This is a genomic window from Stenotrophomonas sp. YJH_SMC_91 (assembly GCF_059368495.1).
Genome location: NZ_JCAFRT010000002.1, coordinates 55,824 through 113,494, shown reverse-complemented (window position 1 = coordinate 113,494; position 57,671 = coordinate 55,824). Strand labels below are relative to the sequence as shown.

The window sequence follows — 57,671 nt, the reverse complement described above, 5'->3', positions numbered from 1 at the left end:
GACAGGGACGCCTGAGTGCGCGCGTGCTGTCCGGGCAGGAGTCGTTCCGTTTGATGTCCATGCTGCAGGCCAACGCCTGGGTGGTGCTGGAGGCCGAGGGAGACCTGGCCAGCGCTGGCACCTACGTGCGCGTGCAGGGCTGGGGTCACCACGAACCGGTGCAGCTGGTGAGCCAGGAGTCATGATGAAACAGGTGAATCTGCAGTTGTTCGGTGCGTTTTCCGATCTGGATGCCAGCCGCGAGATCGCCGTGGATGTGGCCGGTGGCACCGTGGCCGATCTGCGCCAGGCGCTGCGCGAGCTGCTGCCGCTGCGTTGGCCGGGTTTCCGTGCCGGCCTGCTGGACTACTCGGCGTTCGCCGACCAGCAACGCGTGCTGCGCGACCACGAGGCGCTGCCCGACGATGGCCGCGTGGCGATCCTGCCACCAGTGAGCGGGGGCTGAGCGATGAGCGAGAAGATCATCGCGAAGGTGGTGGACCGCGCGCAGGCGGCGATCGATCCAGCCGAGGGCATTGCTGCGGTCTCTGATCCGGGCTTCGGCGGCATCGACGTGTTCATCGGCAAGGTGCGCGACGTCAACATCGGCCGGCTGGTGACCGGGATCACCTACGACCTGTTCGAGCCGCTGGTGCTGAACGAGTTCAAGCGCCTGGCCGCCGAGGTCGAGGCGGCGTTCGGTCCGAAGCTGAAGCTGTATGTGGCCCACGCCAAGGGCCGGTTGGGCATCGGCGATGTGGCGGTGGTGGTGGCCGCGGGCAGCCCGCACCGCGACGAAGCGTTCCGCGCGTGCCGGCAGTTGATCGAGGTGGTCAAGCACCAGTGCCCGATCTGGAAGCAGGAGCACTACGAGGACGGCGACAGCGAGTGGAGCGAGGGTTGCAGCCTGTGCCATGCGGACAGCGAACCCGCCCATGCCCATGATCATGCGCACGACCACGGGCATTGACCCCACCCTTCAGGGCGGCGCGGGGTTCAGTAGATCCACGCCATGCGTGGATGAGGCCTTTCCCGAGCACCCGGCCGGCGCAGCCACGCATGGCGTGGCTCTACGGCGATGAGCGTCAACGGCATCGTGCTGGCCGGCGGCCTGTCCACCCGGATGGGCCGCGACAAGGCGCTGCTGCCGTGGCAGGGGCGGACCTTGCTGGAACACATGCGGGGCCTGTTGATGCAGGCTGGCGCACGCGAGGTCTGGGTCAGCGGAAATTACCCGGCGTTCGGCGGCGTGCCGGACCGCGTGGCACGTTGCGGGCCGCTGGGCGGGCTCTACAGCGTGGCGATGCGCATGCCCGATGGCCCGGCCTGGGTGGTGCCGGTGGATACGCCGCTGCTGCCGCCGCGATTGCTGCAGCAATTGCGTGACGGCCATCGCGGTCCATGCACGATCTTTGCCGGCCATCCCCTGCCCATGCTGGTGGATATAGACGATGCTTGTCGCAACGTACTTGAATCGATGCTGGGCGACCCGGACGGTCCGCGCTCGCTGCAGGCCCTGCAGCGTCGTCTTGGCGTGAATTCCGTGGCGCTGGCGCCGGTTGACGAGGCCGGGCTGGTCAACTGCAATACCCCCGAACAATGGGAGGATGTTGCGTCATGAAAGTGCAGTTGCAGGACCAATCGGTACGGCTTCGCCTGGACGAGGCCGAGCTGGCGCGCCTGCTGGCCGGTGAAACGGTCGAGAACATGACCCGCTTCGGCGGTATCGAAGGCTGGGGCATGGCGGTGTCGCTGCATGGCGGCGATCAACCGGTACTGCTCGACGGAGGCACCTTCTGCCGCCTGGTACTGCCGCGCTCGGCCGTCGAGGCCTTGGCGGCGCGGCTGCCGTGCCGCGATGGCCTGCCATTCGACATTGCCCTGGAAGATGGAAGCCAGCTTCAGCTGCAGTTCGATGTGGACGTGCGCGACAGCGTGCGCCAGCGCGGGGTGACCCGCCGCAGCACCGCTTCATCGGTTTGACATTTGTCAGGGGCAGGGTGGAAACCGGCCCTTGATTGATCCAGATCAACCCCGTCGTCCGTGCTGCACGGCCTAATGGCTGCATGACGACGGGTTACAACTTGAAACGCAGTACCCACGTCATTCCACAGCCTTGGAGCCATGTATGACCGTCGGTAGCGATCCTGTTGTCCGCAGCACTGCCAGTCCCGGTCGCGTCATCAGCGACTGGACGCCGGAGGATCCCGGCTATTGGGAGCGCACCGGCAAGCGGGTCGCCACCCGCAACCTGGTCATCTCGATCCCTTCGCTGCTGCTGGCCTTCTCGGTCTGGGTGCTGTTCTCGGCGGTGTCGATCAGCCTGCCGAAGATCGGCTTCAACTTCAGCACCGACCAGCTGTTCTGGCTGGTGGCACTGCCCAGCCTGTCCGGCGCGACCCTGCGCATCTTCTATTCGTTCGTGATCCCGATCTTCGGCGGCCGCCGCTGGACCGCGCTGTCCACCGCGTCGCTGCTGGCGCCGACGCTCTGGCTCGGCTTTGCGGTGCAGAACCCGGCCACGCCGTACTGGGTGTTCGTGGCCATCGCGATCCTGTGTGGTTTCGGCGGCGCGAACTTCTCGTCGTCGATGTCCAACATCTCCTTCTTCTACCCCAAGCAGAAGCAGGGCCTGGCGCTGGGCCTGAACGCCGGCCTGGGCAATGTGGGCGTGTCGGTGGCGCAGGCGGTGATTCCGCTGGTCATCACCGTGGGCGTATTCGGTGCGCTGGGTGGTGCACCGCAGCCCGCGGTGGAGGGTGGGGCACCGCTGTTCCTGCAGAACGCCGGTTTCATCTGGGTGCCGGCCATCGCGCTGTGCGCCATCGCGGCCTGGTTCGGCATGAACGACCTGACCAGCGCCCGCTCGTCGTTCTCCGAGCAGGCGGTGATCTTCCGCCGCAAGCACAACTGGCTGATGTGCTGGCTGTACATCGGCACCTTCGGTTCCTACATCGGTTTCTCGGCCGGCTTCCCGATGCTGGTGAAGAGCCAGTTCCCGGACGTGAACCCGCTGGCCTACGCCTTCATCGGCCCGCTGCTGGGCGCGCTGATGCGCTCGGTGGGTGGCAGCATGGCCGACCGCTGGGGTGGTGCACGCCTGACCTTCTGGGTGTTCGCGCTGATGATCGCGGCAGTGTTCGGCGTGCTGCACTTCCTGCCCAGCGATGGCCAGGGCGGCAACTTCTACGGCTTCCTGCTCAGCTTCATGGCGCTGTTCGTGCTCAGTGGCATCGGCAACGGCACCACCTTCCGCATGATCCCGGTGATTTTCCGCACCCTGCATGAGCGCTGGTCGGCCAACGACAACGCCGAGGGCAAGGCCACGGCCGCACACCAGGCCAGCATCGAGTCGGCCGCAGTGGTCGGTTTCTCCGGTGCGATCGGTGCCTACGGCGGTTTCTTCATTCCCAAGAGCTACGGCTCGTCCATTACGTTGACCGGCAGCCCCGACATGGCGCTGTACGGATTCGTTGTTTTCTATGTCACCTGCCTGGCCGTGACCTGGTGGTGGTACTACCGGCGCGGTGCCGAGACACCCTGCTGACGACATGAAAACGCACCGCAGCCAGATGACACACACAGCCACGATGCCGATGTCCGCAAAGGGAGATCCCCGATGAGTTATTTCCTCGATCGCTTGCAGTTCTTCAAGCGTGACCCCCAGACCTTTGCCGATGGCCATGGTTTTGCCAAGAGCGAGGGCCGCGACTGGGAAAACAGTTACCGCGCCCGCTGGCAGTACGACAAGATCGTACGATCCACCCACGGCGTGAACTGCACCGGCTCCTGCAGCTGGAAGATCTACGTCAAGAACGGCCTGGTCACCTGGGAAACCCAGCAGACCGACTACCCGCGCACACGCCCGGACCTGCCCAACCATGAACCGCGTGGCTGCCCGCGTGGCGCCAGCTATTCCTGGTACCTGTACAGCGCCAACCGGCTGAAGTACCCGCTGATCCGCGGCACGCTGCTGCGCCTGTGGCGCGAAGCACGCAAGAGCAAGGCCCCGGTCGATGCCTGGGCCAGCATCGTGGAGGACAAGGAGAAGGCGCGTTCGTACAAGACCCGCCGCGGCATGGGTGGCTTCGTGCGCCTGCAGTGGGAAGAGGCCAACGAGATCATCGCCGCCTCCAACCTGTATACGGTGAAGCAGTACGGCCCGGACCGCGTGGTCGGGTTCTCGCCGATTCCGGCGATGTCGATGGTGTCCTACGCCGCCGGTGCGCGATATTTGTCGCTGCTGGGTGGCGCCTGCCTGTCCTTCTACGACTGGTACTGCGACCTGCCGCCGGCCTCGCCGCAGATCTGGGGCGAGCAGACCGACGTGCCCGAATCGGCCGACTGGTACAACAGTCGCTACATCATCGCCTGGGGCTCGAACGTGCCGCAGACGCGTACGCCCGATGCACATTTCTTCACCGAGGCGCGCTACAACGGCACCAAGACGGTGGCGATCTGCCCGGACTATTCCGAGCTGGCCAAGCTGACCGACCACTGGCTGCACCCCAAGCAGGGCACCGACGCGGCGCTGGCCTTTGCCTTCGGCCATGTGATCCTGCGCGAGTTCCATGTTGATTGGCCCTCGCAGTATTTCCAGGACTACTGCCGCCAGTACTCGGACATGCCGATGCTGGTGCGTCTGGAGCGTCGCGACGATGGCCGCCTGGTGGCGGGCCGCTTCCTGCGTGCCAGTGAGCTGGGCGGGCTGGGTGAAGCCAACAACCCGGACTGGAAGACCCTGGCCTACGACGAGAACAGCGGCCAGATCGTGGTGCCCAACGGCTCGATCGGTTTCCGCTGGGGCGAGAAGGGTCGTTGGAACATCGAAGAGAAGGCCAGCAATGGCGCCGATACGCGCCTGCGCCTGAGCTTGTCCGAGGCCAACGACGGCATCGAGGCAGTGAGCTTCCCGTACTTCGGTGGCATTGAAAGCGATGGCTGGACCGCTGCACCGGCCGAAGAAGTACTGGACCGCAACATTCCGGTGCGCCGACTGGCCACGGCCGATGGCGGCGAGACGCTGGTGGCCACGGTCTACGACCTGCTGCTGGCCCAGTACGGCGTGGACCGTGGCTTTGGCGGCGGCAACGTGGCATCGAGCTTCGATGACATGGTGCCGGGCACGCCGGCGTGGCAGGAACGCATCACCGGCGTGTCGCGCGCCGAGGTGATCGAGATCGCACGCGAGTTCGCGCGTACCGCCGACAAGACCCACGGCCGATCGATGATCATCGTCGGCGCGGGCATGAACCACTGGTTCCACAACGACATGAACTACCGCGGCCTGATCAACATGCTGATCATGTGCGGCTGCGTGGGCCAGACCGGTGGCGGCTGGGCGCATTACGTGGGCCAGGAAAAGCTGCGCCCGCAGACCGGCTGGCAGCCGCTCGCATTCGGCCTGGACTGGAGCAAGCCGCCGCGCCACATGAACGGCACTTCGTTCTTCTACTTCAACACCGGGCAGTGGCGCTACGAGAAGCTGCAGGTGGACGAGCTGCTGTCGCCGCTGGCCGATGCGAGCAAGTACGGCGGCAGCCTGGCCGACCTGAACCTGCGCGCGGTGCGCATGGGCTGGCTGCCGAGCACCCCGCAGCTGGACCGCAACCCGCTGCAGCTGGTACGCGAGGCCGAAGCGGCCGGCGTGGCCCCGGCGGACTATGCGCTGGGCAAGTTCAAGGACGGCTCGCTGGACTTCGCCTTCGCCGACCCGGACGCCAGCCAGAACCACCCGCGCATGATGTTCATCTGGCGCTCGAACCTGCTGGGTTCCTCGGGCAAGGGCCACGAGTACATGCTGCGGCACCTGCTGGGTACGCGCCACGGGCTGCAGGGCAAGGACCTGGGCGAAATGGGCGCAGTGAAGCCGCAGGAGGTGAAGTGGCGCGACGAGGCGCCGGAAGGCAAGCTGGACCTGCTGGTCACGCTCGACTTCCGCATGTGCACCACCGCGCTGTACTCGGACATCGTGCTGCCGACGGCAACCTGGTACGAGAAGGACGACCTCAACACCTCGGACATGCACCCGTTCATCCACCCGCTGTCGAAGGCGGTGGACCCGGCCTGGGAATCGCGCAGTGACTGGGACATCTTCAAGGAGGTGGCCCGCACCGTGAGCGAGATGGCGCCGGGCGTGCTGGGTGTGGAGAAGGACCTGGTGCTGGTGCCGACCCTGCACGACACCCCCAACGAGCTGGGCATGCCGTTCGGCGTAGCCGACTGGAAGAAGGGCGAGTGCGAGGCCATTCCGGGCCAGACCATGCCGTCGATGACGGTGGTTGAGCGTGACTACCCGAACCTGTACCGCAAGTTCACCTCGCTCGGCCCACTGCTGGACAAGCAGGGCAATGGCGGCAAGGGCATGAGCTGGGACACGAAGCACGAGGTCGAGTTCCTCGGCAAGTTGAACCACACCGTGCACGAAGAAGGCGTAAGCCAGGGGCGCCCGGCCATCTCGACCGCGATCGACGCGGCCGAAGTGATCCTGCACCTGGCGCCGGAAACCAACGGCCACGTGGCGGTGAAGGCCTGGGAATCGCTGGGCACCTTCACCGGCCGCGAGCACACCCACCTGGCCGTGGGCAAGGAGCACGAGGCGATCCGCTTCCGTGACATCCAGGCACAGCCGCGCAAGATCATTTCCTCGCCGATCTGGTCGGGCCTGGAAGACGACAACGTCAGCTACAACGCCGGCTATACCAACGTGCACGAGCTGATTCCGTGGCGCACGGTGACCGGTCGCCAGCAGTTCTACCAGGACCACGAGTGGATGATCGACTTTGGCGAGGCCTTCATGAGCTACCGGCCGCCGGTCAACACGCGCACGGTGGAGCCGCTGCTGAACCAGCGCCCGAACGGCAACAAGGAGATCGTGCTGAACTGGATCACCCCGCACCAGAAGTGGGGCATCCACAGCACCTACAGCGACAACCTGATCATGCAGACACTGTCGCGCGGTGGCCCGATCGTGTGGATCAGCGAGGACGACGCGCGCAGCGCCGGCATCGTCGACAACGACTGGATCGAGCTGTTCAACGTCAACGGTGCGATTGCTGCGCGCGCGGTGGTCAGCCAGCGCGTGATGCCGGGCATGGCGATGATGTACCACGCCCAGGAACGCATCATCAACGTGCCGGGCTCGGAGATTTCCGGCACCCGCGGCGGCATCCACAACTCGGTGACCCGCATCGTGCTCAAGCCGACCCACATGATCGGCGGCTACGCGCAGCTGGCCTATGGCTTCAACTACTACGGCACCTGCGGTACCAACCGCGACGAGTTCGTGATCGTACGCAAGATGGACAAGATTGATTGGTTGGACGATGAACAAGGAAGTTCGAGTGTCGCGGGCGCAGGACGCGCAGGAGCGACCGATGAGCAGCCCGCTGGTGCTTCGGCATCGGCCAGCAAGGAGGTGGTGTGATGAAGGTCCGTGCACAGATCGCGATGGTGCTGAACCTGGACAAGTGCATCGGCTGCCATACCTGCTCGATCACCTGCAAGAACGTCTGGACTTCGCGCGAGGGCGTCGAGTACGCCTGGTTCAACAACGTGGAAACCAAGCCGGGCATCGGCTACCCGAAGGAATGGGAAAACCAGGAGAAGTGGAACGGTGGCTGGGTGCGCACCGGCAGCGGCAAGCTGGTGCCACGCGCGGGTGGCCGCTGGCGCATGCTGGCCAAGATCTTCGCCAACCCGGACCTGCCGCAGATCGACGACTACTACGAGCCGTTCGATTTCGACTACCAGAACCTGCACACCGCCAAGGACAGCCAGCACCAGCCCACCGCGCGGCCGCGTTCGCTGATCAGTGGCGAGCGCATGCAGAAGATCGAGTGGGGCCCGAACTGGGAGGAGATCCTCGGTTCGGAGTTCAGCAAGCGATCGCGCGACTACAACTTCGACCAGGTGCAGAAGGAGATCTACGGCGCCTTCGAGAAGACTTTCATGATGTACCTGCCGCGCCTGTGCGAGCACTGCCTGAACCCGGCGTGCGTGTCGGCGTGCCCCTCGGGCGCGATCTACAAGCGCGAGGAAGATGGCATCGTGCTGATCGACCAGGACAAGTGCCGCGGCTGGCGCATGTGCGTGTCGGCCTGCCCGTACAAGAAGATCTACTACAACTGGAAGAGCGGCAAGTCGGAGAAGTGCATCTTCTGCTACCCGCGCATCGAGATGGGTGAGCCGACCGTGTGCTCGGAAACCTGCGTGGGCCGCATCCGCTACCTGGGCGTGATGCTGTACGACGCCGACCGCATCGCCGAGGCCGCTTCGGTGGCCGCCGAGAAGGACCTGTACCAGGCCCACCTGGATATCTTCCTGGACCCGAACGATCCGGCGGTGATCGCCGCCGCGCGCAAGGAGGGCATCCCGGACAGCTGGCTGGAGTCTGCCAAGCAGTCGCCGGTGTACAAGCTGGCGATCGACTGGAAGCTGGCGCTGCCGCTGCACCCGGAATACCGCACGCTGCCGATGGTCTGGTACGTGCCGCCGCTGTCGCCGATCCAGTCTGCCGCCGAGCGTGGCCGCGTGGGCATGAGCGGGGAACTGCCGGACGTGGCGTCGCTGCGCATTCCGATGCGCTACCTGGCCAACCTGCTGACGGCCGGTGACGAGGCGCCGGTGGTACGCGCGCTGGAGCGGCTGATGGCGATGCGTGCCTGGCGCCGGGCCAGGAACGTGGACGGCGTGGAAGACACCTCGGTGCTGGAACAGACCGGGCTGAGCATCGCCCAGGTGGAGGAGATGTACCGCTACCTGGCCATCGCCAACTACGAGGACCGTTTCGTGATTCCGACCGGCCACCGCGAGTATGCCAACGACGCCTTCGGCGAGCGCGGCGGCTGCGGCTTCACCTTCGGCAACGGCTGCAATGGTGACAGCCCGGCCGACCTGTTCGGCCAGCGCAAGACCACCACCTTCGTGGTGGACAAGGGCCCGAACCACCGCCGCAAGGAGGTGGTGTGATGAGCGTGCTCAAGCTGGTCGGGGTGTTGCTGGACTACCCCCGCGAAGAACTGTGGGAGCACGGCGAGGAACTGCTCGCCGCCTGTGACGACCCGGCGCTGAACGCCACCCGCCGCCAGCAGCTGCGCAGCTTCGTGCAGCAGCTGCTGGCCACCGATGCGCTGGATGCGCAGGCGGCGTGGCTGGCCAGTTTCGACCGCGGCCGCTCGATGAGCCTGCTGCTGTTCGAGCACATCCATGGCGAGTCGCGCGACCGCGGCCAGGCCATGGTCGATCTGGTCGAAACCTACCGCCGCAACGGCTTCGAACTGGATGCACGCGAGCTGCCGGATTACCTGCCGCTGCTGCTGGAGTTTCTGGCCCATCGCCCAGGCAGCGAGGCCCGCGAGTGGCTGCACCACATCGGCCATATCGCCGGGATGCTGGCGGCGCGTGCCGCCGAGCGGGAGCTGCCGCACCGGGTGCTGTTCGAGATCCTGGTCGAAGCCGGTGACGGCAAGGCCGATCTGCAGGCGCTGCGCCAGCGTGCCAGCGAGGAAGTCCGCGACGATACCGCCGAGGCCATGGACCGTTTGTGGGAGGAGGAGGCGGTGCGCTTCGGCGCCGAAGCTCCTGCCGAAGACTGCAAGCCGCCCGTGCGTTCGCCGGCCCGTCCTTCGCATCGAGAGGTCCAGCCATGAGTTACTCCCTGCATCAATTCGCCTTCCAGTACTACCCGTACATCGCCGTGGCGGTGCTGCTGATCGGCAGCTGGGCCCGCTATGACAGGGCCATGTATACCTGGCGCACCGGCTCCAGCCAGATGCTGTCGGACAAGGGCATGCGGATCGGCAGCAACTGCTTCCACATCGGCATCCTGGCCATCCTCGGTGGCCACCTGGTCGGCCTGCTGACCCCGCACGCGGTGTACGAGCACTTCATCACCTCCTCGCAGAAGCAGATGCTGGCGATGGTGGTCGGTGGTGTGTTCGGCGCACTGTGCTTCATCGGCATCAGCATCCTGCTGGTGCGCCGCCTGTTCAACGCGCGCGTGCGGGCCACCGGCAGCTTCGGTGACACCCTGGTGCTGGTGTTGCTGTTCGCCCAGCTGTGCCTGGGCCTGTACAGCATCCGCATCTCGTCCGGCCACCTGGACGGCGGGGTGATGGTGCAGCTGGCCGAGTGGGCACAGCACATCGTGACCTTCCGTGCCGGTGCCGCCGACTACATCGAGGGCGTCAGCTGGGTCTACAAGATGCATATCTTCCTGGGCCTGACCCTGTTCCTGATCGCGCCGTTCACGCGCCTGGTGCACGTGTGGAGCATTCCGATCAGCTACCTGTGGAGGCCGTACCAGGTGGTGCGCCGCCGCCAGGCCACGCTGCGCTACGGTCCGCGGGAGTAAGTCATGGGCAGCCTGCCGAAATTCCTGCCGATCACCGTGATCGACTCCGCTGCGCCGGTTCCCGCCGAGGCGCATTCGCACCACCATGACGCGGCAGCGCAGGGGCCGCGCTCGCTCGGGCAGCCGGCACCGTGCCGGCTGTTCGTGGACGAGACCGCGATCAGCGAGGCCGACATCGCCCGCGAGATGCAGCACCACCGGGCGATGCGCCCGGAGCAGTCTCGTGCCGAAGCGGCACGTGCACTGGTGGTGCGCGAGCTGCTGCGCCTGGAAGCGCAGCGGCTTGGGCTGCAGGCGCCGGAGGGCAACCGAGTAAGCGACGAGGAAGTGCTGATCCAACAGCTGCTGGAAGATGCGATCAAAGACCGCGTACCGAGTGATGAAGACTGCCGCCGGTACTTCGAGCAGAACCCGGAGCGCTTCCGCTCCCCCGACCGCGTGCGTCTGCGCCATATCCTGCTGGCCGCGCCGGCCGACGACGTGGCTGGGCGCTTCGCCGCACGTACCGAGGGCGAGCGGCTGGTCGGGCTGCTGAAAGAGTCGCCGCACCTGTTCGCCGATTTCGCCCTGCGCCATTCGCGTTGCCCATCCAGCAGCGAGGGCGGCGACCTGGGCTGGCTGCAGCGTGGGCAGACCACGCCGGAGTTCGACCGCCAGGTGTTCCGCCTGCGCGAGGGCCTGGCCGGTTTCCCGGTGGAATCGCGCTGGGGCTACCACGTGGTCTGCGTCGATGCACGCGAGGAAGGCCAGCCGCAGCCGTTCGAGGCGGTGCTGCCGCAGCTGCGTGACTACCTGGAGCTGCAGGTACGCCAGCGTGAAGTGCAGGCCTACCTGCTGCAGCTGCAGGAACGCTACCCGGTGCGCGGGCTGGATGAGATCGAAGCCGAAGCGGATATCGGCTGAACCCCCTTGAACGAGGAGAATTCATGAACCAGGCCCTTGCCCCCGCCAGTGCCGGGCAGCAGCAACGTGCGCTGTGGCTGAGCACGTTCGCCTTCACCGTGTGCTTTGCGGTGTGGATGATCTTTTCGATCATCGGCATCCAGATCAGTCAACAGCTCGGCTTGAATGACACCCAGTTCGGCCTGTTGATCGCCACGCCGGTGCTGACCGGTTCGGTCAGCCGGGTCTTCCTCGGCATATGGTCCGACCAGTTCGGTGGCCGCAAGGTGATGGTGCTGGTGATGCTGTGTGGCGCAGTGGCCACCTGGATGCTGACCTATGCCCAGACCTACACCCAGTTCCTGATTGCCGCGCTGTGCGTGGGTATCGCCGGCGGCAACTTCTCGGTGGGCGTGGCCTACGTCTCGAAGTGGTTCCCGGCCAGCAAGCAGGGCACCGCACTGGGCATCTTCGGTGCTGGCAACATCGGCTCGGCGGTGACCAAGCTGCTGGCGCCGCTGGTGATGGTGGCGGCCGGCTGGACCATGGTCGCCAAGGTCTGGGCCGTCGCGCTGGCCGTCACGGCGGTGCTGTTCTTCCTCTTCAGCAAGGAAGATCCGTCGCTGGAGCAGCGCCGTCGCGAAGGCGTGAAGCCGGTGCCGTTCGCCGAGCAGATGGCGCCACTGAAGAACCTGCAGGTGTGGCGGTTCTCGCTGTACTACTTCTTCGTGTTCGGTGGCTTCGTGGCGCTGGCGCTGTGGCTGCCGCACTACCTGGTGGGCGCCTATGGCATGGACGTGGGCCACGCCGGCATGCTGGCGGCGTGCTATTCGATCCCGGCCAGCCTGTTCCGCGTGGTCGGTGGCTGGATGTCGGACCGGATGGGGGCGCGCCGGGTGATGTACTGGACCTTCGGCGTGTCGGCCATCTGCACCTTCCTGCTGGCCTACCCGGATACCGAGTATGTGGTGAAGGGCATCCATGGCCCGATCCACTTCCATCTGGCCATCGGCGTGGTGATGTTCACCGTGCTGGTGTTCGTGCTGGGCTTCTTCATGTCGCTGGGCAAGGCCGCGGTCTACAAGCACATCCCGGCGTACTACCCCAAGCACGTGGGTGCCGTGGGCGGCGTGGTTGGCATGATCGGTGGCCTGGGTGGCTTCATCCTGCCGATCGTGTTCGGTGCATTGAACGATGCGGTGGGCATCTGGAGCAGCTGCTTCATGCTGCTGTTCGTGCTGGTGGCCGCTGCACTGGCCTGGATGCACTTCGCGATCCGCCGTATGGAACGCCGCCACTTCCCGCAGATCGACCGCGAAACCGACCTGCCCGAAGCCATCGATGCGGCCGCCGCCGAGCGGGTGCGCGGTGGGTGAAGGTGTTTGCCGGCCAGCGGCCGGCACTACCAGAACGGTGCGCGATGGGTGGAGGGTGCTGCCGGCCAGCGGCCGGCACTACCAAATGGTGGGTGAAGGGGTAGTGCCGGACGCTGGCCGGCAGCAACCGCCAGATGCGCCACGCTTGATTTCAATCAGGGCCACGCGAAGAGGAACGCCCGAAGATGTCTGCCATGAGCTTCCACGTTGACGAGAGCGAGGACACTGCGCTGCAGGCTGCATTGCTGCGGCAACCGCGGCACGTGCTGTTTCCGCCGGCTGACCAGTTCAGTACTGGTTTTGGCGAAAGCGGCTGGCGCGCTGCCATGCGCGCCAGCAATGAGCACCTGATCCCACGCGGCTTGACGCTCGGCTTCCAGGTCGGTCGTGGCGGGCGCGGTGTGCCGCCGCAGGCCTATCTGGACACCTTGCTGCTGGCGCTGCGGCTGCAGGCCGACGTGCTGGCCGAGGACCGTGAAGTGGTGGCGATGGTACTGCAGCTGGGGCTGGCCGAGACGTTGCCGCCGCCGCAGCTCGGCCAGCTGCTGGATGCGGTGCCGCAGCACCTGCGCACCGTGGCGCGGCCCCAGGTGGAGGTGCGGCTGGACGCAGGCAGCGCGCTGGCGCCGGCGCAGCTGCGTGCGGTGGGCTGCACCCGTTTGAACGTGATCGATCGCGCCGATGCACCGGGGCCGACCCTGCTGGCACAGGCGCGACAGGTGGGCTTCACCGCGCGCTACTACCAGTTGCGGGTACCCGGCAGCGAGGACGCTGGCTTCATTGAACGGCTGCACGAGGTGCTGGCCGAGGCACCGGAGCGCATCCTGCTGCCGGCGCCGTGTGCGCTGCCAGAATACCCCTCGGCCGTCCATTGGCTGCAGGCCTGGCGCCTGCTGCGCGCTGCGGGTTACGAACCGATTGGTGGCGATCACTATCAGCGCGGCGATCTGCCGAACCCGCACGGTCCGGGCGATGGCCAGCGCCATTGCGATCTTGCCAGCGTGCCACGCCGCGACCGCAGTGATTTCATCGGGCTTGGCCTGTCTGCCTGCAGCCAGATCGGCGAGGTGTTCTACCGGCTGGAGGACGAACTGGGCGAATGGCGTGCGCGGCTGCTGGCGGGTCACATGGGAGTCTCCGCCGGGCTGATCCTGTCCGAGGACGAGCGGTTGGTGGCCGAAGTGGCGCAGAGCATCGCCTGTGACCACGCCCTCGATGCGGCTGCCTTCGAGTGGCGCAACGATGAACCGTTCGAGGAATGTTTCGCCGAACAGCTGCCCGCGTTGTCGCCGCTGCTGGCACGCGGCTGGGCGCAGTGGGATGCGCGCGTGCTGCGCCTGGCCGAAGAAGGGCGCCTGCTGTGGCGTATGATGGCCGCATGCTTCCGGCCGGCGGCCGCCATCGCTTGAGTCTTGCCCCGATGTCTTCAATTCCGCCTTCGCAGGGCCGTCTCGGCCGGGCCACACCCAACCCCGCCGCCGCCGATGATGGCGACGCACTGCACTTCTGCAGCACCTGCGCGTTCTCCGACGCATGCATGTCGCAGGGTTACGACAAGACCGCACTGGGCGACCTGCACGTGCTGGTCGACCATGTCGGTCCGTTCCATGCAGGTGACTACATCTTCCGCGCCGGCGAATCGTTCGATTCGATTGCTGCGGTGCGCGCGGGCATGGTCAAGACCTTCGTCGATGACAGCCAGGGCAACGAGCAGGTGCTGGGCTTCAGCCTGCCGGGCGAAGTGATCGGCCTCAACGCGATCCACGGTTCGCGCTTCCCCTGCAATGCGGTGGCGCTGGACACCGTGCACCTGTGCCGCATCTCGTTCCCCAAGCTCAGCCTGTTGGCGACCCGCATGCCGGGGCTGCAGGCCAAGCTGTTCAGCCTGCTCAGTGCGGAGATCGGCAAGGTCGCGACCCTGGCCGCCAACCACCGTACCGAAGAACGCATGGCCGCGTTCCTGCTGGACATGTCCGAGCGCTACGCGCGGCGCGGTTTCTCCGCCACGCGCTTCAACCTGACGATGGCGCGTACCGAGATCGCCAATTACCTGCGGATGGCGCCGGAAACCGCCAGCCGCGTGCTGCGCCGCCTGAGCGATGATGGGATCATTGCGGTGAAGCAGCGCGAGATCCTGTTGCTGCAGCCCGAGCGCCTGGCAGCGCTGGCGGTGGCCGACGAATCCGATCCGAACTGAACCTGGCCGGGAGCCGACGATGAAGCGAGCTGGACTGTTGTTGCTGGGACTGCTGGCTACGGTACCGGCCTGGGCGGCCGACCTGACGGTGTCGGCGGCTTCGAGCCTGACCGAGAGCTTCCGCGAGCTGGGCGCGGCGTATGAGAGGGCGCACCCGGGAACCAAGGTCGATTTCAACTTCGCCGCATCCGGCGTGCTGCTGCAGCAGATCAGCCGTGGCGCACCGGTGGATGTGTTCGCGTCGGCCGATGAAACCACGATGGACCAGGCCCAGCAGCAGGACCTGCTGGCGGCCGGTACCCGCGAGGTGTTCGCGGTGAACGCACTATGGGTGGTGGTGCCGCCGCAGGCCAAGGCTGCGCCGCGTACCTTGAAGGACCTGGCCGGTGCCGGTGTGCAGCGCGTTGCGCTGGGCAACCCGGACAGCGTGCCGGTTGGCCGCTATGCCAAGGGCGCGCTGGAAGCGGCGGGCCTGTGGCCGTCGGTGCAGGGCAGGATCATCACGACGCAGAACGTGCGCCAGTCGCTGGATTACGTGGCGCGCGGTGAAGTGGATGCGGGCTTCGTCTATGCCACAGATGCACAGGCGATGCCCGACCGGGTGCGCCGCGCCTTCGCGGTTCCGGTGGCGGGGCGCATTGCCTATCCGCTGGCGGTGACCAGGGCCAGCGCGCAGTCGGCCGAAGCCAGGCGCTTCACCGCCTTCGTGCGTTCGGCGCCGGGCCAGGCGATCCTGGCCAAGCACGGGTTCGGCAAGCCCTGACGCATGGATTTCGACTGGAGCGCACTGGGGTTGTCGCTGAAGGTGGCCGGCTGGGCCACCGCGATCAATCTGGTGCTGGGCGTGGCACTGGGCGCGCTGCTGGCGCGGCGGCGCTTTCCCGGCCGCGAGCTGCTGGATTCGCTGCTGACCCTGCCGATGGTGCTGCCACCGACGGTGCTGGGCTATTACCTGCTGGTGCTGATCGGCCGCAACGGCCCGATCGGCGCGTGGCTGCAGTCGTGGTTCGGCATCAACCTGGTGTTCACCTGGCAGGCCGCGGTGATCGCCGCGGCGGTGGCTTCGCTGCCGCTGGTGTTCAAGCCGGCACGCGCGGCGTTCGAGGAAGTGGACGGACAGCTGGAGCAGGCCGCGCGCACGCTTGGAGTGTCCGAAGCAGCGGTGTTCTTCCGCGTCACGCTGCCGCTGGCGTGGCGCGGCATTCTTGCCGGCCTGCTGCTGGCCTTCGCACGCGCGATGGGTGAGTTTGGCGCGACATTGATGGTGGCGGGCAGCATTCCGGGACGCACGCAGACGCTGTCGATCGCCATCTACGAGGCGGTGCAGGCCGGCCAGGATGGCAAGGCCAATGCGCTGGTGATCCTGACTTCGGTGGTGTGCATCGTGATCCTGTTGCTGGCAGCGCGGCTGGTGGGCGGGCGTCGCCGGGAGCTGCGCGATGTGGCTTGACCTGCAGGTGCAGCGCCGCCTGCAGGCGGCCGGCCAGGATTTCGTGTTGGACGTATCGCTGCAGTGCACGCAGCGGCAGGTGGTGCTGTTCGGGCCTTCAGGCGCCGGCAAGAGCCTGACCCTGAAGGCGGTGGCCGGGCTGCTGCGGCCGGGCCAGGGCCATGTGCGCCTGCAGGGGCAGACCCTGTTCGACGCGGCCACCGCTGTGGATCTGCCGCCGCAGCGCCGCCGGCTGGGCTACGTGTTCCAGGATTACGCGTTGTTCCCGCACCTGAGCGTGCGCCAGAACGTGGCGTTCGGGCTGGAGCGCGGGTGGTTGAATCCGCGCGCGCGCCAGCGCTTCGATGCGGTGGAGCAGTGGCTGCACGCATTCCGCATCGACACGGTGGGCGATCTGCTGCCCTCGCAGGTCTCCGGTGGCCAGCGCCAGCGCACTGCATTGGCGCGCGCCCTGGTGACGCAGCCGCAGGCGCTGCTGCTGGATGAGCCGTTCTCCGCACTGGACCATGACCTGCGCCAGCACCTGCGTCAGGAGCTGGAAACGGTGCTGGACCGGACCGGCATCCCGTTGCTGTTGATCAGCCACGATCCACAGGACGTGGCGATGTTCGGCCAGCAGGTGGCGCGCGTGGTGGACGGCCGCATCGTCGGCGGTTGACCCGTGATGGACGCACCGGCGATGGTTGGTCACATCTGATGGTAGTGCCGGCCGCTGGCCGGCAACCTCGGTATCCTGGGCAGCCGGCCAGCGGCCGGCTCTACCGTGATGCACGGGCGATGGTTGGCTACATATTCTGGTAATGCCGGCCGGCGGCCGGCTCTACCGTGATGCACAGGCGATGATTGGCTACATGTTCTGGTAGTGCCGGCCGCTGGCCGGCAACCAAGGGATACTGAGCAGCCGGCCAGCGGCCGGCTCTACCGGTCCAGGATTCGTGCAGTCCAGTGGTACCGATCAATACAGCTCACAGTGCGTGCGGCCTTCACCGCGCAGCGCGTCCCAGTGTCCTTCGCCAGCGATGGCATCGATGGCCTCGCGCACCGCGCCCTCCAGATGGCGCTTGTTGCCGCACAGGTACAGGTGCCCGCCACGGGCCAGGACGTCGCGCACTTCGCTGGCGCGCTGCTGCAGCACGTGCTGCACATAGATCTTTTCAGCGCCATCGCGCGAGAACGCGGTATGCAGGCCGGCCAGCACGCCACGCGCGTGCCAGTCCTGCAGCTGGTCGCGATACAGGTAATCGTGCTGGCGGTGCTTCTCGCCAAACACCAGGTGCACCTCGCGTTCGCAGCCGTTGGCCTGCAGCTCCTGCATCAGGCCCATCAGCGGTGCGATGCCGGTGCCGGTGCCGACCAGCAGCAGCGGCGCCTGGCCGGTATCGGGCAGGTGGAAGCCAGGGTTGGAGCGGCAGTACACACGGGCGTGCTCGCCGCCATGCAGCAGGCTGCCGGTGGCAGTGCCGAAGCGTTCGCGGCCGCGCAGGGTGTAGCGCACTTCGCGCACGCACAGGCTCAGCTGGTCGTCGCACGGGTGCGAGGCGATCGAATAGGCACGCGGCAGCCGCGGTGACAGCAGTTCGCGCAGCCGGGCAAGCGGCACGCTGTCCGGCGTGGCGTGGTCCTGCAGCACGTCCAGCAGGTCCAGGCCGTGCAGGTAGGCTTCCAGCTCGCGCTTCTGGCTGACCTTCAACAGGCCCTTCAGTACCTCACTACTGCCGAGCTTGGCCAGTTCGCGCAGCACGCCCTTGCTCAGCAGGCGCAGCTCGCGGTCGTGCAGGGCGGCCACGGCGGCGGTGTCGCCGTACCAGGTAGCCAATGCCTGCAGCAAGGCAGGGTCGTTCTCGGGTACCACGTGCAGGGTGTCCCCCGCGCGGTAGGCCATGCCACTGCCGGCAATGTCCAACTGCAGGTGCCACGCCGCCGGGTCGCTGCTGTTCAAGCGGCGGCGTTCGAGGATGGGAGCGGCAAAGGCATTGTCTTCGCCATAAGCGGTGACCTGCAGGTGCAGGTGCTGGCCAGCGCTCAGGTTGCCGTTCAGCACCTGGCCGAGCACCGGCTGCCATTGCTGGAAGAACTGCTCGTAGCCCAGGTCGGCATCCACGCGGCGCAGCAGTGGCTGCGCCTGGCGCTCGCACAGCGCGGCATCCAGCGCCTTGGTGAAGCCGCAGAAGCTCGGGTAGCCGGTGTCACCGAGGCCGAACACTGCATAGCGCAGGCCGCTCAGCGTCGGGATCTGGCGCAGCGTTTCGAAGAACTGCTCGCCATTGGCTGGCGGCTCTCCGTCACCGAAGGAACTGGAGATCGCCAGCAGCACATCGCCTTGGCCGAGACTGGCTACGTCAATGTCGTTGAACGGGAGCACCTGCGGCCCATGCGGCTGCAGCTCCGCGCCCAGGCGCTGGGCCAGGGCGCGGGCGTTGCCCGACTCGGACGCGAAACCCACCAGCAGACGGCTGAAGGGCGTACTGGTCGGGAGGGCGTTCACGCGGCCTCGTAGAAGTCGTCGAACTTTTCCTTGCTGAACTCGACCAGGTCATAGTTCTGCATCAGGTCGTTCACCACGCGGCGGATGCTGATGTACGAAGTGATGTTGCCGTCTGCGTCGAACAGCGGCTGCACGGTGGTGTCGACCACGTAGAGCACGCCGCCCTTGCCGAGGTTGGGCACGATGCCGGTCCAGGTCTTGCCGGCCTTGATGGTGTCCCACATGTCCTTGTATACGGCCTTGGGCACGTCCGGGTGGCGCACGATGCTGTGCGGCTGGCCGATCAGCTCTTCGCGGGCGAAGCCGGTGAGCGTGCAGAACAGGTCATTGGCGTAGGTGATGTTGCCCTGCAGGTCGGTGGTGGAGATCACCATGACGTTCTGCATGGCGTTCAGCAGCTGGGCGTTGTCGGGGGTGTAGCTCATCGCAGGGTCCTTGTGGATGCCGGCCGCGCCGGCGTGTTCGGGTCCTGCATAGGAATACGCCCGGGCGGCGGCGGGCGGTTTGACATTGGTCAAGCGCGTAGCGCGAAGGCCTGCGACCGGGTGTCGCAGGGTGAGTCTCTTAAAGACCAATCCAGCTCGGCTCAGGCGGCACGTGGGATTGCCAACAGCCGGGCGTGGGCTCGGCCCCATCGCAGGAGACACGGGCAGGAGGCGGGCGCATGTCATGTGTACTGAGCTCATGACGTGTTGTCACAAAGAAATCGCCATGGCTTCACGGTTGATTGATCGCATGCAGGGCTATTGTCGTCCTGAGCCTCTCGCTGACGTCCCCCACGTCCTGCGTCGACTTCCTTCCCACCATCAGCGCCCATCCCGGCGCCGCTGGCGTCCGTCTGCCTGAAATACCCGAGAGACCCTCCCATGGCCCGCGCTGTCCAGTCCGCTTCATCTGTTGCGACCTCTCCCGGTTCGCTCGTGCCGATCGGCACCCGGCGTGGCCACTCGCTGCCACTGCAGCTGCCGGAGCTGGTACAGCGTGTGTTGTTCGTCGCGACCGAGATGGCCGACTTCATCAAGGCCGGGGGCCTGGGCGACGTGGCCGCAGCCCTGCCGCGTGCGGTACGCGGCGCCTGTGATTCGCGCGTGCTGCTGCCCGGCTACCCGGAGGTACTGCAGCGCCTGCCACAGCTGCAGCGGATGGGACAGGTCAGCGCGAGGGCGGGCCTGCCTGCGTGCGGGATCGGCATGGCAGTGCAGGCAGACGGCCTTCCGATCTACGTGCTGCTCTCGCCAGAGCTGTACGAGCGCGAAGGTTCGCCATACGTCGATGGGCAGGGCCAGGAGTGGAAGGACAACGCGGTTCGCTTCGCCACGCTCTCACACGCGGCGGCGGAGATTGCGGCCGGGCGTGCCGGGCTGGACTGGTCGCCGCAGCTGCTGCACCTGAATGATTGGCCTGTGGCCATGGCGGCAGCCTACGTGCGTTGGGACCGGACCACCGTGCCGACCCTGCTGACCATCCACAACCTGGCTTACCAGGGGCTGTTTCCGTATGCGCTTGCACCTGTGCTGGGCGTACCGGTCGAACACCTGGATGAACTGCACTTCCACGGGCAGATGTCGTTCCTGCAGGGCGGGATCACCAATGCCACGCGCCTGAACACGGTCAGCCTGCGCTACGCGCAGCAGATCACCGCCCCGGATGACGGCTGCGGGCTGCATGACCTGTTGGCGCGCCGGGCGGCCGGCGGACACCTGAGTGGCATCGTCAACGGCATCGACGCCAGCTGGGATCCACGCCGCGACATCCACCTCAAGGCCCATTTCGGCATCGGCGAATGGACCGGGCGCGCCACCAATGCGCACGCGGTGCGCAGTGCATTCGGCCTGGCGCCCTCGGCCGGCCCGCTGTTCGCGGTGGTCTCCCGCCTGGTGCACCAGAAAGGCCTGGACATCACATGCGACGTGGCGCCGCAGATCGTGGCGGCCGGCGGCCAGCTGGTCATCATCGGTGGCGGCGAGCCGCAGGTGGAAGCGCAGGTGCAGGCGCTGGCCCGGCGCTACCCCGGACGGGTGGGCGCATTCATCGGCTTCGAAGAGGCGCTGGCCCGCCAGATGTTTGCTGGCGCCGATTTCCTGCTGATGCCTTCGCGTTTCGAACCCTGTGGGTTGAGCCAGATGTACGCGCAGCGCTTCGGCTGCCTGCCAATCGCGCACGCGACCGGCGGGCTGGTCGATACCGTTGAGGATGGCGTGACCGGATTCCTGTTCCACGGCGCGAATGCCGATGGCTTGCGCCGCTGTGTGGAACGGGCGATGCGCACCTTCCGCCTGCCCGGCCTGCTGCAGGCCATGCGCCGCGCGGCCATGCTGCGGCCGGGCGGTTGGGATGCGGCGGGGCGCGCATATCTGGCGCTATACCAGCAGACCTGCCAGGTGGCCGCATGAGTCACGACAGCCTGCAGCCGGTCGCCCTCGAGGACGAGCCCATGGCGACCGCCGGACGGGAGGAGGGCGTGGTGGCTCCGGTCCTGGACGACCTGGTTCATGCACGGGCGGCCGATGCGTTTGCCTGGCTCGGGCCGCACCAACAGCCCGATGGCCAGCGCCAGCTGCGCGTTCTGGTGCCCCACGCGCGTCGCGTGGAGGTGATTGCGGGCCCGGAGCGGCGCTGGGATCTGCAACCGGGTCCCTTGCCCGGCCTGTTCGAAGGTGCAGCAGGTGAAGCGCCCGTGCCGCTGCTCGCCCTGCATTTCGAGCAGGGTGTGGAGCAGGTGCACGATGCCTATTCCTTCGGTCCGCTGCTGGATGAGGCGCTGCTGCAGCATTTCCATGCCGGTGACGCTGATGCAGCGCGCCAGTTGGGCGCAGTAGCGATGCAGGTACAGGGTATCGACGGCGTGCGCTTCGCGGTGTGGGCCCCCAACGCACGAAGGGTTGCCGTGGTCGGCGATTTCAACGGGTGGGATGGCCGGCGCCATCCGATGCGGCTGCGCCACACCGCTGGCGTGTGGGAGCTGTTCCTGCCTGGCGTGCAGGCCGGTGCCCGCTACAAATTCCGCATCGTCGGCGCCGACGGCCGGGTGATGCCCGACAAGTTCGATCCGATGGCGCGCTGGGCCGAGCTGCCACCGGCCACCGCCTCGCGGGTGCCTTCGGCAGCGCCGATGCAGTGGCACGATGACGCATGGTTGGCGGCGCGGCGGCAGGCCGGAACCTGCACGCCGCTGTCCATCTACGAAGTGCATGCGGGCTCCTGGCAGCGCAGCGACGATGGTTCGCCGCTGGACTGGGATGCCTTGGCCGACCGGTTGATTCCGTACGTGGCAGGGCTTGGTTTCACCCACATCGAGCTGCTGCCGGTCAGCGAGCATCCCTTTGGCGGTTCCTGGGGCTATCAGCCACTGGGGATCTACGCGCCAACGGCGCGCCATGGCACGCCACAGGCCTTCGCACGCTTCGTGGACCGCTGCCATCAGGCCGGCGTAGGGGTGATCGTGGACTGGGTGAGCGCGCACTTCCCGAACGATGCGCATGGCCTGGCCGGGTTCGATGGCACCGCGCTGTACGAGCATGCCGACCCGCGCGAAGGGGTGCACGCCGACTGGGACACGCTGATCTACAACTATGGCCGCAACGAAGTGGCCGCCTACCTGATCGGCAGTGCATTGGAGTGGGTGGAGCGGTTCCACATCGATGGTCTGCGCGTGGATGCCGTGGCGTCGATGCTGTACCGGGATTACAGCCGTGCCGAGGGCCAGTGGATACCCAACGAGCAGGGCGGGCGCGAGAACCTGCAGGCGGTCGCTTTTCTACGGCGGATGAACCAGACGCTGAGGGAGCGCTTCCCGGATGTGCTGGTGATCGCCGAGGAATCCACCGCATGGCCAGGGGTGACCGCGCCGGTGGAGCAGGGCGGGCTTGGTTTCACCCACAAATGGAACATGGGCTGGATGCATGACACCCTGCAGTACCTCGGGCGCGATCCGGTTCATCGCCAGCATCACCATAGTGAGATCAGCTTCGGCCTGGTCTACGCCTTCTCCGAACGGTTCGTGCTTCCGCTTTCGCATGACGAGGTGGTGCACGGCAAGGGAGCGCTGCTGGCCAAGATGGCGGGCGAGCCGGCGCAGCGGCTGGCCCAGCTCCGCGCGTACTACGGTTTCATGTGGGCGCACCCGGGCAGCAAACTGCTGTTCATGGGCGGCGAGTTCGGCCAGGGACAGGAGTGGTCGCACGATGCGGCACTGGACTGGGCACGGGCGGCCAGCAACGAGGGCCAGGGCCTGTCGCGCCTGGTGGGCGACCTCAATGCCGTGCTGCGCTCCGAACCCGCGTTGCACCGCGACGAACGCGACGAACGCGGTTTCGACTGGAGCGTGGCCGACGACAGCCGCAACAGCGTCTACGCCTTCATCCGCCGGGATCCGGCCGGTAGCGGCCGCACCCTTCTGGTAGTGAGCAACTTCACTCCGGTACGTCGCGACGGCTACCGGGTCGGTGTGCCGCAACCGGGGTGTTGGACCGAACGGCTCAACACCGACAGCGGTTACTACGGTGGCGGCAACGCGGGAAACCTCGGCGCAGTGCATACCGAGCCGAGGCCGATGCATGGTCACCCGCAGTCGCTGCGGCTCACACTGCCGCCGCTGTCCACGCTGTACCTGCAGGTTGATGCATGACCGCAGTGGCGCCGCGCCTGGGCGCATGGCCGGTGGCCGGTGAAGGTGTCGAGTTCCGCGTGTGGGCACCGGATGCAGGCACCGTGGCGCTGTGCCTGCAGGGCGTGCTGCGGCCGATGCACCGCGACCCGGACGGCTGCCACTGGCTGCGGACACAGGCGTCGCATGGTGACCGCTACCGGTTCCGCCTGCCGTCCGGCCAGGACGTGCCCGACCCCGCCTCGCGCTGGCAACCGGACGGCGTCGATGGTGACAGCGCGGTGGTGCTTGGCACGGATGGAGCACAGCCCACGTGGCAGGGGCATGCCTGGCAGGACCTGGTGATCTATGAAGTGCACATCGAGGCCGGCGGCGGGTTCGCGGCGTTGACCGCGCAGCTGCCGATGCTGGCGGCCCTGGGCATCACCGCCATTGAACTGATGCCGGTCGCGCAGTTTCCCGGTGGCCGCAACTGGGGCTACGACGGCGTGTTCCCGTATGCACCCGCGCTGGCCTATGGCGGTCCGTCCGCGCTGAAGGCCTTTGTCGACGCGGCGCACGATGCAGGGCTCTCGGTGCTGCTGGATGTGGTCTACAACCACTTCGGGCCGCAGGGGAACCGTCTGCGCGACTACGCGTGTGGGTTCTTCCGTGACGATCGCAGCACGCCGTGGGGCGAGGCCATCGACTTCCGCCAGCCCTGGGTGCGACGGTTCTTCATCGACAATGCGCTGATGTGGCTGCGCGACTATGGCGTCGACGGCCTGCGCCTGGATGCGGTGCACGCCATTGACGATGACCGTTTCCTGCAGCAGCTTGCCGACGAGGTACGTGCGGTGGCCCCTCACGCGCACCTGGTGCTGGAGAACGAACGCAACCAGGTGCGGTGGCTGCGCGGCGCCTATCAGGGACAGTGGAACGACGACTTCCACAACGCGCTGCATGTGATGCTGACCGGCGAGCAGGAAGGCTATTACGCGGCCTATGCCGGGCGCGCCGAAGCACTCCTGGCGCGCTGCCTGGCCGAAGGATTCGCCTGGCAGGGCGAGCCGGACCTGCACGGCCATCCCCGTGGCGAGCCCAGCGTCGACCTGTCGCCCGCGCGTTTTGTGGTATTCGCGCAGAACCACGACCAGGTGGGCAACCGCGCCTTCGGCGAGCGCCTGTCGATGCTGACCGATCCTGCCCCGCTGCGCGCGGCGCTGGCCCTGACCCTGCTGACGCCGATGATCCCGCTGCTGTTCATGGGCGAACCGTGGCAGGCGCAATCGCCATTCCTGTTCTTCACCGACTACGCGCCACCGCTGGACGAGGCGGTGCGTGAAGGGCGTCGCCGTGAGTTCTCCGGTTTCAGTGCCTTTGCCGACGCCGCCGCGCGCGCGCGTATTCCGGACCCGAACGATGCGGCGACCCTGCAGGCGTCGTACACGCCGCCGCCCGGCGATGATCCCTGGTCGCAGCACTGGCTGCGCTGCACGGGTGAGTTCCTCGGCCTGCGCAGGCGCTATCTGCAGCCTGGCCTGCTGCAGGCGCGGTCGCTGGGCGCGCGCGTGCTGGGCCAGGGCGCGGTGCAGGCGGGCTGGCAGTTGCCCTCGGGCCAATGGTGGATCGCGATCAACGTGGGCCCTGTGCCGGTGGCGCATGCGGTGCCGGCCGGCGAGTGCGTCGTTGGGCCGGACGCGGCCGCGATGCTGCCGGCAGGCGGCGGTGCGCTTGCGCGCTGGATCGCCGCATGAATACGGATGCGGCGGTGCGGGAGGCGGCTCGCCGTGTGGGCCTGCTGGTCCGCTGGACCGACGTGGCCGGAGCAGAGCGCGAGGTTGCGCCCGACGTGCTGCGCGCCGTGCTGTCGGAGTTCGCGTGCGACGGTGTGCCGGTGGCCCACCCGTTGCTCACTGCCTGCTGTGGTCAGCTCCTGGCCATGCCTGAGGCAACTGGCGCGGCGTGCTGGGTGGACGAGCAGGGCACAGCGTTGCCTGCACGTGCGGATGCGCAAGGGCGCTGGCGGGTTCCGGATCAGCCAGGCTATTGGCAGTGGCGCCGGGGCGACCGGCAACAGGCGGTTGCGGTGGCACCGCAGCGTGCCTGGTGGCCGCAGGGCCTGCTGCGCGGTTGGGGTCTGTCGGCGCAGGTCTACAGCCTGCGCGCGCCCGGTGATGCCGGCATCGGTGACAGCGCCGGCTGTGCGCGGTGGCGCGAGCTGCTGCACCGTCACTGCGGCGATGCACTGGCGTTGAGTCCGCTGCACGCCGGCCTGGCACCGGGCACGGGCTACAGTCCTTACTCGCCCAGCGACCGGCGCTGGCTCGATCCGCTGCAGGTGTCGCTGCCGCAGGTTTTGCCGGAGGCCGCCGGCAGCGTGTTGCGCGAGGACGAAGCACTGGCGATGGCCGTTGAAGCGGCTACCGCAGCACGCCGCATCGACTGGCCGCACTCGGCGGCAGTGAAGTGGCGCTGGCTGCGCCAAGGGCGCCAATGGCTGCGGCAGCAGGCGCCGGCACAGTACGAACAGATGCAGACGTGGTGCGATGCGCAGCGGGAACCCCTGCTGCAGTATTGCCAGCACGCCGCCGACCGATTCACTGGAAGCGCCGACGACCATGCGTTTGCGCAGTGGTTGGCGTGGCAAGGCTGGGCGCAGGTGCAGGCGGGACTGCGCAACGACGGCGCGTCGATCGGACTGATCGCGGATCTGGCAGTGGGTTGTGCACCGCAGGGCGTCGAGGCCCGGACCGGCGGCGACCGCCTGCTGCAGGGCCTCGAGCTGGGCGCGCCGCCGGATGCGTTCAATCCGCTGGGCCAGGCCTGGGGTATCACCAGCTGGTCACCCTCTGCGTTGCAGCGCGAAGGGTTTGAACCGTTCATCCGCGTGTTGCGCGCCGTGATGGCGGGTCGCGGTGGATTGCGCATCGACCACATCCTGGGCCTGCAGCGGCTGTGGGTGCTGCCGCGTGGCGCGGGCGCCGGGCAGGGGGTGTATCTGCGCTATCCGTTCGATGATCTGATCAACCTGCTGGTGCTGGAATCGTGGCGCCATCGCTGCGTGCTGATTGGCGAAGACCTGGGCGTGGTTCCTCCGGGTATCCGCCAGCGACTGGCAGCCCGTGGCGTGCTGGGGCTGGAGGTGCTGCCGTTCGCCCGCAACGGTGAGCGCTTCCTGCCGGCGCCACGGTGGCGCCGCGATGCGGTGGCCATGCCCTCCACCCATGATCTGCCGCCGCTGGCCGGCTGGCTGCGTGGGCGCGACCTGCGCTGGCGTGCACGCCTGGGTGAGCTGACCGAGCTTCCCGCGGCGCTGCACGCGCGTGCCAGCGAGGTACAGGCGCTGTCCGCAGTCGCCCGGGGCGAGGGCGCGACGCTGGAAGCGCGTGCGCTGTCACTGGTGGCGCACGCACCTTCACGGCTGGCGCTGCTCCCGCTGGAAGATGCGCTGGGCAGCCGCGCGCAGGTGAACCTGCCGGGTACCGTCAATGGTCACCCGAACTGGCGCCGACGCTTGCCGCTTGCGTGGGATCCGGACGCGGCCGATGCGCGCATTGCCCGGTTCAGCGCCACGCGGCGCAAGGCGGGACGATGACCCGGTTGCGTGCCACCGCACGCCTGCAGCTGCATGCAGGCTTCAACTTCGAGGCCGCTGCGGCGCAGCTGCCGTACTACGCCGCGCTGGGCGTCAGCCACCTTTACCTGTCGCCGATCAGCGCTGCGATGCCAGGGTCCATGCATGGCTACGATGGCATCGACCCGGCCCGCATCAATCCGGAACTGGGCGGCGAAGAAGCCTTCCAGCGGCTGGCGACAGCGGCGCGTGCGCATGGCATGGGCCTGATCCTGGACATCGTACCCAACCATCTTGCGGCATCCCCGCAGACGCCCTGGTGGAACGATGTGCTGCTGCACGGGTGCAGAAGTCCCCATGCAGGATGGTTCGACATTGACTGGGAGGCGCCGGGTTGCGAGGGCCGGCTCTGGCTGCCAGTGCTGGACCGGCCACTGCACGACGCCGTGCGCGATGGCGTGTTGCGCGTAGCAGTGGACGATGAGCGGCCGACGCTGCGTCATCACGGGCTGGCATTGCCGTTGTCTCCGCGCAGCCATCCGCTGGTACCCGCGCAGTGGCCGGCATGGGCGGAACGCTGCAACCGCAGCGTCGAACGGTTGCACACGCTGCTGCGGCGGCAGCACTACCGGCTGGCTTGGTGGCGCACGGCGGGCGATCAGGTGAACTACCGGCGCTTCTTCGACATCAACGAACTGGCCGCACTGCGGGTGGAGCGCGACGATGTGTTCGCGGCGGTGCATGCGCTGCCGTTGCGGCTGGTGCGTGCGGGGTGGGTTGACGGCCTGCGCATTGACCATGTGGATGGCCTGTCGTCACCCGGGCCGTACCTGCAACACCTGCGTGCGTCGCTCGACGAGGCCTGCGCGGCAGGCGGTCGCGACCCACAGGCAGTGAGCGTGCATGTGGAGAAGATACTGGCGGAGGACGAACAGCTGCCCGATGGCTGGGCCTGCGACGGCACGACGGGCTATGACTTCATGGACCAGGTTGGCGCCTGGCTGCATGATCCGGCTGCTGCACCCGCGCTCTCCCGCACCTGGCAAGCGGCGATTGGCGACGCGCGCAGCTTTGACGACTTGCAGCAGGATGCCCGCAGCATGCTGCTGCGCACGTCGCTTCACACCGACTTCCAGCGACTGCTGCGCAGCGCGCAGCGGGTCCTGCAGCCCCGGCTGGCCGAAGCCGATATCGGAGCCGCTGCGCTTGCCCGTGCATTGGCCGCGCTGCTGCGGCACTACCGTACCTACCGCCCCTATTCGCTGCAGGATGCAGGTGAACGGAAGGCCCTGGTGGACGCTGCCGCGGCAGCACGCGAGGCACTGGACGGTACGGCACACGCGGCACTGGATCTGCTGCTGCGGGCACTTCCCGGCGAGGCGGAGGCCGAGCGCGCGCTGCGGGTGAGATTCGGGCAATTGGCCGCGCCGTTGAATGCCAAGTCGGTGGAGGACACAGGCTTCTATCGTTACTTCAGGCTGCTGTCGCGCAACGAAGTCGGAAGTGATCCGCAGCGGCTGGGCATGGAGGGACGCGAGCTGCTGGAACACGCAGTGGGACGCCTGCAGCGCCATCCGCGGGCATTGCTTGCGCTGGCGACCCACGATCACAAGCGCGGGGCCGACAGCCGGGCGCGGCTGGCGGTTCTCAGCACCTGCACGGTCGAGTGGCGGGACGCCGTGCGGCGCTGGAGCCGGATGTCGACCCGCGCGGGCGCGCCGATGCCGTTGCCGGGTGCCGAGGCCTATGCGCTGTGGCAGGCGCTCGTGGCCGCGTGGCCGATGCACGGTAACCCGGGCGCCGACTTCGCATCGAGGATGGTGCAATGGCTGACCAAGGCGTTGCGCGAGGGCAAACGGGTCAGCAGCTGGTCCGATCCCAACGTGGCGGTGGAGGAGGCCGCCGCGCAGTGGCTGCACGCACTGCTGGATGGAGCGCCATTGCAGCCGGTGCGGGAGGCGCTGGCGACGTTCGTGGCGCGCATTGCGCCGGCCGGCGCCTGCAACGGCCTGGCACAACTGTGCCTGCAGCACTGCCTGCCCGGCGTGCCCGACCTCTACCAGGGCGGAGAAGGCTGGGACCTGAGCCTGGTGGACCCGGACAACCGGCGTGCCGTGGACTATCCAGTGCGGCAGGCGTGGCTGCGCGATACGCGCGGTTGGCCCGCCCTGCTGGAGGACTGGCGGGACGGTGGCATCAAGGCATTTCTGCTCAGGCGCTTGCTGGAGTGCCGCCGCAGGCACCCGCAGCTGTTCCTGCACGGCCAACTGCAGGCGCTGTCCGCACCGGCGCGTTCGCCCTGGCTGGCATTCGCGCGCAGGCATCAGGCGCAGGTGCTGCTGGTGATCGTGCGGCGTGGTTCGCCCACCGCCGTGCCCGGGCCCAGCCTGCACGCAGCACACAACGTCGGCACTGGCCTGATGCTGCACGGGCTGGCGACAGGCCCCATGCGCAACCTGCTGGACGGGCGCATCGAACATTTCAAGGCAACCGGGGACGCGGCACGGCTTCTGGCTGGCAGCCCGTTGGCGGTATGGATCAACGAGGAGACGGACAGGAATGGACAGCAGGGAACGACGGCAGCGGATTGAGGCATTGGCCCACCAGATATGGGAAGCGGAAGGGCGGCCGGACGACCAGCAGCAGCGGCATTGGCACATGGCCGAGCGCCTGGTGGAAGCCGAGATTGCCGCTGCGCGCGACGAGGAGGGAACCGATGGCCAGCCGTAAGTGGACGCAGACCTCGCGGGTGCGCGAAGGCCGGCCGTTCCCGCTGGGGGCGACCTGGGACGGCTTGGGTGTGAACTTCGCGCTGTACTCGCGGCACGCTACCCGGGTGGAACTCTGCCTGTTCGACGCGCGCAACCGTGAAGTCGAGCGTATCGCGCTGCCCGAGTACACCAACGAGATCTGGCACGGCTACCTGCCGGACGTGCGGCCCGGGCAACGTTACGGCTACCGGGTGCACGGCCCGTATGCGCCGGAAGAGGGCCATCGCTTCAATCCCAACAAGCTGCTGCTGGATCCCTATGCCAAGCAGATCGTCGGCGAACTGAAGTGGGCCCCACACCTGTTCGGCTACACCCTGGGTCACCGCGATGGCGATCTCAGTTTCGACCGCCGCGACAGCGCCGGTTACATGCCACGCTGTGCCGTGATCGATCCGGCTTTCAGCTGGGGCGCAGAGCGTGCACCTGCCACGCCCTGGGACCGGACCGTGATCTACGAAGCCCACGTGCGCGGACTGACCATGCAGCATCCCGACGTCCCACAGGCCGAGCGCGGTACCTTCTCCGCGTTGCGGCACGATGCGGTGGTCGACCACCTCAGCCATCTGGGGGTGACCGCCATCGAGCTGCTGCCGGTGCATGCCTACGTGGATGACCAGCAGCTGCTCGAGCGCGGGCTGCGCAACTACTGGGGATACAACACCATCGGCTTCTTCGCGCCGCAGGCACGCTATCTGTCGCTGGGCACCGTGGCCGAGTTCAAGCAGATGGTCGCGCGCCTGCACAACGCGGGCATCGAGGTCATCCTGGACGTGGTCTACAACCACACGGCCGAAGGCAACGAGCTGGGCCCTACGCTGTCGTTCAAGGGCATCGACAACGCCAGCTACTACCGTTTGGCCGATGATCGCCGCTATTACATCAACGATACCGGTACCGGCAACACGTTCGATCTGACCAATGCCGGTGCGCTGCGCATGGTCATGGACTCCCTGCGCTACTGGGTGACCGAGATGCGGGTGGATGGGTTCCGCTTCGACCTGGCAACCATCCTCGGCCGCGAACGGCATGGCTTCGACGCCTCGGGCAGCTTCCTCGATGCGGTACGCCAGGACCCGATCCTGAGCCAGGTGAAGCTGATTGCCGAGCCATGGGACATCGGCCCGGGCGGCTACCAGCTGGGCCAGTTTCCGCCGGGCTGGGCCGAGTGGAACGACCGCTTCCGCGACACGGTGCGCGCGCTGTGGCGTGGCGATGGCGGGCAGCTGGCGGAGTTTGCCACGCGCTTCACTGGCTCGGCCGACCTGTTCGAACACCACGGCAGGCGACCGTCGGCCAGCATCAATCTGGTGACGGCGCATGATGGATTCACCCTGCACGATCTGGTCAGCTACAACGATCGCCACAACGAGGCCAACGGCGAGGACAACCGTGACGGCCACTCGCACAACCTCTCCAGCAACCACGGCGTGGAGGGAGACACCGATGATGCGGCGATCCTTTCGTTGCGTGCGCGGCAGATGCGCAATCTGCTGGCCACGCTGCTGCTGGCGCAGGGGACGCCGATGCTGCTGGCGGGCGATGAGTTCGGCCATTCGCAGCAGGGCAACAACAACGCCTACTGCCAGGACAATCCACTGAGCTGGATCGACTGGGAGCGCGCAGCATTGCCGGCTGCACAGGCGCAGGTGGCGTTCGTGCGGCGGGCGCTGTCGCTGCGCCGGCGCTACGGCCTGCTGCGCCGGAACCGGTTCCTGCGCGGCGAGTACGATGAGGCACTGGGCCTGCGCGATATCGACTGGCGGCATCCCGATGGTCGCGGCATGGAGGAAGCGGACTGGCATGACGCAGGGCTGCGTGCGCTGGCGATCGTGCTGGACGGTCGCAGTCCGGACAGTGGCCTGCGCGAGCCCGGGCGGCATGTCAGCCTGGCCCTGCTGTTGAACGCCGGGGAGCAGCCGCAGCGGTTCTGTGTGTCAGACGACGCCCTGTCGTTCCGGCGCGTACTCCTGCAGACCGACGAAACGCCGTTGGAGCCGGATGAGGAAGGCGCCTGGACGCTGCCGCCGCGCAGCCTGTGCCTGCTGGCGGCAAGCAGCAGCGCGTGATTGCACTGCTGCGCCACTACGGACCGCCGGGCATTGCCCGGCGTACCGGTAGCTACCCCATCAGATAGCGCAACACACCCGCCGAGACCACGCCGATCAGCACGGTCGGCAGCATCGACAGCCGCGTGGCGGCCAGCAGGGTGATGGCCAGTGCGGCCAGGTCGGCCGGCTTGTCGGCCACGAAGTCCGGGGCGATCACCGAGATCAGCACGCAGCCCGGCGCGGCTTCCATCACCGTCACTGCGCGTTTGCTCAGTGTGCGGTTGCGCAGCGCGAGGAAGCCGACGATGCGGGTCAGGTAGGTGGCGGCGGCCATCAGCACGATGGCCAGTACCGAGGTCCAGTGGATCAGGCCATCGAAGATCATGCTGCGTCCTCCGCCAGCAGCCAGGCCGCGGCCAGGCCGGCCAGTGCGCCGCTGGCCACGTACCACGCACCTGGCACCAGCAGGTAGGTAGCAGCGGCAACGACCAGGCTGACCAGCCACGGCCGCGCGGCCTTCATGCCCTGCCACATGCCGCGCAACAGGACCAGGAACACGGCGGGGAAGGCCATGTCGAAACCATAGGCGTGGATGTCGCCCAGCATCGGGCCAACGATCGCGCCCAGCGCGGTGCAGGCCACCCAGACCGTGTACAGGCCTGCCGATACGCCCAGGTAGTAGGCCAGGCTGAAGCCAAGCGCGCGTCGGCGCGCATCGGCCACGCCCATCGCCCAGCTTTCGTCGCACATGAAGAACAGCGCCGGCAGCACCCGGCGGCGCGGCAGGTGCTGCAGCAGCGGGGCCAGGCTGGCGCCCATCAGCAGGTGACGGCTGTTGACCAGCGCGGTGATGGCCACGATCAGTGCAATGTGCGGTGGCGAGGTCCACAGTTCGACGGCGGCGAACTCCGAGCCGCCAGCGAAGTTGAGGCCGGTCATCAGCGGTACTTCCAGTGCGCTCAGGCCCTTCTGGGCCGCCTGCGCACCGAGCACCAGGGCGAACGGAATGAAGCCGATCATCACCGGCACGGCGGCGCGCAGGCCGCGCAGGAATTCGGCACGCGGCGCGGTATCGCAGGTGTCAGGCAGGGGGAGGGTGGTACGGGCGTCCATCGAACGGCACAACAAGGTGGGGGTGGCCCATGCTAGCGGTCCAATCGCGAAATCGGGTTGCGTTGATACCACTTGATTCTGGATGATTGATATTTCATGCGGCCAAAAGTGAAAGGGGTGAAATTCCATGCAGTACCAGCTGGACAACCTCGATCGGCGCATCCTCGACGCCCTGCAGCGCGACGGCCGCCTGCAGAACCTTGAGCTGGCACGCCTGGTCGGGCTGTCGCCGTCGGCCTGCCTGCGCCGGGTGCGTCTGCTGGAGGAGGGCGGCTACATCGACCGCTATGTGGCCTTGTTGAACGAGGCCAAGGTGGGCCGTGGCTTCACGGTGTTCGTGCGGGTGTGGCTGCGCGGGCAGGACGAGGACACCACCAATCATTTCATCAACAGCATCAAGTCTTTCCCGGAAGTGCTTGAATGCCATCTGATGGCCGGTGACTGCGATTTCCTGCTGCGGGTGGCGGTGGCCGACCTGGATGCCTACCGGCAGTTCCAGATGCAGCACCTGAACCGGATTGCCGGGGTGCAGAACACCAAGACCGAGATTCCGATGCAGCGGATCAAGCAGACGACCCAGCTGCCGCTTTGAGGGATGGGGTTTGCGGCCGGGTTGCACCCGGCACCCACGGGTAGTGCCGGCCGCTGGCCGGCAACCTCTGGAGCAACAGCAACAGCAACAGCAACAGCAACAGCAACAGCAACAGCAACAGCAACAGCAACAGCAACAGCGGGCCTGCTGAGGGATGGCGGGGTGGGTCCGGTTGCGGGGGACGCTGCAAGTACGTCCATGTAAGCTCGGTCGCCGCATCCATGCGGCTCACGCCCCCGCAACCGGACCCACCCCGCCTTCGACAGATTTCCACGATCTGCCGGAACGGCATGAGCTGCTCCTGGTGGGTGTCGACCTTGGTCGACACGTCTGGGTCGGCACGGGGTCGGATCCCGTTGCTGCGCAACGGGCTCTGACCCCAGGCGTGGATGAGGTGGTCTGTTCAATTCATTGATTCCTGATGGGTGACTGGCTTCGCGTCGGCTGTAGGCAGCGGTCATCGCAATGACATGTGGCGCCGGTACGGTTTGAGCCCGCTTGCGGGTCGCGCGCGGGCCGGGGTTCCGGTGGTGGCGCGCGTCCACTGCAGCTGCTGTCGCTGCCGAGGGTCATGTGTTCTACGTCAGGGGGCTGAATGGACACCATGCGGTCAGAACTTGGAAGGTGGCCATCGCCGCATGGCTGCTGCTGTCCTTTGCCGCTGCCGCGCAGGACGCTGTTCATGCCTACGACATCCCTGCGCAGCCGCTGGAACAGGCGGTCGAGCGCTTCAGCGTCATCAGTGGGTGGTCAGTGATGTACCCGGGTGACCTGGCCGCCGGCCGCAGCAGCCACGCGCTGCGCGGTAGCCTGTCGCCGCTGCCTGCGTTGCAGGTGCTGCTGCAGGACTCCGGTATCGAGGCCGAGGTGATCGGCGAGCAGCGCGTGGTGCTGCGCCGGGGCGCGCCCTCGGCCGCTGAATCGGGTGTTGGCGCCGAACTTCCCGAGGCCGAACGTCGGCGTCGCTACGGCGGCCTGCAGCAGCGGTTGCGTGCGGCGTTCTGTGACGACCCGGAGATCGCGCCCGGCCGCTATGCCGCGACGCTGCGCTTCCGCATCGACGGCGCGGGCCAGGTGAGCGAGCCCGAGCTGCTGTCAGGCAGTGGCAGCGCCCGCCGCGATGCGCGCCTGCTGCAGGCACTGCAGGGCTTGGTGCTGGCGCCCGATGCCGCTGCGCTGCCGCAGCCGGTGACGCTGCAGATCCGTCCTTCCGGCACCGACCACGACTGTGGCCGACGCGCGCCCCTTCAATGACTTCAAGGATTCGAACATGAGCAACGGTACGGCTGGGGCAATTGACCTGATGGACCACCTTCTGGGTGCCTACGATGAGCTGAAGCGCCGGCTGGTGCGCAAGCTGGGCTCGGAGGAGCTGGCCGGCGACGCGCTGCAGGACACGTGGATGCGCCTGAGCGCGCGGCGTGACCGCCTGGATGCCGTGCAGAACCCCGCGGCCTACCTGCTGCGAATGGCAATGAATACCGTGATCGACCGCCAACGTGCTGACCACCGCCTGCTGAGCCTGGAGGAGGTGGATACGCTGATGGACATGGCCGACCCTGCACCCGGTCCGGCGCAGGCGGCCGAACTGGACTTCGCGCTGGAAGACATGGTCGGCCTGCTGCAGCGCATGCCCGAGCGCCGTCGCCGCATCCTGCTGGCGATCCGCGTCGATGGCCTGCAGCAGCGCGATGTGGCCGATCACCTCGGTGTGTCGCTGCGGCTGGTGCAGCGTGAGCTGAAGGCGGCCCAGGACTACCTGGCCGAGCGCAGCGGGCAGGGGCGCCAGGTGCGGTTCTGAACGGCGGCATCCGTCTACACTTTGACGCCGAGCAGAACCCCGCAGCGTGCGGGTCCGGCATGAGCCCCCATGGATCCTGACGATCGCCCGCAACGCCCGCTGGATGCCGTCGAGCGTCAGGCGCACGCGTGGGTGGTGCGGCTGACCTCGGGCGAGGCGACCGCCGCCGACGGGCGCAGGTTCCGTACCTGGTGTGAGGCTGACCCGCGCCATCGCGAAGCGTTTGGCCGTGCGCGCCGGCAATGGGAGCAGGTACGGCTGGCCGGCGAGCAGTTGCCCGCCGCCGCGCGCCAACCGGTGGCGCCGACGCCGGCCCAGCGCTGGAGCCGGCGCGCCTTCCTGGGCGCGGCGATTGCCGCCCCGGCCAGCCTGGTGGTGGTGGCGGCAATCCGCCCGCCGCTGGGGCTGTGGCCTTCGGTGACGGCGATGACGGCTGATTTCCACACCGGCACCGGTGAACGTCTGCAGATCGCGCCCTTGCCACAGCTGAAGATCGAACTGGATACGCAGAGCAGCCTGCGCCGCCGCGCCGATGCGCAGGGCGAAGGCTTCGAGCTGGTGCAGGGCCAGGCCGCGATCGAGACCCTGGCCGGCCTGCGCCTGGCGCTGTTCGCGGGCCCGGGTTGCGTGATTGCCGATGAAGGCGCGGTGCGTCTGGATGTGCGCAACACCCACGGTCAGGTACGGGTGACCTGCCTGCAGGGCAGCGCCCGCATCGAGCATCCGCAGGGCCGGCTGCAGCTGCAGGCGGGTCAGCAGACCCAGTACGACGAGCGCCTCAGTGGCGTGGTGGCCGAGGCCGTGGCCTCGGAAGTGAGTGCCTGGACGGAGGGCATGCTGGTGTTCCGCCGCGCACCGCTGCGTGAGGTGGTGGAGGAGATCAACCGTTATCGCCGCGGCAAGGTGCTGCTGGGAGAATCGGCGTTGGCGCGCGCGCCGGTCAGCGGTCGCTTCCGTATTGATGATCCAGACGCGGCACTGGAGCAGCTGCGACTGACGATGTCGCTGGATCTGCGTCGCTTTCCGGGTGGCATTGCCGTCCTTGGATAGATGAAGACGCTGGCCCTGCGCGCCGCGCAGGCTGTTGCAAGCGAGGAGAGGCCAAGGATGCGCAACGAGACCATCGGTGTGCTGGATCTGCGTCGCAATCTGTCGGCGCTGCTGGAAACCACGCAGCGACGGCCATTGATGGTGCATCGCTATGGCTCACCTTGGGTGTGCGTGGTGTCCGATGCGCAGTGGCAGCAACAGGCGGTGCTGCTGGATTTCGATCCGCAGTCTCACCCGCTGGCGATGCGGCTGCGCCTGCAGCAGCAGTCGCTTCCGCTGTCTGAAGCTGGTGCGTTGCCGCCCGCGGCGGTTGCACGCGCACTGCTGTTGATGGACGTGCATCGCATTGAGGATCTCGCACAGCTGCACGACCAGGTGCTTCACCATCGCCTCTGGCATTGGTTCGTAGCAGGCACCCATGGTGTGATGGACGGCTGGCAGCTGCCGGCGCTGCGCGTTGCGATGGCGTCATGGTTCGATGACGTGGACATGTCCAATGCGCTGGCAACATTCGCCGCGCGCAGCGACGTGGCGATACTGGCACGGCGTTGTGGAGGCGAAGCGCCGCGGCTGGAACGCGAAGCCTGCAGGCAGATGACGCTGCGATGACGTTGTCGATGAAGCGCCACGCAGTGCACAGAGCTGCATGCGCGCTGTCGCTTCACCTGCCTTGCTGACGTCTTCTCCAGAGTACGACGCACCACGCGTCGTGGAGCACGGGCGGCGCCGATGGCAGATAGTCGCAGGATCAGCATGCTGGAACTGGATCGCCACCTGAGCCAGTCGCTGGAGCAGGCTCGGCACACGCCTGTAAACGTGCAGCGCTATGGGCACTCGTGGGTCTGGGTGCTGTCCAGTGATGCCTGGGCCGATGCGGCACGCTGGGCGGCACTGGACAGCAGCGCGCATCCGCTGGCCGCGCTGCGGCGCGCCCTCGATCTGCAGCTGCGGCCCTGGCCCGAAGCGGCCATGAACACGCTGCCGCTTGACGCGGGCGATGTGCGGCAGCTGCAACGTGCGGCGTTGCTGGTGGTCGTGCGTGATCTCACCAGTGCGCAGCGCGTGTACGACGATCTGCGCTACCACCAGGCCTACCGGATGTTCATCGGCCTCGACCATGGCACCGCGTGGTCGCCGATGCAGTGCATGCGCCTGCTGCAGGCCTGCGCGCACCCGTTGCTGCGCGACTGCATCGGCGATGCGCTGGCCAGCGTGCCACCGCACCTGTTCGAGTCTGCATGTGCCCCGGCTGCACGTATTGCGCCTGCACAGGGACACGCGCAGCGGATTTCCAGCGGATGTTTATCGTACTGACACATGCACCGCTGACCATGGCGTAGCGGTCTCTTCCAGGATGACGAGGGCGGAACAATGGCAAGGCAGGTTCGTGGTCGCAGGGCTCGGCAGCAGGGTTTCAGCCTGATCGAGATCATGGTGGTGGTGGTGATCATCGGCATCCTCGCCGCATTGATCGTGCCGCGGTTGATGGATCGCCCCGACCAGGCGCGCGTAGTGGCGGCGCGCCAGGACATCGCTGCATTGATGCAGGCGTTGAAACTGTTCAAGCTGGACAACGGGCGCTATCCCAGTGCCGAGCAGGGGCTGCAGGCGCTGGTGAAGCCACCGCAGGGCGGTGGCGCGATGCCGGTCACGCCCTATCTGGATCGCCTGCCCAATGATCCATGGGGCCATCCGTACCAGTACCAGATTCCCGGAACCCATGGCGACATCGATGTGTTCTCGCTGGGCGCGGACAGCAAGCCCGGTGGCGACGCCGGGAATGCGGACATCGGTTCCTGGCAGCTGTGAGGCAGGCCGATGTCAGCCCGGATGCGTTCTGTTTCGAGTGTCCGCCAACGTGGCATGGCGGTGATCGTCGCCTTGCTGGTGGTGGCACTGGTGGCGGTGATTGCCACCGCACTGCTGACCCGGCAGTCGGCCCAGCTGCGTGCGCTGCGTGGCGACCAGCTGCGCGTACAGGTACGCATGGCGGTGGACGCAACGCTGGAGCGTGCGGCACAGCAGCTGCGTGAGGATGTAAAGGAACAGCTGACCACGGTGCGCAGCGGGCGCTGGGCGCGCCCATTGGAGCTGCAGGCGCCGTTGCCGGTGCAACTGCAGCTGGTCGATGCGCAGTCGATGTTCAACCTGCGCAACCTTCTTGCGCATGGCAGGCCGGACCCCGAGGCGCGGCGCGCGTTCATCGCGTTGTGTGCCGGGCAGGGGCTGGGCCAGGGCGCCTGCGCATCCGCCGCCGACCACATCCAGGCGCGCCTGCGCGATGGCGACATGCAGGCGCAGGCGCCGCTGCCGCGCGAATCACTGATCGAACAAGCGCTACCTGGTGCCGATCCGGTGGCGTTGCAGGCGCTGGCGCGGCGTACCGTGGTGTTGCCGGCGCAGACCCTGGTCAACGCCAACACCAGCGACCTGCGCGTCCTGCAGGCGGTGACGCCCGTGGTCGAGCCGGCACGGCTGCAGGCGCTGCTCGGTGAGCGCGATGCTGGCCATTGGCTGCTCAATCGCGGCGACATCGCCAACCGACTCCAACTGAGCAACGAACAGATGGCCGTGCTTCCCCTGGGTATCCATAGCGAATGGTTCCTGGCCGTCGGCCAGGTGCAGGCTGACGGCAGTGCGGTCGATTTTCGCGCGCTGTTGTGGCGCGAATACCGCGACGATGGGGTGCGTGTGCAACGGGTGTGGACGAGGATCGGCGCATGAATGTGCAGCTTCGCGTGCGCCTGCCGGCGCTGGAGCACCTGCGCGCCGACAGCGCGGTGGACTGGGCGCAGCTGCACAAGGGCGAGGTGTTGGCGCATGGCCGCGACACACTGGCGACGCTGGGCCTGCGGCATCCGCAGGCTGCGGTGCGTGCCTGCCTCGATCCGAACGACCTGATCCTGCTGGAACTGCAGCTGCCGCCGTTGTCCGGGCGCCGCCTGCAGTCGGCGCTGCAGGGTGAGGTGGAGGCGATGCTGCTGGATGACCTGCAGGAGGTGGCGCTGGCCCACGGCGCGCAGGCGGCAGACGGCACGGTTCCGGTGGCCTGGCTCGGCCAGCAGGCCATCGCGCAGGCGCAGCAGCTGCTGGCCTCGTGTGGGCTGCAGCTGCAGGCGCTGTATCCGACGCCACTGCTGCTGCCCTGGCAGGACGGCCAGGCCACGCTGCAGGTCAGCGGCGAGCATCTGCTGGTACGCAGCGGGCGCGATCGGGGTTTCGTTCAATGGTATGGCGGACGTGATGCCTGTGCGGTGATGCAGGCGCTGGCCGTGCGCCTGCAACAGGCGGGCGTGCTGGCCGTGCAGTGGATCGATAGTGTGCCGCCGACGTGGCCGGACAGCCTGCCTGCCACCGCCGTCACGCATGAACGGCAGACCTCTGGCCCCTTGCCAGGCTGGTCATTGCCGCTGCCCGGCGCAGGCCGGAACGCACCGCGACTGGCGATCGGCCTGGCACTGGCAGCAGTGCTGCTGGCTGCACTCGGCCTGCAGCTGCAGGTCTCGCGTTGGCGGATCGAGGGCGAGGCCCTGCAACGGGACATGGCGCGCCAGTTCAGCGCGCGCTTCCCGGAGATCATCGATGTGGTGGACCCGGTGTTGCAGGCAAGGCGAGCACTTGCGGTGCCGCTGCCGGCGCCGCCGTTGCCGGCGCTGCAGCGTCAGGTTGCCAGCACGCTGCAGGCTGTTCCGGAGCTGGCCGGGCAAGTGCGCAGCCTGCATTACCAACCCGGGCAGCTGGACATGGAGCTGGATGCCGATGCCCAGGCATTGGCCGACGATCCGCAGCGGCTTGAGCACTGGCAGCAAGCAGTTCAGGCACAGGGCCTGCAGCTGGCGCGCGAAGCCGGTGGACACCTGCGAGTGAGCGGAGCTGGGCAGTGACGACCCGCACCCTATGGCTGGGCGAGGGGCTGGTGGGCCTGCAGCACCGCTGGCAACGCCTGCCACCGCGCGACCGGCTGATGCTGTGGGTGATGGTGGTGGCGCTGCTGGTGGCGGGCCTGTGGTCGTTGTGGCTGGAGCCACTGCTGAAGCAGCGCACGTATTGGCAGGCCGAGCTGCCGCGGCTGCAGGCGCAGTCCCGCGCACTGGCACCGCTGCTGCGCGCCCGTGAGCGCCAGCAGCTGGCGCAGAGCCAGCACCCGACACTGGCCGGGCTGCGCGATGGCATCAAGACCGCCGGCCTTGCCGCCGGCCTGCATATCGAAGCGCGCGACGGGCGTTGGCACCTGCAGGTGCAGGCAGTGCCCGCCGACGCGCTGTGGAACTGGCTGCTGCCCGTGCTGGCCGATCCGGCCATCGAACTGCAGCAGCTGCAACTGACACGCACAGGGGATGCGAACATGCCGGCGGCACGGATTTCCGGAAACATCGTGATGGTGGCCACCGCGGGTGCCCATCCATGAGGGCGATGCGCAGCCTTGCCTGCAGTACCGCACTGGCCCTGATCGTGTGCATGGCCCACGCACCGGCGCCGGTACTGGCGCAGGACGCCCGTGATGAGCCGGTTCAGTTGAACCTGGTCGACACCGATATCGGTGGCGTACTGCGCATGGCAGCGCGCTTCACCGGGCGCCAGTTCCTGGTCGATCCACGGGTGACCGGCAAGATGACAGTGGTTTCCGATGGCCCGGTCAGCCGTACCCAGGCCTACCAGTTGCTGCTGGGCGCACTGCGCATGCGCGGCTTCGCCGTGGTCGAGAACGGCGGCGTCAGCCGGGTGGTGCCGCAGGCCGATGCCAAGCTGCTCGGTGGCCGCGTTGGCAGCGGCGGTGCGGGGGGTGAGATCGCCACGCGCACCTTCGCGCTGCGCTACGAGAACGCGGCCGCGCTGGTGGCGGTGCTGCGGCCGATGATCAGCCCGGACAATCCGATCACTGCCAATCCGGGCAACAACACGCTGGTGATCACCGACTATGCCGACAACCTGGAGCGCATCGCGCGTGTGATCGCCAGCGTGGATACACCGGCCGGCATGGACACCGATGTGGTGAAGCTGCAGCAGGGCATTGCCGTTGACGTCGCGGCGATGGTCGCGCCGCTGCTGGATGCGCAGGGCGCCGAGCCCACCCAGAAGGTGGTGGTGATGGCCGACCCGCGCAGCAACAGCGTGCTGCTGCGGTCGAGCAGTCCCGGGCGCACCCGCCTGGCTAGGCAGCTGGTGGAGAAGCTGGACCGTGCCCAGGATGAATCCGGCAACCTGCATGTGGTCTACCTGCGCAATGCCCAGGCCAACCAGCTCGCGGGTGTGCTGCGTGGCGTGGTGGCCGGGCAGAGCGATGCACCGGCGATGGGCAGCAACGAAGGCATCACACCACTGCCCGGCGACGCCAGCCGCTCCACCCCCGCGCAGCCGTCGCAGCCGCAGCAGGCCAAGCCCGGAGGCAATGCGCTGGAATCGCAGCGCCTGGACCCGAGCCGCCGTGACCCGATCGATGCAGGAAGCACCGGCTTCAGCCAGAACGGCATCTCGGTACAGGCGGACGTGGCCACCAACACGCTGCTGATCTCCGCCCCCGAGCCGGTGTACCGCAACCTGCGCCGGGTGATCGACCAGCTCGACCAGCGCCGTGCACAGGTGCTGGTGGAAAGCCTGATCGTGGAGGTCAACCAGACCGACGCGGCCGAACTGGGCGTGCAGTGGATGCTGGGCAATGGCCGCACCTTCGGCGGCACCCACTTCGGCGGCACCACCGGTGGCAGCGGGTTGAACACCAACGCACGCACCACCCTGGACGTGCTGCCCAAGGATGGCCTGAAGATCGGTGTGATCGACGGCACCATCAACCTGCCCGGCGTCGGCCAGATCCTCAACATGAAGGCGTTGGCCAACGCGCTGCAGAGCAAGGGCGGTGCCAACATCCTGTCCACGCCGAACCTGATGACGCTGGACAACGAAGCGGCCAGCATCATGGTCGGCCAGACCGTGCCGTTCGTCAGTGGCCGCTACGTGACCGACGGCGGCGGCGGCAGCAACAACCCGTTCCAGACCATCGTGCGCGAGGACGTCGGCCTGAAGCTGCGGGTGCGCCCGCAGATCTCCGAGGGCGGCACGGTGAAGCTGGACATCTACCAGGAAGTCAGCAGCATCGACGCGCAGAGCGCGAACAGCACGGCCGGCATCATCACCAACAAGCGCGCCCTGGATACCAGCGTGCTGCTGGACGATGGCCAGATCATGGTGCTGGGTGGCCTGCTGGAAGACAGCGTCAGCCATGGCCGTGATGCGGTGCCGGGGCTGGGAAAGATCCCGGTCCTGGGCGCCTTGTTCCGCAGCGACACGCGCAAGCGCGCCAAGACCAACCTGATGGTGTTCCTGCGCCCGCACGTGGTGCGTGACCCGGCCGCCGGCCAGCGCCTGACCCGCGACCGCTACGACTACATGCGCAACGCGCAGGCGGGCGCGCAGCCGGCACAGAGCTGGGCCTTGCCGGCGCTGTCGGCACCGCAGCTGCCACCGCAGGACCTGTCTGTACTCGGCCAGGGCAATGCACGCGATGACCAGGGCCAGCCGCTGCAGAGCAGCAGCCTGGCGGCGCTGTACCCGTCCGGTGACGGCGACGCGCAGCTGGTGCAGTTCGCGCAGGGGCTGGACCCGGCGCGTGCCAGCCAGGGCGTGGCGCAGGTGCGTGCACTGGGCCTGCAGGCCTATGCCGAAGCGACGCCCGGCGAGAGCGGGCAACGCCTGCGCGTGAGATTGCCGCGCGATCCGGCGACGCTGGACCCTGCGCTGCAGCAGCTGCGCGGGCTGGGCTACACGCCGGAACTGGTGATCGGGCCGTGAGCGCCGCCACAGCTCTGCCGTACGCCTGGGTGCGCAGCCATGGCGTGATGCTGTCCGAAGTTGGTGGCGAGCCCGTGTTGCTGGGCACCGCCGAAACTGCGGCGTGGGCCGTGGCCGAACTGCGCCGTCGGCATGGCCCGCTGCCGTTCCAGGCGCTGGATGCTGCGACGTGGCAACAGCGGTTGAGTGAGCAGTACCGTGACGGCGGCGATGCCGCTGCCGTAGTGGGTGCCGCCGAAAGCGAAGTCGATCTGGACCGGCTGATGCAGGACATGCCGGAGGTCACCGATCTGCTGGATGCTCAGGACGATGCGCCGGTGATCCGCATGATCAACGCGCTGCTGGCACAGGCCGCACGCGATGGCGCCAGCGATCTGCATATCGAACCGTTCGAGACTCATTCGGTGGTGCGCTACCGCGTGGACGGCACGCTGCGCGACATGGTGAAGCCACGGCGCGCACTGCATGCGGCGCTGGTATCACGCATCAAGATCATGGCGCACCTGGATATTGCCGAGAAGCGCCTGCCGCAGGACGGGCGCATCGCCATCCGCGTGGGCGGGCGGCCGCTGGATATCCGTGTCTCCACGGTGCCGACCGGTCATGGCGAGCGTGCTGTGCTGCGCCTGTTGGAAAAGGATGCCGGTCGCCTGCAGCTGCAGCGCCTCGGCATGGCCGATGACACGCTGGCCACGTTCACCGGGTTGATCCGTCAGCCGCACGGCATCGTGCTGGTCACCGGGCCGACCGGCAGCGGCAAGACCACGTCGCTGTACGCCGCACTGGGCCAGCTCGACAGCAGCACCAGCAACATCCTCACTGTGGAAGACCCGGTGGAGTACGACTTCGCCGGCATCGGCCAGATCCAGGTCAACGCGCGCATCGGCATGAGCTTTGGCACCGCGCTGCGTGCGATCCTGCGCCAGGATCCGGACACCATCATGATCGGTGAGATCCGCGACCTGGAGACCGCGCAGATTGCGGTGCAGTCGTCGCTGACCGGGCATGGCGTGCTGGCCTCGCTGCACACCAACGATGCGATCTCGGCGGTGACCCGCCTGGCTGACATGGGCGTGGAGCCCTTCCTGCTGGCCTCGTCGCTGCGCGGCGTGCTGGCGCAGCGGTTGGTGCGGCGGCTGTGCACGCAGTGCCGTCGTGCCGAGGTGGACGGCGAGGGTCGCACCGTATGGCGCGCGGTGGGCTGCGCGGCCTGCGCCAACAGCGGCTATCGGGGGCGAACCGGCATCCATGAACTATTCGTGGTCGACGACCGCGTGCGCGCATTGATCCATGAAGGGCAGGGCGAGCCTGCGCTGCGCGAGGCGGCCCGGCGGGCCGGCATGCGGACCCTGCGGCAGGATGGCCAGCGCTGGGTCGACAGCGGGGTAACCACGCTGGAAGAGATCCTGCGCGTCACCGGCGACGATTGAGGCCTGCATGGCACTGTTCGACTACCAGGCTGCCAACGCGCAGGGCCGCATCGAAAAGGGCCAGTTGGATGCCGACAGCCCGCGCGGTGCTCGCCAGCTGCTGCGCGGGCGCGGGCTGACCCCTGTGCAGGTGAGTGCGGCGCGCAGTGCCAGCAGTGGCTGGGGCGCTCGCCGGTTGTCCGCCAGCGAGTTGGCCTGGGCTACGCGCCAGCTGGCCAGCCTGTTGGCGGCCAGCCTGCCGCTGGAAGGCGCATTGAGTGCGGTGATCGAGCAGGCCGAACGCCCGCACGTGGCCCAGGCGCTTACCGCCGTGCGCGCCGACGTGCGTGCCGGCCAGCGCCTGACCGTTGCGCTGGCCGCGCGGCCGCGCGATTTCCCGCCGATCTATCGGGCGCTGGTGGGCGCAGGTGAAGACTCCGGTGACCTGGCGCGGGTGATGGAGCGCCTTGCCGACTACATCGAAGAACGCAACGCGCTGCAGGCCAAGGTACTGACCGCCTTCATCTACCCAGCAGCGATCAGCCTGGTATCGGTGGCGATCGTGATCTTCCTGCTCAGCTACGTGGTGCCGCAGGTGGTGACCGCGTTCGTGCAGGCGCGGCAGACACTACCGATGCTCACGCAGATGATGCTGGGCGCCAGCGCGTTCGTGCGCAGCTGGGGCGTGTGGGTAGGGCTCGGCATCGCTGCGCTGGTGGTGGCCTGGCGGTTGGCCCTGCGCAGGCCCGAGCTGCGCCTGCGCTGGGACGCGATGCTCATGCGGGTGCCGATGGTCGGGCGATTCGTGCTGGGTGTGAACAGTGCGCGCTTCGCCTCGACGCTGGCGATCCTGCTGGATGCCGGCGTGCCGCTGCTGCGTGCACTGGAGGCGGCGCGGCAGACCCTGGGCAATGCGCTGCTGGCGCGCTGTGCCGACGATGTGTCCGCGCGCGTGCGCGAAGGTGCTGCGCTTGGTGCTGCGTTGAAGGTACAGAAGGTGTATCCGCCGATCCTGGTGCATCTGGTGGCAAGTGGCGAGAAGACCGGTTCGCTGGCGCCGCTGCTGGATCGCGCCGCGCAGACCATCTCGCGCGAGATCGAACGTCGCGCGATGGCACTGACTGCTTTGCTGGAGCCGGCCATGATCCTGGTGATGGGCGGCGTGGTGCTGACGATCGTGCTGGCGGTACTGATGCCGATCATGGAAATGAACCAGTTGGTGCAGTGATGCGCAACGCGCATCACAGGTAGAGTCGACTGTTAGTCGACCAGCGCGGAGATCGAGTGCATTCAGATCGTTTCCGCGTGCGAAAAGCAGTCGACTAACAGTCGACTCTACCCAGTCGATCCCATCGGGTCGATTCAATTCAGTCGATTCAATTCAGTTGATTCAATTCAGTCGATCGGGCGGCGTCGTTGGAATGTGGCATGGGTCGATTCTCCACACAATCCTCCACACCTTTTTTCGATCTTCCACAGGTTTCTTAAGCGGCGTGTCATCGGCGCGGACCAGCATGGACACGTCGCCGCAGAGTGGGCTGGGAGGCCCTCGGCGGCAGCAGGCGTGTAGTGACCGTTCCTCCCTTGGCGTTTCCCTTCGCAGTAAACCCTTCAGGAGAAGATCATGATCAAGTACAAGACCCTGGCCGCGCTGGTTGCCACCGCGCTGCTCGCTACCGTTGGCGCCGCCTCCGCGCAGACCGTTACCGGCGGCGGCGCTTCGCTGCCGGCCGACCTCTACAAGGGTTCGTCCGACAGCATCCTGCCAGCGAACTTCACCTACGCCGTGACCGGTTCGGGCACCGGCAAGAAGGCCTTCCTGGAAAACAACTCGCTGCTGTTCTCGACCACCGGCACCGTGCACTTCGCCGGCAGCGATTCGGTGCTGAGCAGCACCGAGCTGAGCACCTACACCACCAACTTCAACCAGCCGACCAACGCCAACCGCTACGGCGCGCTGATCCAGGTGCCGTCGGTGGCCACGTCGGTCACCATTCCGTTCAACAAGGCCGGTTCGGCGGTGGACCTGAGCGTGGCGCAGATCTGCGGCGTGTTCTCGGGTGCGATCAGCGACTGGTCGACCATCGATGCCAACCGCAGCGGCCCGATCCAGGTGGTGTACCGCCCGGAAAGCAGCGGCACCAGCGAAATGTTCAGCCGCTTCCTGACTGCGGCCTGTGCGGCTGAGAACGCTGGTACCTCGAACCTGGTGGGTGGCAAGTTCGCCATCAAGTCGACCTTCGCCGACCTGTACAAGCGCGATGCCAACGGCAACCTGCCGGCGTTCCTGGTGGCCGCGCCGGCCACCGGTGGCACCTCGCTGTACAACGCTGTCTACGCTGCTGAAGGCCGTATCGGTTACGTTGGCCCGGACGTGATCCCGAGCGTGACCGACGCGACCAAGGTCGCCAAGGTCAAGGGCTTCTCGCCGGATCAGGTGAGTGTGCAGGCGACCCTGGACACCGTCGCTCCGCCGACCGGTACCGCTGCCGAGGGCCCCGCCAACTGGGTGCCGGTGTTCGGCAACCCGTCGGCCGGCTATCCGATCGCCGGCTACACCAACCTGGTGATCGGCCAGTGCTACAAGGATTCGAGCGTCGCCACCAGCCTGCGCGGCTTCCTGGCCCGCCACTATCCGGCGACCTACACCGTCGCGTATGAGAAGTCGATCACCGACCACGGCTTCATCCCGCTGACCAAGGCCTGGCGCGATGCGATCCGCAACCGTTTCGTGCTGGCCAGCAGCACTGCCGGCCTGAACAATCCCAGCACCTGCGCCGGCATCGGTCGTCCGCTGTAATCCGCAGCACGGGTTGAATCCTGCTTGACCCGACGCCGGCCCCTGGGCCGGCGTCGCCATTTCCGCGACGGTGCGGCCGCCGCAGTGTTTCGCTGTCGGCTTCGTGTCACGTGAACCGTCTATCAGTGGCAGGGCATGCGTTGCGCGTGCCTCCCCGATCGTCGCCGCAGCCGCGGCCCACCAGGTTGATGAGGTTCCGATGTCGCACCCGCTCCCGTCCGCTGTTCATCCGGCCGCGCCGATGCGCCGCAATCATCCGATGGCGTGGGCCATCGCGGTCGCCTTGGGCAGCATGGTGGCCCCGGTCAGCCAGGCGCAGCAGGCGTTCAGCCCGGGCTGGTTCGCCGAGCGGGGCGCGGCCCAGGGCAGCGCGGCACAGAGCGGCCGGATGCCCAACGGGGTGCCGATCCAGTTCCAGTTGCCGGCCCAGCAGCAGGATGCAGCACGGCAGAAGCTGCAGCAGTCGATCGACAACCTCGGTACGGCTGCGCAGGCGATTGCCCTGCAGCAGCGCCTGCAGGAACAGGCGCGGCAGGCGCGCCGCGAGGCTGGCTTCATCGTTGCTGATGGCCTGGGCAAGGATGGCCTGAGCGTCGACCAGAACCCGCTGACCCGCGGCTGGCTCAATGCGCGCGACGCGATCCAGTCGCAGGGCAGCGACGGGCGGGTGCAGGTTACGGTCGAGCAGACCGCGGACAAGGCGATCCTGAACTGGGAGACCTTCAATATCGGCGGCAACACCACGCTGAACTTCCTGCAGAACCCTGACTGGGCAGTCCTGAACCGCGTCAATGATCCGCAGGCGCGGCCCAGCCAGATCCTGGGCCAGCTGAAGGCCAATGGCACGGTGTTCGTGGCCAACCGCAACGGGGTGGTGTTCGGCAACAACAGCCAGGTCAATGTACGCAATCTGCTGGCGGCTGCAGCACGGATCAGCGATGCGCAGTTCCGTGACAACGGCCTGTACAGCCCCGACGCCAGCAGCAGCGCGCTCAGCGATGCATTTGGCAAGGTGATGGTGGAGCAGGGTGCCCGCATCGCGACCCATGAGCCGACCAGCGCGACGCGCGGCGGTGGCTACGTGCTGCTGGCCGGGCACAGCGTGGAGAATGCTGGCCATATCGAGGCGCGCAAGGGCCAGGTGCAACTCGCTGCCGGTGACAGTTTCGTGATCCGGCGCGGCGTGGGTACGGCGACCAATACCAGCTCCACCACCCGCGGCAATGAAATCGCGCCGCGCTTCGTCGCTGGCAGCACGGCGGGCAGCGTGCGCAACACCGGTCTGCTACGCGCCCGCGAGGGTGACGTGACCCTGGCCGGGCGCAACGTCGAGCAGGCCGGTGTGGCCGTGGCCAGCACCACGCTGGCGCAGCGCGGCACCGTGCATCTTCTGGCTTCGACCAGTGATGCCGGCAGCAGCGTCACGCTTGCCGATGGAGCCACCACGGCGGTGCTGGTCGAGGACGATGGCAAGGCCACGGTGCTGGATACGCAGCGCAACAGCCTCATCAAGGAGTCGGCAGAGCAGGACGCGATCCGCGCCGGCGCGCGCTCGGCAACCTTCGACAATCTGTCCCAGCACAATGATCGCCGGGACCAGTCGCGGGTGGAGATCGTCTCGGGTGGCAACATCCATTTCAGTGCGGATTCGCTGACGGTTGCCACGGGCGGCCAGATCATCGCCGACGCGGCAGCCCGCAGCTACGTAGACGACGCGGCACGCGTGGATGTTTCCGGCGCAGTGGGCGTACAGGTGTCGATGGAAAGCAACAATGTCCAGGTCAAGGTGCAGGGCAACGAACTGCGCGATGCCCTGGACAACCGCGACAGCGGCAAGCTGACCAGCAGCGAGGTCTGGGTCGACCGCCGCAGGCTGGTCCACGTTCCGGCCGGTACCGGGGGCTACGCGGGTGAGCGCTGGTACGCGGCGGGTGGCCTGCTGGAAGTGGGCGGCTACCTTGACAATCAGGGGCACTCGATCGGCGAATGGGCCGCGCAGGGAGGCACCGTCCTGCTGGGCGGCAGGGAAGTGATCACGCATGGCGGCTCACGCATCAACCTTGCCGGTGGCAGCCTGGATGTGCAGAGCGGCGTGATCTGGCAGAGCTGGGTGCGCGGCGTCGATGGCCAGGTCTACCGCCTTGATGACGCGCCGGCGGAGATGCTCTTCGATGGCCTGTACAGCGGCCATGAAGTAAAGCAGGAGCGCTGGGGCATCACCGAGACCTTCCGTGATCCGATTGTATTCGCGGCGCAGCGTGTCGATAACGGATACACGGTCGGCCGCGATGCAGGACGCCTGATCATCTCCGCACCGACCGCGGTGCTGGATGGAAAGGTTGAGACGGCTACCTTCCAGGGCGCGCAGCAGAACCGCAGGCCGGATACCGCGCTGGAGGGTTATGCGCAGGCGCAGACGGCGGTCGCGCGCAATGCGCAGCTGTACCTGGGGCGCTACGACGGCCAGGGCCGCAGCGGTGTGTTCGGCTCGGATGTGCGCCTGGATGACAAGGCTCGGACGAAGGCCGCGTGGTCGCTGCTGGCCCCGGTCAACGAAGTGCGGCGTGGCACCGTGTGGCTGGATATCGCAGAGCTGAGTGCCCAGCAGTGGGGACGGATCGACCTGGCGACCGCTGATCGCATCCGCATCGACGGCAGCCTTCGGCTTCAGGCAGGCGGACAGCTCAACCTGACCGGCAGCGAGGTGGAACTGGCAGGCGACATCGGCATCGCCGGCGGCCAGCTGTCGGCGGGGAACCTGCTGGATGTGCAGGGCCGGCCGACGGCGCTGCTGCATGATGGCCGCGCGCGCACCGCCATCGCCGACGGCACGCGGATCGATCTCTCCGGTGAATGGAGCAATGCGTCACTGGCGACGCCGCGCGACGCGAGCGGTGCCTGGACAGATGGCGGCCGCCTGAGCCTGGGCAATAGTCATGACGTGGCCGTGGGCGCCGACTCAACGGTTGACGTCGAGGCCGGTGCTGCGCTGGACCTGCGCGGCAAGGCCCATATCGGCAAAGGCGGCAGCGTCAGCCTGCAGGCGAACAGCAGTACGGTGACGACCGACGGCAGTGGCCGGGTGCAACTGGGCGACGGAAGCCGGTTCAGTGGTCGAGGACAGGGGGGTGGTTCCTTCTCGCTGGGGACCGGTGGCCAGGTGCGGCTGGGCGATGCGGACCTGGCGGGCACATCGCTGCGACTGGACCCCGGCCTGTTCGGCAGTGGCTTCGCGCAGTACGACATCAATGGCCACCAGGGTGTGGAGGTGGCCGATGGCGCGCGGCTGGTCGCTGCCCTGCCAGGCCTGCGCCTGACCCAGGACGCGCGGATGGCGACCGACCGGGCGTCCGCACTGGCAGCGTGGGACGCGCCACTGTACAGCGCTGATCCGTCGAGCGGGCGCGTCAGCCAGCGCGCGGGTGCGAGCATCAGCCTGCGTTCGGAGCGCAACAGCGTGGGCGGTGACCTTCGGGTTGGCAAGGATGCACTGGTGGCGGTCGATCCAGGGCAGACGATCTCGCTGCTCGGTGCAGGCAACATCGATGTTGAAGGCACGCTGCGCGCGAAGGGCGGCCGCATCCTGATCGACGATGTGCGCCCGGAGAACGCGCTGTACGCCGGGCAGCGCACCGAACGCACCTGGCGTTACGCCGAAGGCGCGCTGCTGGATGCCGATGCAGACGCGATGTCGCTGCCCGATTCCAGCGGCCGCCTGCGCGGGCAGGTGCGCGCAGGTGGGCGCATCGAGATTGGCGGGGCGCTGGACTGGGAGACCACCGCATTCGTCGACAACCGACCACCGGAAGCCTTCGTGGTGGTCGAACGCGGTGCGCGCCTGCAGGCGCGGGGCGCGTCGGCCGAACTGGACATCGATGGCCAGGGCCGCGTGCGCGTGGACAGCGACGGCGGGCAGATCGTGCTGCGTTCGGCCAACGCGCTGTACCTGGACGGCGGGATGGACGCGGCCGCCGGTGGTGCCGGCGCACGCGGGGGCACGCTTGGCCTGGCCTTTGGCGGGAGCATCCATGCACGTGGCGCCAGCGACGAGGTACTGCGAGCGCGTGCGATCAGCCTCAGCCAGCACAGCGCACCGGCGCAGCCACTGCCGGCCGCATTGGAATATGGCCACGCCGCGTTGTCGGTCGAGCAGCTGCAGGCCGGCGGTTTCGACAACCTGTCCGTGTTCGGTGACATCCGCGCGGTCGGCGACGTCGACCTGCGCCTGGCCCAGAGCCTGCGCATCCACGGCCAGGGCACTTCGAGCCTGGGCATGGCCGTGGATGCCGGGCTATCGTCTGGGCTGCGACTGAGTGCGCCCTACGTTCGCCTGGCGCAGGCACGCTGGCGCCAGATGCCGGGCGAGAACCTGCAGGGCACCGCCGCGGTCGCTTCGTCCGGACCGGAAGATCACGCGCTGGCGGTGCAGGCAGAGCTGATCGACATCCGCGACGTCACCTGGCTGCCGGGTTTCAAGCATGTGGCGCTGGAAAGCCGCAGTGACGTGCGCCTGACCAACGGCATTGCCAGCAGTGGCAACACCAGCGCGTTGATGACGGCTGGTTCGATGGACGTGACCGCTGCGCGCCTGTACCCCACCACAGGCGCGGTCGGCACGCTGGTGGCCGGCGCGTCGGGGCAGACCGTGCAGACCGCTGATTACTGGGCCGATCCGGATGCCGTGCTGCGCATCCACGGCACCGGTGCGGACACGAAGCCGGCGCCGGAATCGGCGCTGGGTACGCTTCGCCTGGTGGCCGCCACGGTGCAGCAGGGCGGCAACGTACAGGCGCCGATGGGCACGCTGCAGCTGGGTGGCCTTATCCAGAACGGAACCGTCGGTAGCCGGGTGGAACTGCTGCCAGGCAGCGTCACCTCGACCAGTGGCGCCGGCTTGTCGCTACCCTATGGTGGCACCGTCGATGGTGTCGACTGGCGGGTCGGTACGCGCAGCCTGGGTTCGCTGACGCCGGCCGGCATCTCCTCGATGGGGGTGACCCTGAAGGCGAATGAGATCGAGGTGGCGCCGGGGGCCCTGCTGGACATGTCCGGCGGTGGTGAGTTGACCGGTGCCGCCTTTGTGTCAGGACGCGGTGGCTCTGTCGACGTGCTGCGAACGGCGTTGGCCGACGCCAATCCGCGCTATGAATTCAGTGCGTCGGGCAACCCGGTGTATGCGATCGTGCCGGGACGCGCCGGGACATTTGCCCCCAGCGGCGAGGAAGGATTCGCCGCACCGGCCGTGGGCCAGCAGATCACCGTGCCGGCGGGCGTGCCCGGCCTGGCGGCAGGCACCTACACGCTGATGCCGGCCAGCTATGCGCTGCAGCCCGGTGCATTCCGGGTTGAGCTGGGCGCCACCGGCACCTCGGGCATCGCGCAACCCATCGCGACCGGTACCGGCACCTGGCGTGTGTCCGGGCAGCAGCGCACGGCGCTGGGCGCGGCAATCTCGCCGTTGCTCACCGACATCCTGCTGACCCCCGCCGCAGTAGTACGCCGGCACTCGGGCTACAACGAAACCTCCTACAACAGCTTCGCGCAATCGGTGGCCGACCGCCGCGGCGAGTCGCGTGGCTGGCAGACCATCGATGCGCTCGGGTTGACCCTTGCGTTGGGCGAAGGCGCAGGTCGTGCAGACACGCCTGCCATCCGCTTCGCCGGCACCGCGCGGTTCGGCGCCGCCACCGACAACGGGCGAGGCGGCACGCTGACAGCCACGTTGGCCAGCCCGGCGGTCGGTTCACTGGAGATCGTCGACGGCGGTGCGCAATCGCAGGCGCGTGATCGCGGTGCCACCTTCAGCGACGACGCGCTCAATGCCTTCCTGCCGGCGCGGATGATGATCGGCGGGCAGTTCAACCAGGAGGCCTCGCAGGTGGCGGTGACCGGCCAGGCGCGCAGCGTGGCGATCCGTTCCGGCGTCACCTTGAACGCACCGGAAGTGCTGGTGGCAGCGGCCTCCGGTGGCAGCGGCGTGCTGGTCGAGGCCGGTGCGACCCTCGATACACTGTCGTTCGCATCCGCCAACGCGAATGCCAGCGCGACCCTGCCTTACCAGGTCTCCGGCGGCCTGCTGGCGGTGTCCAACCAGCGCCTGAACCTGATCACCGGCACCACCGGGGTGGAGGCCGGTCCAGTGGCGATCGACATCGGGGGGTGCCAGACGGCGTGCGACGGCCAGACCCGGCTGGTTTCCGATGGCAGCATCGCGGTAGCGACCGATGGCGCGCTGCAGATGCGCGACTCGGCCAGCTATGGCACCCGTCAGCTCGGCCTGAGCATGGCGGCGCTGAACCTCGGCAGTGCCGAAGCGATCGCCCTGGCCGCTGCGGCAGGGGCGCTGCCCAGTGGCATGACCATGAACCAGTCCGTGCTGCAGCAACTGCTGCGCGGCAATGATGCCACCGGCGCGCCGGCGCTGGACACGCTGAGCCTGGTCGCGCGGGACTCTGTCAACGTGTTCGGCAGCGTCGACCTGGACGCGCGCGACAGTGCCACCGGCCGCAGTGGCCTGCAGACGCTCGTGCTTGGTGCGCAGGCCATCCGCGGCTACGGTGCTGCGACTGACCGGGCGCGCATCCTGGTGGACACGCTGGTCTGGGACGGCTCATTGGCGGCGAGCCAAGCGCCGGGCAGTGACGCGTCGGTGCCGCCGGCCGATCCGATGGTGGACCGGCTCGGCGCCGGGCAGCTGGACATCTTTACCCGCCAGCTGCAGCTGGGGCGGGCGCCATTCAGCCGTCCCAGTTCTGAAGTACCTGCGAACCGGCAGGTGCTCGGATTCAGTGCGCTGAACCTGAGTGCTTCGGAGCAGCTGTCGTTCTCCGCGCAGGGCACGCTGGACGTGTTCCAGCAGCGCGGCGACTATCTGGCCGACAAGGGCTGGCAGTACAGCGGAGGCAGCCTGGGTATCGATACACCGCTGTTGACGGCCGATCCCGCCGCGCGGCTGCGCGTGCGCACCGGCGGCGACTTCCGCCTGCAGGGGGGCACCGGCAAGGCGGGTGGCGATGCACTGGGCAGTGAGCTGAGCATCGACGCCAACCGGATCACGCTGGACAGCACGATCGCGCTGGCGTCCGGACGGCTGTCGGCGAACGCACGCCAGGGCATCACGCTTGGCAGCCGGGCCGCGTTGGATCTGGCCGGACGCAAGGTCTCGCTGTACGACGTGGACAAGTTCAGCTGGGGCGGCGATGTCCTGCTGTCCAGCGACACGGGTGACATTCGCGCCGATGCGGCCTCCCGCATCGATGTTTCCGCCCGCAACAACCGCGGCGGACGCCTGACGGTCACCGCAATGGCCGGCCGAGCCGATCTGGCCGGTGTTCTGCAGGGTGCCGCCACTGGTCGCTACGATGCCGGTGGCACGCTGGTGCCCTACGACGGTGGCGAACTGGTGGTGCGGGCACGCCAGCTGCAGGACTTCGCCGGCCTCAACCAGCGATTGACCGCCGGCGGCGTCGTCGGCGGTCGCAGCTTCCAGATCGGTGAGGGCGATCTGCGGATCGGCGACGAAGTGAAGGCGCGCCGGGTCGATATCAGCGTCGATGCGGGCAGCCTGACCGTGGCCGGCCGCATCGATGCCAGCGGCGAGCAGGTCGGCAGCATCCGCCTGTACGCCCGCGATCAGTTGCAGGTGGACGGCACGCTGGACGCGCACGGTACCGGCCTGCGCGTGGACAGCCATGGCAAGATCATCGACAGTCCAAACCGGGCCACCATCACGCTGGGCAGCGCCGAAGGTGCCGTCGGCCTGGGCAGCGCGGCGCAGCTGGACCTGCGTGCGGGCAGCGATGTTACCGTCGGTGGACGTCCTGGCCAGAACGATGGCACCCCGCGCGGCACGCTGAAGATCGATGTGCCGCGGCTGGGCAGCAACGACGCGGCGATTGCCGCGGCCACCGGCCTGCGCATCGATGGCGCGGCCGACATCCAGCTCAATGGTGTTCGCCGCTACGACGATGCGCCCCTGGCAGCCACCGCTGACGTGCGCGGCAACCGCGCGCAGCTGGTCACCCAGCAGTGGCTGGACCAGGTGGTCGATCCGCACAGCGTGGCCTGGATCGATGCTGCGCTGGACAACGCGGATCTGCAGCAGCGCACGCGGGCGCTGGGCGATGTCCGCCTTCGTCCCGGCGTGCAGGTGCTGGCGCGGCGCAGCGACGCCAACCCGGACGGCGACCTGACCATTGCCGGCGACATCGATCTGTCCGGCTACCGCTACGGGCCCGAAGCCAACCGCGCCGATCCATCGCGGCGTGGCTTCGGCGAATCGGCCTCGCTGGTGCTGCGGGCCGAAGGCAACATCAACGTCTACGGCAGCATCAACGATGGGTTCGCACCGCCGCCGTCCACGCCGGATGAGGGTGGCTGGCAGCTGTATGAGGGTCGCAATGGCAGCGCGGGGCAAACCCCCTTTGGCGGCGGCCTGGTGGTGCCGGTGGACGGAGTGAAGCTGCAGCCCGGCACCGAGTTCCAGGCCGGCACCCGCCTGAACTATGACGTGCCGGTCGAATCGGTAACGCTTCCGGTCGGCACCGTGCTGCCCGCGCCGATGGTGATCTCGCAGAACCTGCGCCTGCCAGCGGGCACGGTGCTGGGTGCGGCGGTGACCACCGACTCCGGGCAGACGCTGGCGGCGGGCACCGTGCTGCAGGAGCCGCTGGTGTTGGCGGCCGGTGCGCGCCTGGGGGCCGGCTTCCGCCTGCGCAGTGCGGTACAGATGGCGGCACAGGAATGGCCCGCCGGCGCGACGCTGCCGGTTGCGTTGCGCCTGGCACGGGAAGTCGAGCTCAAGGTGGGCGCGTACATCCCATCGTTGACCAAGGTGGAGTTGCCCGGCAACGGGCCGGTGAATCTGCGGCCGGCCGATGCCGGCGGCAACCAGGGGCGCAACTGGGCGCTGGCGCCGATGCTGGCCGAGGGCACCACCTCCTGGGACCTGACCGTGGTTGCCGGTGCCGATGCCGGGGCAGCCGACCCACGCAGCCGGCGCTGGGGCAGTGAAGGCAGCGTGGTGCTGGCCGACACCCACCAGGGCTCGATCGGTACGGTCAAGACCGAAATCATCTGGGTGGGTGATCGTGCGTTGACTGAGCGGGCATCGCTGGACTGGATCGGCGACACCTCCTATGCAGGCCGTCCGATCGCGGAGTTGGCCGACATGTTCGGCTTCACCGAAGACGAGTTCTGCGCGATGTCGGCCGACTACTGCGGCCCGGCCCCCCGCCAGGTGGCCGCGCAGGGCTCGCTGGATTACTGGGGCGACGAGTCCTACGTAGGCACCCCTGCGAAGGACTTCGCCGCGATGTTTGGCATGACCGAAGACGAGTTCTGCAGCACGGCGCCCACCTACTGCGCCGGCGGTGGCACGCAGACCGAAGTGACCACCTACGGCAAGCGCGCGGGCACGCCGGCCTGGAGCGTGCTGCGCACCGGCAAGGGTGACCTGGAACTGCTCGCTGCCGGTGATGTCGTGATGAAGTCCGGCTTCGGTGTGTACACGGCGGGCACTCCCACCACGCTGGGCGAGGGCCGCGACGCTGCCTTCAATTCGCCCCGTGCAGCAGCCCCCAGGAACACCGCACTGCTGGGGCCGAACCTGGTGCCGGGCAGCTATGATGCTGCGTTGGCCGGCTACCGGGCCTGGTATCCCGATCATGGTGGCAACCTGCGCGTCGAAGCCGGGCGCGATATCGTCGGTGACGTCTGGACCGCGCGCGCAGAGTCGGGCACCAGCGAGCGCGACTGGGCGCTGTACTCCAGTGCCGCGGTCGGCAATTGGCTGTGGCGGCAGGGAACCGGCAGCACCACCGGCGTGGAGCCGGTGCCGACCAGCTGGTGGGTGAACTTTGGCGCCTACACCAACGTGTCCGCTGCTGCTGGCGCCTCTCCGCGGATGGTCGGCTTCACCGGTTTCGGCACATTGGGCGGCGGCAACCTGACGCTGGAGGCCGGGCATGACGCCGGCGTGCGCGATGCGATAGGTGACGCGCTGGATTCGACGATCGCACCGCGCTCGGGAGCGATCATCGCGGCGGTGGGATCGACCGGCCGGGTGAGCGATGGCCAGCTGCACCTCACCGGCGGCGGCGACCTGCAACTGCGTATCGGTGGCGCACTGAATCCGAATCTGCGGGCGACGTTCTCCAGCCTCAATGCCTCCAGGGCGGGACAGAATCTCGACCTCAACGGTACCTTCAGCAATCTGCGTGGCAGCCTGCAGCTGGATGCGGGACGCATCGGTGCAATGGGCGTCACCCTGGAAAGCTACGCGACGCTGGGCCAGCTGCGTGCGGCCGATCTGTTCGCCGCCGACGCCGCTCGCCCGATGGGCGGGCCGGTGCTGGTGCTGGGCGATGCGGTCGCGCAGCTGCAGGCGCGGGGCGATGTGGTGCTCGGCGGCGTCGC

At 67.8% G+C, this 57,671-nt stretch carries 43 protein-coding genes (2 of these 43 cut by a window edge); 39 read left to right on the top strand and 4 right to left on the bottom strand.

What is annotated here, in order from left to right; translation table 11 throughout:
* From AC5P5X_RS04095 to AC5P5X_RS04015, 17 genes are all read left to right on the top strand, one after another.
* Window positions 1–185 carry the 3' portion of a molybdopterin molybdotransferase MoeA gene (locus AC5P5X_RS04095; protein WP_062606550.1) on the top strand. 1,069 nt of this gene lie to the left of the window's left edge, so only the last 185 of its 1,254 coding nucleotides appear in the window; its start codon lies beyond the left edge, outside the window; its stop codon occupies window positions 183–185.
* Window positions 185–445, top strand: coding sequence for a MoaD/ThiS family protein (locus AC5P5X_RS04090; protein ID WP_019337814.1), 261 nt, complete (start codon window positions 185–187; stop codon window positions 443–445). The genes AC5P5X_RS04095 and AC5P5X_RS04090 overlap by 1 nt, the downstream gene beginning before the upstream one ends.
* A gap of 3 nt (window positions 446–448) precedes the next feature.
* Window positions 449–949 carry a molybdenum cofactor biosynthesis protein MoaE gene (locus AC5P5X_RS04085; RefSeq protein ID WP_012480475.1) on the top strand — a complete coding sequence of 167 codons (501 nt, stop codon included), beginning with the start codon at window positions 449–451 and terminating at the stop codon, window positions 947–949.
* 108 nt (window positions 950–1,057) lie between these two features.
* Complete coding sequence (gene mobA, locus AC5P5X_RS04080; protein WP_012480474.1) at window positions 1,058–1,600, top strand: molybdenum cofactor guanylyltransferase; 543 nt, start codon at window positions 1,058–1,060, stop codon at window positions 1,598–1,600.
* A complete protein-coding gene (locus AC5P5X_RS04075; RefSeq protein WP_012480473.1) occupies window positions 1,597–1,962 on the top strand; it encodes a DUF7009 family protein in 366 nt (121 codons plus the stop codon). Before mobA ends, AC5P5X_RS04075 begins: the two co-directional genes overlap by 4 nt.
* Before the next feature lie 145 nt (window positions 1,963–2,107).
* On the top strand, window positions 2,108–3,526 hold the full coding sequence (locus AC5P5X_RS04070; RefSeq protein ID WP_012480472.1) for a NarK family nitrate/nitrite MFS transporter: 1,419 nt from the start codon (window positions 2,108–2,110) through the stop codon (window positions 3,524–3,526).
* 72 nt (window positions 3,527–3,598) lie between these two features.
* Complete coding sequence (locus AC5P5X_RS04065) at window positions 3,599–7,405, top strand: nitrate reductase subunit alpha (protein WP_012480471.1); 3,807 nt, start codon at window positions 3,599–3,601, stop codon at window positions 7,403–7,405.
* On the top strand, window positions 7,405–8,949 hold the full coding sequence (gene narH, locus AC5P5X_RS04060) for a nitrate reductase subunit beta (protein ID WP_012480470.1): 1,545 nt from the start codon (window positions 7,405–7,407) through the stop codon (window positions 8,947–8,949). Before AC5P5X_RS04065 ends, narH begins: the two co-directional genes overlap by 1 nt.
* A complete protein-coding gene (gene narJ / locus AC5P5X_RS04055) occupies window positions 8,949–9,629 on the top strand; it encodes a nitrate reductase molybdenum cofactor assembly chaperone (protein WP_043396264.1) in 681 nt (226 codons plus the stop codon). The genes narH and narJ overlap by 1 nt, the downstream gene beginning before the upstream one ends.
* Entirely contained in the window at window positions 9,626–10,333 is a 708-nt protein-coding gene (gene narI, locus AC5P5X_RS04050) for a respiratory nitrate reductase subunit gamma (RefSeq protein ID WP_012480468.1), read from the top strand. The genes narJ and narI overlap by 4 nt, the downstream gene beginning before the upstream one ends.
* Before the next feature lie 3 nt (window positions 10,334–10,336).
* Window positions 10,337–11,236, top strand: a complete 900-nt coding sequence (locus AC5P5X_RS04045) for a peptidylprolyl isomerase (RefSeq protein ID WP_012480467.1) — start codon at window positions 10,337–10,339, stop codon at window positions 11,234–11,236.
* A gap of 23 nt (window positions 11,237–11,259) precedes the next feature.
* On the top strand, window positions 11,260–12,591 hold the full coding sequence (locus AC5P5X_RS04040; protein ID WP_111189319.1) for an MFS transporter: 1,332 nt from the start codon (window positions 11,260–11,262) through the stop codon (window positions 12,589–12,591).
* Between the two features lie 194 nt (window positions 12,592–12,785).
* On the top strand, window positions 12,786–14,000 hold the full coding sequence (locus AC5P5X_RS04035; protein WP_044570336.1) for an oxygen-independent coproporphyrinogen III oxidase: 1,215 nt from the start codon (window positions 12,786–12,788) through the stop codon (window positions 13,998–14,000).
* 11 nt (window positions 14,001–14,011) lie between these two features.
* Window positions 14,012–14,788 (top strand): helix-turn-helix domain-containing protein, encoded by a 777-nt coding sequence (locus tag AC5P5X_RS04030; protein ID WP_010485317.1) that lies wholly within the window; start codon window positions 14,012–14,014, stop codon window positions 14,786–14,788.
* Between the two features lie 19 nt (window positions 14,789–14,807).
* Entirely contained in the window at window positions 14,808–15,551 is a 744-nt protein-coding gene (modA, locus tag AC5P5X_RS04025; protein ID WP_111189318.1) for a molybdate ABC transporter substrate-binding protein, read from the top strand.
* Window positions 15,552–15,554: 3 nt separating this feature from the next.
* Window positions 15,555–16,238, top strand: coding sequence for a molybdate ABC transporter permease subunit (modB, locus tag AC5P5X_RS04020; protein WP_005413666.1), 684 nt, complete (start codon window positions 15,555–15,557; stop codon window positions 16,236–16,238).
* The gene (locus AC5P5X_RS04015; protein ID WP_005413665.1) at window positions 16,228–16,896 is read left to right on the top strand and encodes a sulfate/molybdate ABC transporter ATP-binding protein; all 669 of its coding nucleotides are present in this window, start codon (window positions 16,228–16,230) and stop codon (window positions 16,894–16,896) included. The genes modB and AC5P5X_RS04015 overlap by 11 nt, the downstream gene beginning before the upstream one ends.
* A gap of 297 nt (window positions 16,897–17,193) precedes the next feature.
* Here AC5P5X_RS04015 and AC5P5X_RS04010 read toward each other — a convergent pair whose 3' ends face one another.
* Both AC5P5X_RS04010 and AC5P5X_RS04005 read right to left on the bottom strand, forming a co-directional pair.
* Window positions 17,194–18,723: a diflavin oxidoreductase gene (locus AC5P5X_RS04010; RefSeq protein ID WP_005413664.1), complete on the bottom strand. Its 1,530-nt coding sequence runs from the start codon at window positions 18,721–18,723 to the stop codon at window positions 17,194–17,196.
* Complete coding sequence (locus tag AC5P5X_RS04005) at window positions 18,720–19,148, bottom strand: PAS domain-containing protein (RefSeq protein WP_005409905.1); 429 nt, start codon at window positions 19,146–19,148, stop codon at window positions 18,720–18,722. Before AC5P5X_RS04005 ends, AC5P5X_RS04010 begins: the two co-directional genes overlap by 4 nt.
* Before the next feature lie 441 nt (window positions 19,149–19,589).
* Here AC5P5X_RS04005 and glgA point away from each other — a divergent pair, with 441 nt between their 5' ends.
* From glgA to glgX, 7 genes are read left to right on the top strand one after another with little or no spacing between them, the layout of a single operon-like run.
* Window positions 19,590–21,116 (top strand): glycogen synthase GlgA, encoded by a 1,527-nt coding sequence (gene glgA / locus AC5P5X_RS04000; RefSeq protein ID WP_032966865.1) that lies wholly within the window; start codon window positions 19,590–19,592, stop codon window positions 21,114–21,116.
* Window positions 21,113–23,350 carry a 1,4-alpha-glucan branching enzyme gene (locus AC5P5X_RS03995; protein WP_111188878.1) on the top strand — a complete coding sequence of 746 codons (2,238 nt, stop codon included), beginning with the start codon at window positions 21,113–21,115 and terminating at the stop codon, window positions 23,348–23,350. Before glgA ends, AC5P5X_RS03995 begins: the two co-directional genes overlap by 4 nt.
* The gene (gene treZ / locus AC5P5X_RS03990; RefSeq protein ID WP_111188879.1) at window positions 23,347–25,065 is read left to right on the top strand and encodes a malto-oligosyltrehalose trehalohydrolase; all 1,719 of its coding nucleotides are present in this window, start codon (window positions 23,347–23,349) and stop codon (window positions 25,063–25,065) included. The genes AC5P5X_RS03995 and treZ overlap by 4 nt, the downstream gene beginning before the upstream one ends.
* Complete coding sequence (locus AC5P5X_RS03985) at window positions 25,062–26,906, top strand: 4-alpha-glucanotransferase (protein ID WP_111188880.1); 1,845 nt, start codon at window positions 25,062–25,064, stop codon at window positions 26,904–26,906. The genes treZ and AC5P5X_RS03985 overlap by 4 nt, the downstream gene beginning before the upstream one ends.
* Window positions 26,903–29,476: a malto-oligosyltrehalose synthase gene (gene treY / locus AC5P5X_RS03980; protein WP_099498085.1), complete on the top strand. Its 2,574-nt coding sequence runs from the start codon at window positions 26,903–26,905 to the stop codon at window positions 29,474–29,476. Before AC5P5X_RS03985 ends, treY begins: the two co-directional genes overlap by 4 nt.
* Window positions 29,445–29,615: a DUF2934 domain-containing protein gene (locus AC5P5X_RS03975; protein ID WP_005413658.1), complete on the top strand. Its 171-nt coding sequence runs from the start codon at window positions 29,445–29,447 to the stop codon at window positions 29,613–29,615. Before treY ends, AC5P5X_RS03975 begins: the two co-directional genes overlap by 32 nt.
* Window positions 29,602–31,722, top strand: coding sequence for a glycogen debranching protein GlgX (gene glgX / locus AC5P5X_RS03970; RefSeq protein ID WP_033835070.1), 2,121 nt, complete (start codon window positions 29,602–29,604; stop codon window positions 31,720–31,722). The genes AC5P5X_RS03975 and glgX overlap by 14 nt, the downstream gene beginning before the upstream one ends.
* Window positions 31,723–31,774: 52 nt before the next feature.
* On the opposite strand, the gene AC5P5X_RS03965 is transcribed toward glgX, so the two are convergent.
* Together AC5P5X_RS03965 and AC5P5X_RS03960 are read right to left on the bottom strand one after the other, a co-directional pair.
* The gene (locus AC5P5X_RS03965; protein ID WP_012480455.1) at window positions 31,775–32,089 is read right to left on the bottom strand and encodes an AzlD family protein; all 315 of its coding nucleotides are present in this window, start codon (window positions 32,087–32,089) and stop codon (window positions 31,775–31,777) included.
* A complete protein-coding gene (locus tag AC5P5X_RS03960; RefSeq protein WP_014037422.1) occupies window positions 32,086–32,817 on the bottom strand; it encodes an AzlC family ABC transporter permease in 732 nt (243 codons plus the stop codon). The genes AC5P5X_RS03965 and AC5P5X_RS03960 overlap by 4 nt, the downstream gene beginning before the upstream one ends.
* A 127-nt stretch (window positions 32,818–32,944) precedes the next feature.
* On the opposite strand from AC5P5X_RS03960, the gene AC5P5X_RS03955 reads away from it, so the two are divergent.
* The 15 genes from AC5P5X_RS03955 to AC5P5X_RS03885 all read left to right on the top strand — a co-directional run.
* Complete coding sequence (locus AC5P5X_RS03955; protein WP_005413654.1) at window positions 32,945–33,409, top strand: Lrp/AsnC family transcriptional regulator; 465 nt, start codon at window positions 32,945–32,947, stop codon at window positions 33,407–33,409.
* A gap of 573 nt (window positions 33,410–33,982) precedes the next feature.
* Entirely contained in the window at window positions 33,983–34,663 is a 681-nt protein-coding gene (locus AC5P5X_RS03950) for a TonB C-terminal domain-containing protein (protein ID WP_111189704.1), read from the top strand.
* 16 nt (window positions 34,664–34,679) lie between these two features.
* Window positions 34,680–35,210, top strand: a complete 531-nt coding sequence (locus AC5P5X_RS03945; RefSeq protein ID WP_032967204.1) for an RNA polymerase sigma factor — start codon at window positions 34,680–34,682, stop codon at window positions 35,208–35,210.
* A 69-nt stretch (window positions 35,211–35,279) separates the two neighbouring features.
* Window positions 35,280–36,260, top strand: coding sequence for a FecR family protein (locus AC5P5X_RS03940; RefSeq protein ID WP_065183858.1), 981 nt, complete (start codon window positions 35,280–35,282; stop codon window positions 36,258–36,260).
* 57 nt (window positions 36,261–36,317) lie between these two features.
* Window positions 36,318–36,869, top strand: a complete 552-nt coding sequence (locus AC5P5X_RS03935; protein ID WP_495215906.1) for a hypothetical protein — start codon at window positions 36,318–36,320, stop codon at window positions 36,867–36,869.
* Window positions 36,870–37,013: 144 nt separating this feature from the next.
* On the top strand, window positions 37,014–37,574 hold the full coding sequence (locus AC5P5X_RS03930; RefSeq protein WP_241889036.1) for a hypothetical protein: 561 nt from the start codon (window positions 37,014–37,016) through the stop codon (window positions 37,572–37,574).
* 57 nt (window positions 37,575–37,631) lie between these two features.
* Window positions 37,632–38,069 (top strand): type II secretion system major pseudopilin GspG, encoded by a 438-nt coding sequence (gene gspG / locus AC5P5X_RS03925; RefSeq protein ID WP_005409890.1) that lies wholly within the window; start codon window positions 37,632–37,634, stop codon window positions 38,067–38,069.
* 9 nt (window positions 38,070–38,078) lie between these two features.
* Entirely contained in the window at window positions 38,079–38,984 is a 906-nt protein-coding gene (gene gspK / locus AC5P5X_RS03920; protein WP_060380596.1) for a type II secretion system minor pseudopilin GspK, read from the top strand.
* Window positions 38,981–40,144, top strand: coding sequence for a type II secretion system protein GspL (gene gspL / locus AC5P5X_RS03915; protein ID WP_111189705.1), 1,164 nt, complete (start codon window positions 38,981–38,983; stop codon window positions 40,142–40,144). Before gspK ends, gspL begins: the two co-directional genes overlap by 4 nt.
* The gene (locus tag AC5P5X_RS03910) at window positions 40,141–40,668 is read left to right on the top strand and encodes a type II secretion system protein M (RefSeq protein WP_005409887.1); all 528 of its coding nucleotides are present in this window, start codon (window positions 40,141–40,143) and stop codon (window positions 40,666–40,668) included. The genes gspL and AC5P5X_RS03910 overlap by 4 nt, the downstream gene beginning before the upstream one ends.
* On the top strand, window positions 40,665–43,046 hold the full coding sequence (gene gspD / locus AC5P5X_RS03905) for a type II secretion system secretin GspD (RefSeq protein WP_111189706.1): 2,382 nt from the start codon (window positions 40,665–40,667) through the stop codon (window positions 43,044–43,046). The genes AC5P5X_RS03910 and gspD overlap by 4 nt, the downstream gene beginning before the upstream one ends.
* Window positions 43,043–44,476 (top strand): type II secretion system ATPase GspE, encoded by a 1,434-nt coding sequence (gene gspE / locus AC5P5X_RS03900; RefSeq protein WP_099473548.1) that lies wholly within the window; start codon window positions 43,043–43,045, stop codon window positions 44,474–44,476. The genes gspD and gspE overlap by 4 nt, the downstream gene beginning before the upstream one ends.
* Window positions 44,477–44,483: 7 nt before the next feature.
* A complete protein-coding gene (gene gspF / locus AC5P5X_RS03895; protein ID WP_111189707.1) occupies window positions 44,484–45,683 on the top strand; it encodes a type II secretion system inner membrane protein GspF in 1,200 nt (399 codons plus the stop codon).
* 396 nt (window positions 45,684–46,079) lie between these two features.
* Window positions 46,080–47,255 (top strand): substrate-binding domain-containing protein, encoded by a 1,176-nt coding sequence (locus AC5P5X_RS03890; protein ID WP_111189708.1) that lies wholly within the window; start codon window positions 46,080–46,082, stop codon window positions 47,253–47,255.
* A gap of 199 nt (window positions 47,256–47,454) precedes the next feature.
* A protein-coding gene (locus AC5P5X_RS03885; RefSeq protein ID WP_111189709.1) for a filamentous hemagglutinin family protein crosses the window boundary here: on the top strand, window positions 47,455–57,671 show its 5' portion. 2,167 nt of this gene lie beyond the right edge of the window; the window shows 10,217 of its 12,384 coding nt (coding positions 1–10,217); it begins with the start codon at window positions 47,455–47,457; its stop codon lies beyond the right edge, outside the window.

What these genes read in the sequence shown, in the direction of transcription:
- AC5P5X_RS04090 (WP_019337814.1), top strand. Translation starts at nt 185, where the DNA reads ATGAAACAGGTGAATCTGCAGTTGTTCGGTGCGTTTTCCGATCTGGAT.
- AC5P5X_RS04085 (WP_012480475.1), top strand. Translation starts at nt 449, where the DNA reads ATGAGCGAGAAGATCATCGCGAAGGTGGTGGACCGCGCGCAGGCGGCG.
- mobA (WP_012480474.1), top strand. Translation starts at nt 1,058, where the DNA reads ATGAGCGTCAACGGCATCGTGCTGGCCGGCGGCCTGTCCACCCGGATG.
- AC5P5X_RS04075 (WP_012480473.1), top strand. Translation starts at nt 1,597, where the DNA reads ATGAAAGTGCAGTTGCAGGACCAATCGGTACGGCTTCGCCTGGACGAG.
- AC5P5X_RS04070 (WP_012480472.1), top strand. Translation starts at nt 2,108, where the DNA reads ATGACCGTCGGTAGCGATCCTGTTGTCCGCAGCACTGCCAGTCCCGGT.
- AC5P5X_RS04065 (WP_012480471.1), top strand. Translation starts at nt 3,599, where the DNA reads ATGAGTTATTTCCTCGATCGCTTGCAGTTCTTCAAGCGTGACCCCCAG.
- narH (WP_012480470.1), top strand. Translation starts at nt 7,405, where the DNA reads ATGAAGGTCCGTGCACAGATCGCGATGGTGCTGAACCTGGACAAGTGC.
- narJ (WP_043396264.1), top strand. Translation starts at nt 8,949, where the DNA reads ATGAGCGTGCTCAAGCTGGTCGGGGTGTTGCTGGACTACCCCCGCGAA.
- narI (WP_012480468.1), top strand. Translation starts at nt 9,626, where the DNA reads ATGAGTTACTCCCTGCATCAATTCGCCTTCCAGTACTACCCGTACATC.
- AC5P5X_RS04045 (WP_012480467.1), top strand. Translation starts at nt 10,337, where the DNA reads ATGGGCAGCCTGCCGAAATTCCTGCCGATCACCGTGATCGACTCCGCT.
- AC5P5X_RS04040 (WP_111189319.1), top strand. Translation starts at nt 11,260, where the DNA reads ATGAACCAGGCCCTTGCCCCCGCCAGTGCCGGGCAGCAGCAACGTGCG.
- AC5P5X_RS04035 (WP_044570336.1), top strand. Translation starts at nt 12,786, where the DNA reads ATGAGCTTCCACGTTGACGAGAGCGAGGACACTGCGCTGCAGGCTGCA.
- AC5P5X_RS04030 (WP_010485317.1), top strand. Translation starts at nt 14,012, where the DNA reads ATGTCTTCAATTCCGCCTTCGCAGGGCCGTCTCGGCCGGGCCACACCC.
- modA (WP_111189318.1), top strand. Translation starts at nt 14,808, where the DNA reads ATGAAGCGAGCTGGACTGTTGTTGCTGGGACTGCTGGCTACGGTACCG.
- modB (WP_005413666.1), top strand. Translation starts at nt 15,555, where the DNA reads ATGGATTTCGACTGGAGCGCACTGGGGTTGTCGCTGAAGGTGGCCGGC.
- AC5P5X_RS04015 (WP_005413665.1), top strand. Translation starts at nt 16,228, where the DNA reads ATGTGGCTTGACCTGCAGGTGCAGCGCCGCCTGCAGGCGGCCGGCCAG.
- AC5P5X_RS04005 (WP_005409905.1), bottom strand. Translation starts at nt 19,148, where the DNA reads ATGAGCTACACCCCCGACAACGCCCAGCTGCTGAACGCCATGCAGAAC.
- glgA (WP_032966865.1), top strand. Translation starts at nt 19,590, where the DNA reads ATGGCCCGCGCTGTCCAGTCCGCTTCATCTGTTGCGACCTCTCCCGGT.
- AC5P5X_RS03995 (WP_111188878.1), top strand. Translation starts at nt 21,113, where the DNA reads ATGAGTCACGACAGCCTGCAGCCGGTCGCCCTCGAGGACGAGCCCATG.
- treZ (WP_111188879.1), top strand. Translation starts at nt 23,347, where the DNA reads ATGACCGCAGTGGCGCCGCGCCTGGGCGCATGGCCGGTGGCCGGTGAA.
- AC5P5X_RS03985 (WP_111188880.1), top strand. Translation starts at nt 25,062, where the DNA reads ATGAATACGGATGCGGCGGTGCGGGAGGCGGCTCGCCGTGTGGGCCTG.
- treY (WP_099498085.1), top strand. Translation starts at nt 26,903, where the DNA reads ATGACCCGGTTGCGTGCCACCGCACGCCTGCAGCTGCATGCAGGCTTC.
- AC5P5X_RS03975 (WP_005413658.1), top strand. Translation starts at nt 29,445, where the DNA reads ATGGACAGCAGGGAACGACGGCAGCGGATTGAGGCATTGGCCCACCAG.
- glgX (WP_033835070.1), top strand. Translation starts at nt 29,602, where the DNA reads ATGGCCAGCCGTAAGTGGACGCAGACCTCGCGGGTGCGCGAAGGCCGG.
- AC5P5X_RS03965 (WP_012480455.1), bottom strand. Translation starts at nt 32,089, where the DNA reads ATGATCTTCGATGGCCTGATCCACTGGACCTCGGTACTGGCCATCGTG.
- AC5P5X_RS03960 (WP_014037422.1), bottom strand. Translation starts at nt 32,817, where the DNA reads ATGGACGCCCGTACCACCCTCCCCCTGCCTGACACCTGCGATACCGCG.
- AC5P5X_RS03955 (WP_005413654.1), top strand. Translation starts at nt 32,945, where the DNA reads ATGCAGTACCAGCTGGACAACCTCGATCGGCGCATCCTCGACGCCCTG.
- AC5P5X_RS03945 (WP_032967204.1), top strand. Translation starts at nt 34,680, where the DNA reads ATGAGCAACGGTACGGCTGGGGCAATTGACCTGATGGACCACCTTCTG.
- AC5P5X_RS03940 (WP_065183858.1), top strand. Translation starts at nt 35,280, where the DNA reads ATGGATCCTGACGATCGCCCGCAACGCCCGCTGGATGCCGTCGAGCGT.
- AC5P5X_RS03935 (WP_495215906.1), top strand. Translation starts at nt 36,318, where the DNA reads ATGCGCAACGAGACCATCGGTGTGCTGGATCTGCGTCGCAATCTGTCG.
- AC5P5X_RS03930 (WP_241889036.1), top strand. Translation starts at nt 37,014, where the DNA reads ATGCTGGAACTGGATCGCCACCTGAGCCAGTCGCTGGAGCAGGCTCGG.
- gspG (WP_005409890.1), top strand. Translation starts at nt 37,632, where the DNA reads ATGGCAAGGCAGGTTCGTGGTCGCAGGGCTCGGCAGCAGGGTTTCAGC.
- gspK (WP_060380596.1), top strand. Translation starts at nt 38,079, where the DNA reads ATGTCAGCCCGGATGCGTTCTGTTTCGAGTGTCCGCCAACGTGGCATG.
- gspL (WP_111189705.1), top strand. Translation starts at nt 38,981, where the DNA reads ATGAATGTGCAGCTTCGCGTGCGCCTGCCGGCGCTGGAGCACCTGCGC.
- gspD (WP_111189706.1), top strand. Translation starts at nt 40,665, where the DNA reads ATGAGGGCGATGCGCAGCCTTGCCTGCAGTACCGCACTGGCCCTGATC.
- gspF (WP_111189707.1), top strand. Translation starts at nt 44,484, where the DNA reads ATGGCACTGTTCGACTACCAGGCTGCCAACGCGCAGGGCCGCATCGAA.
- AC5P5X_RS03890 (WP_111189708.1), top strand. Translation starts at nt 46,080, where the DNA reads ATGATCAAGTACAAGACCCTGGCCGCGCTGGTTGCCACCGCGCTGCTC.